Source organism: Vibrio sp. Y58_MX_L22, assembly GCF_024181865.1.
GTDB lineage: Bacteria > Pseudomonadota > Gammaproteobacteria > Enterobacterales > Vibrionaceae > Vibrio > Vibrio alginolyticus.
In genome coordinates, this window is record NZ_JAMZAN010000016.1 from 1 (window position 1) to 42,934 (window position 42,934).

The 42,934-nt window shown below is 45.3% G+C and carries 40 protein-coding genes and 1 rRNA gene; 31 read left to right on the forward strand and 10 right to left on the reverse strand.

The window, feature by feature from the left end; translation table 11 throughout:
• Window positions 1-88: integrase core domain-containing protein (locus tag NL626_RS21595; RefSeq protein ID WP_138939050.1), on the forward strand; the 88-nt coding region annotated here is incomplete at its 5' end.
• A gap of 42 nt (window positions 89-130) precedes the next feature.
• Here the strand turns inward: NL626_RS21595 and ppc are convergent.
• Together ppc and argE are read right to left on the reverse strand one after the other, a co-directional pair.
• Complete coding sequence (gene ppc / locus NL626_RS21600; protein ID WP_005381336.1) at window positions 131-2,764, reverse strand: phosphoenolpyruvate carboxylase; 2,634 nt, start codon at window positions 2,762-2,764, stop codon at window positions 131-133.
• Window positions 2,765-3,036: 272 nt separating this feature from the next.
• Window positions 3,037-4,173 carry an acetylornithine deacetylase gene (gene argE, locus NL626_RS21605; RefSeq protein WP_005381335.1) on the reverse strand — a complete coding sequence of 379 codons (1,137 nt, stop codon included), beginning with the start codon at window positions 4,171-4,173 and terminating at the stop codon, window positions 3,037-3,039.
• A gap of 144 nt (window positions 4,174-4,317) precedes the next feature.
• On the opposite strand from argE, the gene argC reads away from it, so the two are divergent.
• The 4 genes from argC to argH all read left to right on the forward strand — a co-directional run bounded on the left by argC (window position 4,318) and on the right by argH (window position 9,551).
• Window positions 4,318-5,322 carry an N-acetyl-gamma-glutamyl-phosphate reductase gene (gene argC / locus NL626_RS21610; protein ID WP_005382790.1) on the forward strand — a complete coding sequence of 335 codons (1,005 nt, stop codon included), beginning with the start codon at window positions 4,318-4,320 and terminating at the stop codon, window positions 5,320-5,322.
• Window positions 5,323-5,343: 21 nt separating this feature from the next.
• The gene (gene argB / locus NL626_RS21615) at window positions 5,344-6,135 is read left to right on the forward strand and encodes an acetylglutamate kinase (protein ID WP_253657716.1); all 792 of its coding nucleotides are present in this window, start codon (window positions 5,344-5,346) and stop codon (window positions 6,133-6,135) included.
• Between the two features lie 84 nt (window positions 6,136-6,219).
• On the forward strand, window positions 6,220-7,434 hold the full coding sequence (locus NL626_RS21620) for an argininosuccinate synthase (RefSeq protein WP_017821738.1): 1,215 nt from the start codon (window positions 6,220-6,222) through the stop codon (window positions 7,432-7,434).
• 242 nt (window positions 7,435-7,676) lie between these two features.
• Window positions 7,677-9,551, forward strand: a complete 1,875-nt coding sequence (argH, locus tag NL626_RS21625) for an argininosuccinate lyase (RefSeq protein ID WP_005381331.1) — start codon at window positions 7,677-7,679, stop codon at window positions 9,549-9,551.
• Between the two features lie 194 nt (window positions 9,552-9,745).
• Here the strand turns inward: argH and NL626_RS21630 are convergent, their stop codons facing one another.
• The 3 genes from NL626_RS21630 to NL626_RS21640 form a co-directional block, all read right to left on the reverse strand.
• Window positions 9,746-10,027: a DUF3624 domain-containing protein gene (locus NL626_RS21630; RefSeq protein ID WP_017633527.1), complete on the reverse strand. Its 282-nt coding sequence runs from the start codon at window positions 10,025-10,027 to the stop codon at window positions 9,746-9,748.
• A 372-nt stretch (window positions 10,028-10,399) separates the two neighbouring features.
• Window positions 10,400-11,872 carry a dihydrolipoyl dehydrogenase gene (locus tag NL626_RS21635; RefSeq protein WP_253657717.1) on the reverse strand — a complete coding sequence of 491 codons (1,473 nt, stop codon included), beginning with the start codon at window positions 11,870-11,872 and terminating at the stop codon, window positions 10,400-10,402.
• A 191-nt stretch (window positions 11,873-12,063) separates the two neighbouring features.
• Entirely contained in the window at window positions 12,064-12,792 is a 729-nt protein-coding gene (locus tag NL626_RS21640) for a redoxin family protein (protein ID WP_053350732.1), read from the reverse strand.
• Between the two features lie 169 nt (window positions 12,793-12,961).
• Between NL626_RS21640 and oxyR the strand changes: the two genes are divergently transcribed.
• Window positions 12,962-13,873: a DNA-binding transcriptional regulator OxyR gene (gene oxyR / locus NL626_RS21645; protein WP_005381326.1), complete on the forward strand. Its 912-nt coding sequence runs from the start codon at window positions 12,962-12,964 to the stop codon at window positions 13,871-13,873.
• Window positions 13,874-13,926: 53 nt separating this feature from the next.
• Here the strand turns inward: oxyR and NL626_RS21650 are convergent, their stop codons facing one another.
• Window positions 13,927-16,488: a penicillin-binding protein 1A gene (locus tag NL626_RS21650; protein WP_213916783.1), complete on the reverse strand. Its 2,562-nt coding sequence runs from the start codon at window positions 16,486-16,488 to the stop codon at window positions 13,927-13,929.
• A 144-nt stretch (window positions 16,489-16,632) separates the two neighbouring features.
• Between NL626_RS21650 and pilM the strand changes: the two genes are divergently transcribed.
• The 14 genes from pilM to rplI all read left to right on the forward strand — a co-directional run bounded on the left by pilM (window position 16,633) and on the right by rplI (window position 27,821).
• Window positions 16,633-17,649, forward strand: a complete 1,017-nt coding sequence (gene pilM / locus NL626_RS21655; protein WP_017821733.1) for a type IV pilus biogenesis protein PilM — start codon at window positions 16,633-16,635, stop codon at window positions 17,647-17,649.
• Window positions 17,633-18,208 (forward strand): PilN domain-containing protein, encoded by a 576-nt coding sequence (locus NL626_RS21660; RefSeq protein WP_064368815.1) that lies wholly within the window; start codon window positions 17,633-17,635, stop codon window positions 18,206-18,208. The genes pilM and NL626_RS21660 overlap by 17 nt, the downstream gene beginning before the upstream one ends.
• Entirely contained in the window at window positions 18,201-18,794 is a 594-nt protein-coding gene (locus tag NL626_RS21665; RefSeq protein ID WP_253657718.1) for a type 4a pilus biogenesis protein PilO, read from the forward strand. The genes NL626_RS21660 and NL626_RS21665 overlap by 8 nt, the downstream gene beginning before the upstream one ends.
• A complete protein-coding gene (locus tag NL626_RS21670) occupies window positions 18,784-19,299 on the forward strand; it encodes a pilus assembly protein PilP (protein ID WP_005382766.1) in 516 nt (171 codons plus the stop codon). Before NL626_RS21665 ends, NL626_RS21670 begins: the two co-directional genes overlap by 11 nt.
• Window positions 19,300-19,324: 25 nt before the next feature.
• The gene (locus tag NL626_RS21675) at window positions 19,325-21,070 is read left to right on the forward strand and encodes a type IV pilus secretin PilQ (protein WP_253657719.1); all 1,746 of its coding nucleotides are present in this window, start codon (window positions 19,325-19,327) and stop codon (window positions 21,068-21,070) included.
• 187 nt (window positions 21,071-21,257) lie between these two features.
• Window positions 21,258-21,776, forward strand: coding sequence for a shikimate kinase AroK (aroK, locus tag NL626_RS21680; protein ID WP_005381319.1), 519 nt, complete (start codon window positions 21,258-21,260; stop codon window positions 21,774-21,776).
• Window positions 21,777-21,808: 32 nt separating this feature from the next.
• Entirely contained in the window at window positions 21,809-22,909 is a 1,101-nt protein-coding gene (gene aroB / locus NL626_RS21685) for a 3-dehydroquinate synthase (protein ID WP_005381318.1), read from the forward strand.
• A 52-nt stretch (window positions 22,910-22,961) separates the two neighbouring features.
• A complete protein-coding gene (locus tag NL626_RS21690) occupies window positions 22,962-24,473 on the forward strand; it encodes an SPOR domain-containing protein (protein WP_253657720.1) in 1,512 nt (503 codons plus the stop codon).
• A gap of 69 nt (window positions 24,474-24,542) precedes the next feature.
• Complete coding sequence (locus NL626_RS21695) at window positions 24,543-25,382, forward strand: Dam family site-specific DNA-(adenine-N6)-methyltransferase (RefSeq protein ID WP_005382762.1); 840 nt, start codon at window positions 24,543-24,545, stop codon at window positions 25,380-25,382.
• A 92-nt stretch (window positions 25,383-25,474) separates the two neighbouring features.
• On the forward strand, window positions 25,475-26,146 hold the full coding sequence (gene rpe, locus NL626_RS21700; RefSeq protein ID WP_005381300.1) for a ribulose-phosphate 3-epimerase: 672 nt from the start codon (window positions 25,475-25,477) through the stop codon (window positions 26,144-26,146).
• Window positions 26,147-26,390: 244 nt separating this feature from the next.
• On the forward strand, window positions 26,391-26,780 hold the full coding sequence (rpsF, locus tag NL626_RS21705; RefSeq protein WP_005381299.1) for a 30S ribosomal protein S6: 390 nt from the start codon (window positions 26,391-26,393) through the stop codon (window positions 26,778-26,780).
• Between the two features lie 8 nt (window positions 26,781-26,788).
• The gene (gene priB / locus NL626_RS21710; RefSeq protein WP_005381298.1) at window positions 26,789-27,091 is read left to right on the forward strand and encodes a primosomal replication protein N; all 303 of its coding nucleotides are present in this window, start codon (window positions 26,789-26,791) and stop codon (window positions 27,089-27,091) included.
• A gap of 16 nt (window positions 27,092-27,107) precedes the next feature.
• Window positions 27,108-27,335, forward strand: coding sequence for a 30S ribosomal protein S18 (gene rpsR, locus NL626_RS21715; protein WP_000090472.1), 228 nt, complete (start codon window positions 27,108-27,110; stop codon window positions 27,333-27,335).
• Window positions 27,336-27,368: 33 nt separating this feature from the next.
• Window positions 27,369-27,821, forward strand: a complete 453-nt coding sequence (gene rplI / locus NL626_RS21720) for a 50S ribosomal protein L9 (RefSeq protein ID WP_005382760.1) — start codon at window positions 27,369-27,371, stop codon at window positions 27,819-27,821.
• Between the two features lie 77 nt (window positions 27,822-27,898).
• Here the strand turns inward: rplI and NL626_RS21725 are convergent, their stop codons facing one another.
• Window positions 27,899-28,663: a DUF481 domain-containing protein gene (locus NL626_RS21725; protein WP_005381276.1), complete on the reverse strand. Its 765-nt coding sequence runs from the start codon at window positions 28,661-28,663 to the stop codon at window positions 27,899-27,901.
• Window positions 28,664-28,884: 221 nt separating this feature from the next.
• Here NL626_RS21725 and NL626_RS21730 point away from each other — a divergent pair, with 221 nt between their 5' ends.
• Together NL626_RS21730 and alr are read left to right on the forward strand one after the other, a co-directional pair.
• Window positions 28,885-30,285 (forward strand): replicative DNA helicase, encoded by a 1,401-nt coding sequence (locus NL626_RS21730; RefSeq protein ID WP_005382759.1) that lies wholly within the window; start codon window positions 28,885-28,887, stop codon window positions 30,283-30,285.
• 13 nt (window positions 30,286-30,298) lie between these two features.
• Window positions 30,299-31,375 carry an alanine racemase gene (gene alr / locus NL626_RS21735; RefSeq protein ID WP_031777284.1) on the forward strand — a complete coding sequence of 359 codons (1,077 nt, stop codon included), beginning with the start codon at window positions 30,299-30,301 and terminating at the stop codon, window positions 31,373-31,375.
• A gap of 38 nt (window positions 31,376-31,413) precedes the next feature.
• Here the strand turns inward: alr and NL626_RS21740 are convergent, their stop codons facing one another.
• Window positions 31,414-31,833: a secondary thiamine-phosphate synthase enzyme YjbQ gene (locus NL626_RS21740; protein WP_005381271.1), complete on the reverse strand. Its 420-nt coding sequence runs from the start codon at window positions 31,831-31,833 to the stop codon at window positions 31,414-31,416.
• A gap of 306 nt (window positions 31,834-32,139) precedes the next feature.
• Here NL626_RS21740 and pgi point away from each other — a divergent pair, with 306 nt between their 5' ends.
• Window positions 32,140-33,792 carry a glucose-6-phosphate isomerase gene (gene pgi, locus NL626_RS21745; protein ID WP_005381270.1) on the forward strand — a complete coding sequence of 551 codons (1,653 nt, stop codon included), beginning with the start codon at window positions 32,140-32,142 and terminating at the stop codon, window positions 33,790-33,792.
• Between the two features lie 98 nt (window positions 33,793-33,890).
• Here the strand turns inward: pgi and NL626_RS21750 are convergent, their stop codons facing one another.
• On the reverse strand, window positions 33,891-34,352 hold the full coding sequence (locus NL626_RS21750) for a chemotaxis protein CheX (RefSeq protein WP_005381269.1): 462 nt from the start codon (window positions 34,350-34,352) through the stop codon (window positions 33,891-33,893).
• A 9-nt stretch (window positions 34,353-34,361) separates the two neighbouring features.
• On the reverse strand, window positions 34,362-34,826 hold the full coding sequence (zur, locus tag NL626_RS21755) for a zinc uptake transcriptional repressor Zur (RefSeq protein ID WP_005381268.1): 465 nt from the start codon (window positions 34,824-34,826) through the stop codon (window positions 34,362-34,364).
• 321 nt (window positions 34,827-35,147) lie between these two features.
• Here zur and dusA point away from each other — a divergent pair, with 321 nt between their 5' ends.
• The 8 genes from dusA to NL626_RS21795 all read left to right on the forward strand — a co-directional run.
• On the forward strand, window positions 35,148-36,128 hold the full coding sequence (gene dusA, locus NL626_RS21760; RefSeq protein WP_017821727.1) for a tRNA dihydrouridine(20/20a) synthase DusA: 981 nt from the start codon (window positions 35,148-35,150) through the stop codon (window positions 36,126-36,128).
• Window positions 36,129-36,291: 163 nt separating this feature from the next.
• Complete coding sequence (gene pspG, locus NL626_RS21765) at window positions 36,292-36,507, forward strand: envelope stress response protein PspG (RefSeq protein WP_005381266.1); 216 nt, start codon at window positions 36,292-36,294, stop codon at window positions 36,505-36,507.
• A 98-nt stretch (window positions 36,508-36,605) separates the two neighbouring features.
• Window positions 36,606-37,265 (forward strand): TIGR04219 family outer membrane beta-barrel protein, encoded by a 660-nt coding sequence (locus tag NL626_RS21770; protein ID WP_253657721.1) that lies wholly within the window; start codon window positions 36,606-36,608, stop codon window positions 37,263-37,265.
• A 157-nt stretch (window positions 37,266-37,422) separates the two neighbouring features.
• Window positions 37,423-37,653, forward strand: a complete 231-nt coding sequence (locus NL626_RS21775) for a hypothetical protein (protein WP_005381264.1) — start codon at window positions 37,423-37,425, stop codon at window positions 37,651-37,653.
• A gap of 117 nt (window positions 37,654-37,770) precedes the next feature.
• Complete coding sequence (locus NL626_RS21780; protein WP_253657722.1) at window positions 37,771-39,642, forward strand: assimilatory sulfite reductase (NADPH) flavoprotein subunit; 1,872 nt, start codon at window positions 37,771-37,773, stop codon at window positions 39,640-39,642.
• Window positions 39,642-41,378: an assimilatory sulfite reductase (NADPH) hemoprotein subunit gene (cysI, locus tag NL626_RS21785; protein ID WP_017821724.1), complete on the forward strand. Its 1,737-nt coding sequence runs from the start codon at window positions 39,642-39,644 to the stop codon at window positions 41,376-41,378. The genes NL626_RS21780 and cysI overlap by 1 nt, the downstream gene beginning before the upstream one ends.
• The gene (locus NL626_RS21790) at window positions 41,371-42,150 is read left to right on the forward strand and encodes a phosphoadenylyl-sulfate reductase (RefSeq protein ID WP_213970117.1); all 780 of its coding nucleotides are present in this window, start codon (window positions 41,371-41,373) and stop codon (window positions 42,148-42,150) included. Before cysI ends, NL626_RS21790 begins: the two co-directional genes overlap by 8 nt.
• Before the next feature lie 581 nt (window positions 42,151-42,731).
• A 16S ribosomal RNA gene (locus NL626_RS21795) occupies window positions 42,732-42,934 on the forward strand; the annotation flags it as partial.

Consider the following 42,934-nt stretch of genomic DNA (forward strand, 5'->3'; position numbering starts at 1 on the left):
AGCAGAGTCCGTAGATATCTATAATCAAATGAGGCCTCATACGGCTTTAAAATACAAAACGCCCGATGAAGTACATCGAGCGTTTTAGTTAAAAAGTGTCAACCCATATCAGGACGGGTCAATGAAACGATTAGCCTGTGTTGCGCATACCAGCAGCAATACCAGCAATCGTCACCATCAACGCTTCTTCCAAGTTTGCAGAAGCTTCTTCGGTTTGACGCGTGCGGTATAGCAGCTCTGCTTGTAGCATATTCAATGGCTCAACGTAGATATTGCGTAAGCGAATAGACTCGAGTCCCCAAGGGTCATGCTGCATCAAGTTTTCATTGTTCTCTACATTCAGTACCGCTTTGATGTCTTCTTGAAGCTGAGCACGAAGCTTTTCACCGAGTGGACGGAGCGACTCATCCACCAATCGCTCATCGTAGTAGCGAGAGATATCAATATTACACTTCGAGTACACCATTTCCAGCATGCCGAGACGAGTTGAGAAAAATGGCCATTCGCGGCACATCTCTTCGAGCAATGCTTGGTGGCCTTTATCGATCGAGTATTGAATCGCTTCACCTGCGCCTAGCCATGCAGGAAGTACCAAACGGTTTTGACTCCATGAGAAGATCCACGGGATTGCACGTAAGCTTTCTACTCCGCCCTTAGGGTTGCGTTTTGCAGGACGAGAACCAAGTGGCAACTTGCCGAGTTCGAGTTCTGGTGTTGCTTGGCGGAAGTAAGGCACGAAATCTGGCTCGCCACGAACCACATTTCGGTAAGACTCACAGCTTACTTCTGATAGCACTTCCATCAAGTCGCGCCATTCTTGTTTTGGCTCCGGTGGCGGTAACAAGTTGGCTTCCAGAATCGCACTTGCATATAGGTTAAAGCTGTTTACTGCGACATCTGGGAGTCCCAGTTTAAAGCGGATCATTTCGCCTTGCTCTGTTACACGTAAACCGCCTTTCAAGCTTTTTGGTGGTTGCGACAAAAGCGCAGCATGCGCAGGTGCGCCACCGCGACCGACTGTGCCCCCACGACCATGGAATAGAGTTAGCTCAACGCCTTCTTCTTCAGCCACTTTAACTAACGATTCCATCGCATGATACTGAGCCCAACCAGCAGACATAACACCTGCATCTTTCGCTGAGTCAGAGTAACCAATCATGACCATCTGGTGGTTTTGGATAAAACCACGGTAAAGGTCAATCCCCATAAGCTGCTTGATGACCGATTCTGCGTTGTTCAAATCGTCTAGCGTTTCGAACAGAGGACACACATCCATGCGGTAAGGGCAACCTGCTTCTTGTAGCAGTAGATGAACGGCTAGTACATCAGAAGCGGTACGTGCCATTGAAATAACGTAAGCGCCAAACGCTTCACGCGGTTGTGCTGCAACAATCTTACAGGTATCCAAAACCTCTTTGACGGGTTCAGACGGTTCCCAATCACGAGGGAGAAGCGGACGTTTAGATGCCAGCTCGTTAGTTAGAAAAGCAATCTTATCTTGCTCACTCCATTGTTCGTAATCACCAATACCTAAGTAGCGAGTTAGTTCAGACAAGACGTCTGAGTGACGCGTGCTCTCTTGGCGGATATCAAGACGTACAAGATGGATACCAAATGCTTTTACGCGGCGTAGTGTATCCAGTAGTGAGCCGTTGGCTATTACACCCATGCCACATTCGTTTAGTGACTGGTAGCAGGCATACAGCGGTTCCCAAAGTTGCTCGACTTTTTGCAGTGGGGCTTTAACGGCCAGTTTTTGACCGTGGATCTTAGCATCGAGAATATCTTTGGTTTCATTGAGCAGAGTGCGTAATTGCTTCAGGATCGCACGGTATGGTTCGTGCTGATCTTCGCCAGCAAGTTCACGGACTTGATCGTTTGAAACTGTCATAGACAGCTCGCTGATCAACTCGTTGATGTCATTGAGATAAAGATCGGCGGCTTTCCAACGAGACAATAGTAAGACTTCACGCGTAACGTTGTGAGTAACAAACGGGTTACCGTCACGGTCACCGCCCATCCAAGAGGAGAAGTGCACTGGGCGAGCATCAATGGGTAAACCTTCTCCAAGGTAAGATTTTAGACGGTCATTCATCTCACGTAGGAAGTCCGGTACTGCTTCCCATAGCGAGTTTTCAACGACCGCAAAGCCCCACTTTGCTTCATCCAACGGAGTTGGGCGTTGTTGTCGAATCACGTCTGAATGCCAGCCTTGGGCAATCAGTTGCTCTAGGCGGCGTTCGGTTTTTCTGCGCTCTTTAGAAGAAAGATCGCTTAGCTCCAACTTTGATAAGCACTCGTTTATCTTGACCAGTTTGTTGATCATCGTGCGGCGCGTAATTTCTGTTGGGTGAGCCGTCAATACCAATTCAATATTTAGATCACGAACCGCTTGGGCAGTGTCCAGTTTGCTCACATCGTTTTGTACCAGTTTAGAAAACAGCGAGTTAATCGCGTCTGGTTCGCAAATGTGCTCTTCACAATGGCGTGAAATCGTGTGGTATTGCTCAGCGATATTGGTGAGGTTTAGAAATTGGTTAAACGCGCGAGTAACGGGCGTTAGCTGCTCATCAGGTAGATGTTTGATTTCTTCGATCAAGCTGTCCCTGTCTGCTTGATTCCCTGCTTGAGCTGATTTGGATAATTTACGAATGGTTTCCACTTTCTCGAAGATTTCTTCGCCATGGGCATCGCGAATGGTGTTACCCAATAAGTGGCCTAACATGCGCACATTACTTTTGAGTGCGGCGTATTTCTCGTTCATTGTCGTCCTGCCTCGTAAAAAAACTACATCCATTGTCCTTGTTAAGACTCCAATCTAGCGAAAAGCACCAGTTATAGTCAAATAAAGCAGACTAAGTTTGCAATTATTCCGCTGTCTCCTGATTTAGAGCAAATTTACGGCAGCCATAGAGTAAGAAGTGAAAATTAATTACAAAATAACAAGTTAAATAAGTGTTAAGACTAGCGCTAAATTGTGAAGATAAAAAGATGCAGCTCAATCGAGCTGCACAGACTTTCGAGCTTAAACGCGTATTAACAGCAGTACTTGACCATCGCCTTTGAAAGCACATCAATTGTGGGGTCGATAAAGTCGAAGGATAGAAACTCATCCGGTTGATGGGCTTGGTCGATTGACCCAGGGCCGAGCACCAAGGTTGGACACAACTGCTGTAGAAATGGTGCTTCAGTACAGTAGTTCACGGTTTCTGAACTAGTTTGGCAAATCTCTTCAACACCACCAATAAATGGGTGGTCATGTTGGCATTCGTAACCCGGAATAGGCTCATGCAATGGAATAATCTCCAGTCTCCCTGGCCATTTCGCTTCGACTTCTTTTAATGCTCCGCGCAACATGTTCTCTAAACCATCAAGGCTAATGCCAGGAAGAGGACGCACGTCGTAATGCAGCTCACAGCAACCACAAATACGGTTAGCGCTGTCACCACCGTGAATGTGTCCAAGGTTTAGGGTAGGGCTTGGAATGGCAAAACCCGGATGGTGATATTCTTTAATCAATTTGTCACGCAGTTGCATCATGGCGAACATGACTTCATGCATGATCTCAATAGCGTTAACGCCAAGCGCTGGGTCCGATGAATGACCGGACTTGCCTGTTACGCGAATGGCATTTGCCACATGCCCTTTATGACCTCGAATTGGCACAAGGCTGGTGGGTTCACCAATGATGCAGTAATCCGGCTTAAATGGGGCGTTTGCTGTGAAATGTCGCGCGCCCAACATGGTGGTCTCTTCGTCACAAGTGGCTAATACGTAAAGTGGTTTGCTCTGCTTGCTCCAATCGACTTTCTTCACTGCTTCATAAATAAAGGCGAAAAAGCCTTTCATGTCTGCTGTGCCTAAACCGTAGAAGCGGTTGTCTTTTTCCGTCAGTTTATGCGGATCAAAATTCCATCGCCCTTGATCGAATGGCACGGTATCGCTATGGCCAGCAAGTAAAAGGCCACCTTCACCCTCACCCATACGTGCGATCATATTGTGCTTGCCTGGCTCGACTTCGATCACTTCAACGCTAAAACCCAGATCTTTAAACCAAGATGCGAGTTTTTCGATGACTTTTGCATTGCCCTGATCCCAGCTCGGATCCGTGGAGCTGATAGAAGAGGTGCTGATGAGTCCTTCATAGACCTCTAGAAAAGTTGGTAATTGCATGGATTCTTCAAATCTCCTGTTGACAGACAGACCACAAAAATGTAAAACACATATTAAATCATATTTAATGAATAAAAAATCAAAATAAAGCAAAAATTAAATATGAATAGTCATTTGAGCCTTTAAGTATATGGATGTTACACAATGCTAAAAACCACGATTATTGGAGCCAGCGGTTACACCGGCGCAGAGTTAGCGTTAATGGTTAATAAACACCCACAACTCACGCTATCAGGTTTATACGTTTCCGCCAACAGTGTTGATGCGGGAAAGAGCATCGCGCAGCTGCACGGTAAGCTAGCGGGCATCATTGATATGCCAGTTTTACCACTAACGGATCCACTGCAAATCGCTCAAGAATCGGACGTGGTGTTTTTGGCAACGGCTCACGAAGTCAGCCATGATTTAGCCCCAACTTTCTTGGAGGCAGGCTGTCAGGTATTCGATTTATCGGGTGCATTCCGTGTGAAAAGTGAAGGCTTTTACGACACTTTTTATGGCTTCGAACATCAACATAACAACTGGCTAGATAAAGCAGCATACGGCTTAGCAGAGTGGAACCAAGAATCAATAAAAACCACTCCTTTGATTGCAGTAGCAGGTTGCTACCCAACCGCTTCACAGCTTGCAATCAAACCTTTATTAGAACATGCGTTGCTCGATACCAACCAATGGCCAGTGATCAACGCAACCAGTGGTGTATCAGGTGCAGGGCGTAAAGCCTCCATGGTTAACAGCTTCTGTGAAGTGAGCTTGCAACCTTATGGTGTATTTAACCATCGTCACCAGCCAGAGATTGCTCAGCACTTGGGTTGCGATGTGATTTTTACTCCGCACCTCGGCAACTTTAAACGCGGCATTCTTGCCACTATCACCATGAAGCTTGCGCAAGGTGTGACAGAAGCACAAGTGGCACAGGCGTTTGAACAAGCTTATCAAGGCAAGCCTGCGGTGCGTCTTAAAGGCGACGGTATTCCACGTATTCAGGATGTCGAAAATACCCCTTTCTGTGATATCGGCTGGAAGGTACAAGGCGAACACATCATTGTGATTTCAGCTATCGACAACCTACTTAAAGGTGCATCGAGTCAAGCGATGCAATGTCTCAATATTCATTACGGTTACCCAGAACTGACAGCGTTGCTGTAGTCGTTGAAAGAGGGAAATGCGATGACGCAAACCAATCAAGCTCCTTTAGTCATTAAGCTAGGTGGTGCAGCTCTATCATGCACTCAAACCTTAAGCCAACTTTTTGGTGCCATTGCGGCTTACCAAAAATCGGCACAGCGACAAATCGCCATCGTTCATGGCGGTGGCTACCTAGTTGATGAGTTGATGGCAAAGCTTCAGCTTGAAACCGTTAAGAAAAACGGTTTACGCGTAACGCCTTACGATCAAATTCCTGTGATTGCAGGCGCGCTTGCAGGCACTGCGAATAAGTTACTTCAAGGTCAAGCGATTGCGGACGGTCTTAACGCTGTGGGCCTTAGCCTTGCGGATGGTGGTTTGTGTCTTGTTGAAGAACTTGACCCAGAACTCGGCGCGGTAGGCAAAGCATCACCGGGTGACTCAGCACTATTACAAGCGGTGCTAAACACAGATGCACTGCCGATCATCAGTTCAATTGGTTTAACCAAAGATGGCCAGATGATGAATGTGAATGCTGATCAAGCAGCAGTCGCGGTTGCGGGCGCATTAGATGCGGAGTTAGTCCTGTTATCAGACGTGAGTGGTGTATTAGATGGAAAAGGCCATTTGATCAAAACCCTGTCAGAGCAGCAAGCTAACTCGTTGATCGATGGACATGTGATCACCGATGGCATGATCGTCAAAGTTAAAGCCGCTTTGGAGGCCGCCAATGATCTTGGCCGTCCAATTGAAGTCGCGACCTGGCGTTACCCAGAAAAATTAGCACAGTTATTCGCTGGTGAAAGTATTGGTACTCAATTCTTGCCTCAATAAGCATCAGCAAAAGAATTCAATATTAGGAAGTCGTAGTTGGCACTGACCGCCGAGCGCAGCGCCAGTTAAGTTTGGAGAAAAAACATGAGCAAAGTGAACGTAAATAAAGTGGTAGTCGCATACTCAGGCGGTCTAGATACTTCAGTAATTATCCCGTGGCTAAAAGAGAACTACGACTGTGAAGTAGTGGCTTTCGTTGCCGATGTTGGTCAAGGTGCCGAAGAGCTAGAAGGCATTGAAGCGAAAGCAAAAGCCTCCGGTGCTTCTGAATGCTACATCGCTGACCTGAAAGAAGAAATGGTCGCAGACTACATTTACCCAACGCTAAAAACCGGCGCGTACTACGAAGGTAAGTACCTGCTAGGTACATCAATGGCGCGTCCAATCATTGCTAAAGCGCAGGTTGAAGTGGCACGTAAAGTGGGCGCGGATGCACTGTGTCATGGCTGTACAGGTAAAGGTAACGACCAAGTGCGTTTCGAAGGTGCATTCGCAGCACTAGCACCGGACTTACAAGTGATTGCACCTTGGCGTGAGTGGGACCTAGTGAGCCGTGAAGAGTGTTTGGATTACCTCGCTGAGCGTAACATTCCTTGCTCTGCGTCTCTTACTAAGATCTATTCACGTGATGCAAACGCATGGCACATTTCGACGGAAGGCGGCGTTTTAGAAGATACGTGGAACGCACCAAACGAAGACTGCTGGGTGTGGACTGTCGACCCAGAGCAAGCGCCAAATGAAGCGGAATACGTCACGCTGAAAGTAGAAAAAGGTGAAGTGGTCGAAGTTGATGGTGAAGCGATGACACCATACAACGCACTGGTTTACCTAAACGAGAAGGGCGCTAAGCACGGTGTTGGCCGTATCGATATCGTGGAAAACCGTCTTGTTGGAATGAAGTCTCGTGGTTGCTATGAAACACCGGGAGGCACCATCATGATGGAAGCGCTGCGCGCTGTAGAGCAGCTTGTGCTAGACAAATCATCATTCGAGTTCCGTGAGGAGCTAGGTCTAAAAGCGTCTCACCTTGTATACGATGGCCGTTGGTTTACGCCACTATGTAAATCGATCCTTGCTGCTTCAGAAGAGCTAGCGCAAGACGTTAACGGTGAAGTGGTTGTTAAGCTTTACAAAGGTCAAGCGACAGTCACGCAAAAACGTTCTGACAACAGCTTGTATTCAGAAGAGTTCGCGACTTTTGGTGAAGATGAAGTTTACGACCAAAGCCATGCAGGTGGGTTCATCCGTCTTTACTCGCTATCAAGCCGTATTCGTGCATTGAACAGCCAGAAGAAATAATCCCTTAACATCCATCTTGGATTGAATAAAGACCCGCCATTTATAGGCGGGTCTTTTGGTTTCTAAAAGCGGGTACCTAAATTTGTCTTGAATATATATGTAAAAATATTGAATTTATACTTTATTTTTTGTCGAAATTGCCGTAACGTTGACCCATAAGAAAAAGTGAGCAAATGACCATCAAATTGGTTACTACTCATTCGAGAACGTTAGAGTAAGCAATAGTCATCAGGAGAGACGCAATGGCATTATGGGGCGGAAGATTTACCCAAGCGGCAGACACCAGATTTAAAGAGTTCAATGATTCGTTGCGTTTTGACTACCGATTGGCTGAGCAAGACATCGTAGGTTCAATCGCATGGTCTAAAGCTCTGCTTTCTGTTGATGTGCTATCGGCAGAAGAACAGCAAAAACTGGAACTTGCTTTAAATGAGCTGAAGTTAGAAGTGATGGAAGACCCTCACCAAATTCTTCGCTCTGATGCAGAAGATATCCACTCTTGGGTTGAGCAGCAGCTAATCAGTAAAGTGGGAGATTTAGGTAAAAAACTCCACACTGGGCGTTCTCGGAATGACCAAGTCGCCACAGACTTGAAACTTTGGTGTCGTCAGCAAGGTCAGCAATTGTTGATTGCTTTAGATCGCCTACAAGCACAAATGGTCCATGTTGCTAAACAGCACCAAGGCACCGTATTGCCAGGCTATACTCATCTTCAGCGTGCTCAACCTGTAACCTTTGCTCACTGGTGCTTGGCTTATGTTGAAATGTTCGAGCGTGACTACTCTCGTCTGAATGATGCCTTACAGCGTCTCGATACTTGTCCACTTGGCTCGGGTGCGTTAGCGGGAACGGCTTATCCGATTGATCGCGAACAATTAGCACATAATCTCGGTTTCCACCGTGCTACGCGTAATTCACTCGATTCGGTTTCAGATCGTGATCATGTGATGGAGCTGATGTCGGTGGCTTCGATTTCTATGCTGCACCTTTCTCGTCTCGCCGAAGATATGATCTTCTACAATTCAGGCGAGTCAAACTTCATTGAGTTAGCGGATACGGTGACATCTGGTTCGTCATTAATGCCACAGAAGAAAAACCCAGATGCACTTGAGTTGATCCGTGGTAAGACAGGGCGTGTCTATGGCGCATTATCGAGCATGATGATGACAGTTAAAGCCTTGCCATTGGCGTACAACAAAGACATGCAGGAAGATAAAGAAGGGTTGTTTGACGCTTTAGATACATGGAACGACTGCATGGAAATGGCAGCTCTGTGTTTTGACGGTATTAAAGTGAATGGCGAGCGCACACTAGAAGCGGCGAAACAAGGTTACGCAAACTCGACGGAGTTAGCTGATTACTTAGTGGCGAAAGGCATCCCATTCCGTGAAGCTCACCACATCGTCGGTGTCGCGGTCGTTGGTGCTATTGCTAAAGGTTGTGCGCTAGAAGAACTGTCTATCGAAGAGTTAAAAGCCTTCTCAGAGGTCATTGAAGCGGATGTGTATGACATCCTGACTATCGATTCGTGTTTGGAAAAGCGTTGTGCTTTGGGTGGTGTTTCGCCTCACCAGGTCGCTTACGCGGTAGAACAAGCGGATAAGCGCCTGAGCCAACGTGATAGCTCGGCGGTGAAAGTGCGTCCTGCACGTTTGACGGACATTGAAACGTTGGAAGGTATGGTTGCTTACTGGGCGAACCTTGGTGAGAATCTTCCGCGCTCTCGTAATGAGCTCGTGAGAGATATTGGCTCTTTCGCGGTGGCTGAGCATCATGGTGAAGTGACGGGTTGCGCTTCTCTATATGTGTATGACTCAGGGTTGGCTGAAATACGCTCTCTTGGTATCGAAGCGGGCTGGCAAGGCCAAGGGCAGGGCAGTGCGATTGTGAACTATTTGGTTGAGAAAGCGCGCCAGATGGCGATCAAGAAAGTCTTTGTTCTAACACGAACGCCTGAGTTCTTTATGAAGCAAAGCTTTTTACCGACATCGAAGTCATTACTGCCGGAGAAAGTTCTGAAAGATTGCGATCAGTGCCCACGTCAACATGCATGTGATGAGGTAGCGCTTGAGATCAATTTAATGGAGCAAGTGATCCAAAAAACGCATGTGGCATGAACTGAAGTTGTGGAGTGATTTTATTAGCATTCAATGACATAGTCATTTTCCTGTTTACTTACATCAGTATTCGCTAAAAAAAACGAAAAAATTTGGAACCTTTGAGAGGAAGCCCGGTCTATTAAAGTACCACTGCTTTTTCTTAGAAGAATCTAAGAGAGCCCCAGAACTGACATTGGTTTTGGGGCTTTTTTCTATCTGTCACTTTTCTCTTTTTTATTCGCCTTTTTTTGTCCCCGTCGACGCTGCCAAGGCAAGATGACAAAACGCATCCATAAGTGTAAAAACAACAAAACGTTGAAAGCGAAGCCGGCAAAGATCAAAGCGATCGACTCGATGCTTTGTGGATCATCTTTGAGCGTAAACCACCATACAATCCAACACAGTACAGAAAGTACCGTCAATTGATCCAAGCATCGTTGGCAACGTCCAAGTTTTTTCCAAAACCAATGTTCTTCGCAGCGGCGACAAGTCATAGTGTTTTCCAAACCATTAGTGTTGCTTCAGATTATATATCTAACTAAATGGTGGAAAGCGTTTCTTACACGGGCTTAGATCGCCATGACACAACCAAAAATGGAAAGTTAGCTTTGTAAAAGCTTTGTGGCACGTAATTGATGTATGGTGCGCTGTCAGTCTTTAACAGGAAATATAATGATGTCGACAGAGTTGAAACTTGCGCTGAGTATCGCTGGTGGGTTCTTTATGATCGGTGTTGTCGCGATTTGTATGGTCAGCCGCTATGCAATGATGGCAGCGTAAGAGAGATTTCATTGCGCCGAAGTAGTAAAGCAAAGCCTCGTTGATGACGAGGCTTTGCTTTATATTTAGATAGAAGCCTGAAAGCGTTAGCAGCCAGGGCCGCAGTCAAGACAATGTTTCACCATTTCTGGCCCTAAGTGTAGTTTTGCATTCAAATCACGTAGAGCGGTGCGGACGCCTTCTTCAATCACTGGGTGATAGAAGGGCATATCTAACATCTCAGAAATCGTCATCCTATTTTGGTGCGCCCATGCTAAAAGGTGAGCAAGATGCTCTGCATTCGGGCCCATCATTTCTGCACCTAAAAAACGTCCAGTGCCTTGCTCTCCGTAGACATGCAGAATGCCTTTATTACGAAGCATGACGCGCGAACGTCCTTGATTTTCAAACGAGACTTCACCGGTTGCGAAACATCCACATGTGCCTAGACGTGTTTCTAGTTGTTTATATGTTTCGCCAACCATAGCAATTTGAGGGTCGGAGAACACGGCTGAAATTGGTGAGCGACGCAGACCCGCACGAATATCTGGGAAACGGCCTGCGTTGTCTCCAGCAATACGGCCTTGGTCAGCGGCTTCGTGCAGCAGTGGAATTTGGTTACTTGCATCACCTGCGATGAAGATGCTCTCTACCGAAGTTTGCAATGTATAGTGATCCGCCGTTGGTACGCCACGTTCATCGAGCGCCACATTGGTGTTCTCGATCGTCAGCTTATCGACGTTTGGACGACGACCCGTTGCGGCCAATACGTAATCGACAACGAAAGTTTCTAATTCGCCATCATGGTTGATGAATTGGATTTCGACCTTGTCTTCGCCGTCATTGTCTGACGAAGCAATGCGTTTCATGCTTTCGACTTTTACATCTGCATCAAGGTAGAACTCTTCCTTAAAGGCTTTATCTGCATACGCCATCACCTCTGGGTCTGTCAGTGGGCCCACTTGTCCTCCAAGGCCAAAGAGCTTCACGTTCACTCCTAGGCGGTGTAAAGCCTGACCCAATTCAAGGCCGATGACTCCTGGGCCAAATACTGCCACGGACTCTGGTAAGTCATCCCAGTCAAATACATCATCGTTAATCACTAGGCGATCACCCAGTTCATTCCAAGCTGCCGGATATGCTGGACGAGATCCTGTCGCAATAACAATGCGCTGTGCGGTGACCTGAGTATGATCATCTATGATGAGAGTGTGGTCATCGGCAAACTTCGCGTAGCCCGATAGTTTGTCTTCAGCGGGAATATCATCGACACTTTCAAGCACAAAGCCAACAAAACGATCGCGTTCGCGCTTTACACGATCCATCACTTCTCGTCCGTTAATTCGTACTTCACCTTGCGGGTGTATCCCAAATCCAGGTGCATTTTCGATTTGATGAACACTTTCTGCTGCCGCAATTAACAGCTTAGACGGCATGCATCCGACACGAGCACAGGTTGTTCCGTAGGGACCGCCCTCAATCATTACCACGCTGTTGGTATGAGCTTTTGCTGCTCGATAAGCACCAAGACCAGCCGTCCCGCCACCAATAATCGCTACGTCGACATTAACTTGTTTCATCGTGAACTCTCGCTTTTATTTTAAGCCAAGCTAGCTACATTGAGCTTGGAGAGTGAATTGGATAGTTGAATCTGGATAAGTAGTCACCTTATTGGCAGATGACTACTTATCTAGACTAGTAGAAGAAGTGGTTTAGGGTTGGCCTCCGAGCCAAAAGGCACCGGAGACCGAGGGTGTAGGCTATGGACAGCTTAGCCTAGATACGCTTCTAGCTCTTCGCTACCGCCGATGTGCTTGCCACCGATAAAGACTTGTGGAACAGTCGTGCGACCAGATATAGCTCGTAGACTAACTGTTGTTGCGTCTTTACCCAGAATCACTTCTTCATATTGAAGACCGTGGTCAATCAGATTTTGTTTCGCTTTCATACAGAAAGGGCAGCCTGGTTTAGTGAACACCGTGATGGATTCTTGCGTTTTGTAGTCAGGCGCTATGTAGTTCAGCATCGTATCTGCGTCTGACACCTTGAATGGGTCGCCTGGTTCGTTTGGCTCAATGAACATTTTTTCCACTACACCATCTTTTACTAGCATGCTGTAACGCCATGAACGTTTGCCAAAGCCGATGTCGTTTTTATCCACTAACATACCCATGCCATCGGTGAATTCACCATTACCATCCGGGATGAAGGTAATGTTTTCTGCTTCTTGGTCTTGTTTCCATGCATTCATCACGAACGTATCATTGACCGAGACACAAATAATCTCATCCACTCCGTGCTCTTTAAATACAGGGAACAATTCGTTGTAACGAGGTAGATGGCTTGATGAACAGGTTGGAGTAAATGCACCCGGTAAGCTAAATACGATAACGGTCTTACCTTTAAATAGCTCATCGGTCGTTACATTCACCCAAGCGTCACCTTGACGAACTGGAAAAGTAACTTGAGGGACTTGTTGACCTTCTTTAGATACAAACATAATGATTTCCTTTAACTATTTTAAATTATGCGTATAGAGCTTAGCGTTTTTCGTCGCTCTGTTTCGTTTTGTTGAGCCCATTATTGTAAAAATCCTTTGATAGCTCTAATCGTTTGGTGTTATGGTTTTGATAGGTATTAGCTATTGTTATAGAAGCGAAGCGTGAATTATGAATATTCGAGATTTTGAGTACTTAGTTGCACTTGCGGAACATAAGCACTTTCGCAAAGCGGCAGAGGCATGTTTTGTTAGTCAGCCAACACTGAGTGGGCAAATTCGTAAACTAGAGGATGAACTCGGGACCACGCTTTTAGAGCGAAGCAGCCGACGTGTTTTGTTTACCGATTCAGGGTTACAGTTGGTGGAGCAGGCTAAACGCATCTTAAGTGAAGTGAAAACCTTCAGAGATATGGCAAGCGGTCAAAGCGGAGCCATGACTGGACCGATGCATATTGGTTTCATCCCGACGGTTGGGCCTTATCTATTACCCAAAATTCTGCCGCAGATAAAAGAAGCATTTCCTGAGCTGGAGCTATTTCTGCACGAAGCTCAGACACATCAATTAGTGCGTCAATTGGAAGAAGGTAAACTAGATTGCTTAGTTTTAGCTTCGGTTGATGAAACTGCGCCATTTAAAGAGATCGAAGTGTATCAAGAGCCATTAAGTGTCGCAGTGCCATGTGACCACGAGTGGGCCTCTCTCGACCATGTTGATATGTTGGAGCTGAATGGTAAAACCGTTTTAGCGTTGGGAGACGGCCACTGTCTGCGAGATCAAGCGTTAGGTTTTTGTTTTGCCGCTGGTGCAAAAGACGATGAGCGTTTTAAAGCCACCAGCTTGGAGACGTTACGCAACATGGTTGCTGCCGGTGCGGGGATTACGTTATTGCCTCAGCTTTCTATCCCTAATGAGAAGCAAAAAGATGGCGTATGCTACGTACCAGCTGTTAACCCAACCCCCTCGCGTAATATCGTTCTCGTATACCGTCCGGGCTCACCATTACGAGCTAGGTTTGAAGCTTTAGCAGCGAAGATTAAAGAGGTGTTGGCTTCTTATCCATCATTGAATGCTGCAGCATAAAAAGCAGAAATAAAAAAGGGAGAGCTTGATGCTCTCCCTTGTGCTTTTGTGATTTAGAACAGTTCTTCTGCGCTAGAGCCTGAAGAATAAATACTATCTTCTAAACGGTCGCCAGCGTATTCGGTAGGCTCCGTGCCTTTTTCAAAGTATTCGAACATTGATGTGCTATCTACTTTGTGCGTTAGCATACCGCTGTTGCGATCAATACGAACTCGAATAATATCCTCTGGAATATTTTTACCTTGCTCCGGCGTCCCTTCTAGCGCAACACGCATGAAGTCAATCCAAGCAGGCTCTGCGGTTTTCGCACCCGACTCGGCACCAGAAATTTGGCCTTGCCCTAGGTTGCTGTTAACTGTGGTGCGGCCAAGTGCACGTGAGTGATCATCAAAGCCAACCCAAGCTATCGCAACGACACCAGGTCCATAGCCATTGTACCAAGCATCCTTGGAATCATTCGTTGTACCCGTTTTACCCCCGATATCACGACGACCAAGTTTTTGCGCGCGCCAGCCTGTACCATTCCAACCTGTGCCTTCACGCCAGTTACCGCCACCCCAAATGTTGCTGTACATCATCTCACGCATTAAGAATGCATTCTGTTCAGAGATAACTTGCGGTGCATATTGAGGTTCATCATTTTCAAGGGCATTGTCTGTTGCTAGGCCATCAATTGCGACGTCTTGTTCGCCAAATTCATCAGCGTAGCGATTTTCTGGCTGCTCGCTCATTTGCGGACAATCCTTATGACAAACACTCTTTGGATTGGCTTTAAACAGTACTTCACCGAATGCATCTTCCACGCGTTCTACATAGAATGGTTCAACGTAATAACCACCGTTCGCAAACACAGAGTAACCTTGTGCCACTTTCATTGGTGTTAAGCTGCCAGCTCCGAGTGCGATGGTCTCTGAGCGTGGTACTTGGTTAATATCAAAACCGAAACGAGTAAGGTACTGACGTGTCTCCTCGAGGCCAACTTCACGGAGTGTACGCACTGCCATGACGTTTTTTGATTGAGCTAAGCCGAGGCGAAGACGCGTTGGACCACCATAAGTCGGTGGTGAGTTTTTTGGTCGCCAAGCTGAACCAGAACCTGCATCCCACTTGTTAATCGGCGCATCGTTAATCAAAGTGGCTAGAGTCAGCCCTTTGTCAATTGCTGCCGAGTAGATGAAAGGCTTGATACTTGAACCAACCTGACGCACTGACATGGTTGCACGGTTAAACTTGCTGTGAACAAAGTTGAAACCACCAACCAGCGACAATATCGCGCCATTTTCTGGGTTCATCGCAACAAACGCGGTGTTTGCTGTCGGCACTTGGCTCAGTTTCCAGCTCAGTGTTGTGTTGTCATCTTCATCGGTTTCACTTACTTCGCGAACCCAAACTTGTTGACCTGTCGCTAGCACATCATGCGCTGACTTTGGTGTTGAGCCTTGGCGGTTATCAGTAATGTACTTACGCGCCCAGTGCATTCCAGTCCAAGGGATGGTTTGCTCTTCATGGTTCTTAACCCATACTTGTGCCGTCTTATCATCGACTTTCGTCACAACCGCAGGGTAAAGGTCACCATAAGTTGGCTGTTTCTTCAGGTGCTTTTCTATTTGCTCATTGTCCCAGGCCGCTTCCCCTTCTTTCCAAAGCACACTTTCTGCACCACGGTAGCCATGACGTTCATCGTATGACAAGAGGTTATTAACCGCAGACGTATTTGCAGCATCTTGCAGTTTAGAATCCACAGTCATGTAGATATTCAAGCCAGAGGTATAAGCTTCTTCTTCACCGTATTCTTTTACTGCCCATGCACGAGCCAACTCTGCTACGTAAGGTGCGGAAAGCTCAATCTCAGCGCTATGATAACGCGCCACAATAGGCTCATTGCGTGCTTCGTCATACTGCTCTTGTGTAATGTATTTCTCATCAAGCATTCGCATTAATACAACGTTACGGCGTTTTGTTGCGCGCTCAAGAGAGTAAATTGGGTTCATGGTTGATGGCGCTTTTGGCATACCAGCGAGTGTTGCAATCTCACTTAACGTCAATTCATCAAGGCTCTTACCAAAATACACTTGAGCGGCAGCACCAAAGCCATATGAGCGGTAACCAAGGAAGATTTTATTGACATAAAGCTCCATGATTTCTTGCTTACTTAAAAGCTGCTCAATATGGATAGCAATAAAAATCTCTTTAATCTTACGCATGATCTTCTTCTCATTAGATAAGAAGAAGTTACGAGCTAGCTGTTGCGTAATCGTACTTGCCCCCTGTTTAGCCGAGCCTGAAACCGCAACAACAACAGCTGCACGAGTGATGCCGATAGGGTCGATACCAGGATGCTCATAGAAACGACTATCTTCGGTTGCGATGAGCGCGTGAATTAAGTCTTGAGGAATTTCGTCATAAGTAACAGGAATACGACGCTTTTCACCGAACTGTGCGATCAGCTTCCCGTCTTGACTAAACACCTTCATAGGTGTTTGTAATTCAACGTCTTTTAGAGTTGCAACATCTGGCAATTCAGGCTTCACGTACTGATAGAAGCCAAATATTGTGGTGACTCCAAGAATTATGCAAATCAATGTTAAAAATAATAAACGCTTTATGAACTTCACCGGAGAATCCCTGATTGGTTGAGGCTGTGTAACGGCAAACCCTTGTACTCTTAGGTCAAAAATTTAGCACATAAGAGATATTAACTCTTATTTGGATGCTAATAACAACCTTTGCACGAAGAAATTTCGGAGCGAGAGTAAGAGATGGATAAGCTAATCGTTACCGGCATCGATATAGGCCATAACAGCCTCAAAGCCGTAGTACTTAAACCCACAGGCAACAATTACGCTCTGTTGGGTTACAAAGAAATATTACTAAAGGAAGGTATTGTCGCTGAAAATAACACCATAAATCATCAAGAAATTGTAAAGACCCTCAAGCAGATAAAAAAAGAACTGCCTTTTGGCGCTAAAAAAGTTGCGATCTCAGTTCCTGATAACTCGGTAATTAGCAAGAAACTGCAAATAGAACAAAATCTTGAAGAGAGTGAAGTTGAGTTTGCAGTGATACAAGCCTTTTCTCATCAATCGCCATTCCCTGTCGAAGAGCTGAGTTTAGACTTCGTTCGTCTTCGCGCTGAGGGCGGGCAGAGTGGCAGTGATAGCTATCAAGTGTTTGCGACAAGAAAAGATGTGGTAGAAGGCCGAGTCGATGCATTACAAAAGTCCGGACTAAAACCTGTTTTAGTGGACGTGCATTCGCAAAGCCTTGGTCATATCTGGAAGCTCACCGCCGATCGCTTTCCTGACAAAAACAAATACTGCTTACTCGATATTGGCACCTTATCGAGCTCCTTCACCATGTTTACCGAACAAGGTGAACTGTTTCACAAAGAGTTTGCTTACGGCACACGCGGAGCAAACAGCGCTTCTCCAGTCGATTTTCTGTCCGATGATGCTCAGGAGAAAACAGAGCTGTTTAACCGTCAAATCATAGAGCGAGTAAAGCGCCAGATGCAGCTCTATACCTCAATCAATGGCTCACAAAACATCAAGGGTATCTGGTTATCAGGGGAGGGGGCCTCCACTCCCATGCTCGCAGAAGAGTTGTCTCAACAATTGTCGTTAGAGTGTGAATTGCTAAATCCGCTAGGGCTATTTGAGATGAAGGTGTCTAAGCGTAAGCGTCGTGCTGTGGATTGGCAGCATTTCTCAACAGCAGCCGGACTGGCCGTTCGTGGCATTCATTGGCTAGGAGGCGCCCGTGCTTTATCGCATTAATTTACTTCCTTGGCGAGAGAGTCAAAGAGAAGAGCACCGACGTCGTTTCATCAGTTTGGTCGCATTAGGCATGTTGGTCGCTGTTGGCATCCAGTGGGGTATTGGAAAGTTTTTTGAGTACCAACAAGATCAACAACAGGATCGGCTCGATTACCTCACACACTACATTGCCGAACTCGACCAGCGTATTGAAGCAATGAAAATTGCAGAGCAAGAGCACAGCAAAATCCTCGAACGTCTAAAGGTCGTTGAAGGTTTACAAAACGGACGAAACAAAACGACCGAGTTCATGAACTTAATGCCTGCCGTTATCCCTGAAGGTGTATATGTCGACAAGATCAAAATGAATGATCTGGAAATTGAGATCTCTGGGATCTCTGATAGCACTCCAAAACTTGCCACGATGCTGGACAACATGGAGCGCTCGGCCAAGTTGAACGACGTAGAAATGCATTCCATCGTTCACGGCAAAGCCCGTTTTGGGAAAGAGTTTCAAACATTCAAAGTGTCTTTCATGTTCAAAGTAACGGAGAAGAAATTGGAGGCTCAACGTGGTTGATTGGCAGGATCTCGAAATAGATGAAATGGCCGAGTGGCCATTGTTGCCCCAGATTGTAGTAATCGCGCTTCTGATCATGGTGATTCAAGGCTTAGGTTATTGGTTTTACCTTAAACCGAAAGACGAACAGTTGAATCACTTGATTCAGCAGGAGCAGACACTCAAGGTGGCATTGAAGATCAAAGCGAACAAAGTGGCAGCGTTGCCTCAGCTTCAATCTCAATTGGATGAACTTACCACTCGTTACGAGTTATTACTACAGCAACTGCCTGCGCAAAAAGACCTGGCTACAATGCTCGCTTCAGTGAATGAGCTTGGCATCGACAATAAGCTGACTTTCACCCGAATCGACTGGGGCGAAAAACAATCAGAGCACTTCCTTTATCGTCTCCCTTTAAACATTGAGTTAACGGGCGACTTTCATGACATCGGCCATTTTTCTCAGGCGATAGCGACGCTACCTCGAATCATCACGTTTAAAGATGTGACTTGGCAACGTGTCAGCCAAGAGAGCGAAACCCTGCACTTTCGGGTGCGTGCTAATACCTATCAGTTTAAGCCGGAGGAGACGAAAAATGACAAGTAAGTCTTTGTTGCTGGTACTGATGGGTTCTCTATTGATGGGCTGCCAGGCGAATGATGAATCATTGACGGATTTTATTCGAGGAGTGGAAACACAGGCGCGTCGAGAGGTCGAGAAGCTTAAGCCCGCAGACAAGTATGTTGCAGTCACGTACGCACCGGAAGTACAGCGTGCACCCTTTGAATTACCCAAAGAAGCCACCATCGCGACTCAGCCAGTTGCAAGAAAAGATTGTTGGCAACCGCCCTCAAGAAGGCGAACTGGCAAATTAGAAAAATTCCCATTAAGCCAATTACGTTTGAAAGGTGTCATGGGCATGGATAACACGGTTTCTGGCCTCGTTCAGGCTCCCAATGGCACCGTCTATAAAGTTAAGCCGGGTCAATACCTCGGACGCAATAATGGCAAAGTGACCCATGTCAGCCACTCCTATTTGTTGATTAATGAAACGTTGCCCGACGGCTTAGGATGTTGGCAAAAACGTAAAGTTAAGTTGGCTTTGAGATAGCCCCATTTATTTTTGATATTGAGTAATGAAAATGAGACAAGGATTAACACGTACACCAAGGATACTTACTGGGCTCTTCTCCTTATGGTTGTTTGTATTTTTAGCCCCTTTAGCGGCAGCTGAAGAAGTTTCGTCCAATGCCCTAAAAAGTATCGACTTTCGAACTAATAAAGATAAAGACGCCGTGATTGTCGTCGAATTGGTGTCACCGGCCGCGATTGTAGATATCAAGCGTGTACAGGAAGGGTTAAGTATCGATTTGCTTAACACTTCAGTAAAAGACGAGCAATTGTATCTCCTAGACGTGAAAGATTTTTCGACTGTGGTTGAGAGCGTAGAAGTGTTTCGCGACACCTCGACGACGCGCTTGGTTGCGCACATCAATGAAGAATACATGCATGATTACCGTTTAACGGGGCGTTTTTTGGAAATCAAAGTAGCGAAGATCAAACCCAATGAGAAAGCCCCAGATAAAAGCATTTTAGAAAGAGAAGGTAAGCTTATTTCGATTAACTTCCAAGATATTCCTGTGCGAAACGTCTTGCAGCTTATTGCTGATTACAACCAATTCAATTTGGTTGTCTCCGACTCTGTAGAAGGCAACCTCACGCTTCGTCTTGATGGTGTCCCTTGGCAGCAAGTGCTGGATATTATTTTGCAAGTTAAGGGGTTAGATAAGCGTGTTGATGGCAACGTGATTTTAGTTGCTCCGACTGATGAGTTGGACTTGCGTGAGAAGCAGCAGTTAGAAAAACAAAAACTTACGGAAGAAATGGGAGAGCTTTCATCTGAAATCATCAAAGTTAATTTTGCTAAAGCATCAGACATTGCGGAGATGATCAATGGAGAAGGAAATATCAGCATGCTGTCAGAGCGCGGCAGTATGACCATTGATGAGCGAACTAACTCGTTATTGATTAGAGAGTTACCTGAAAACATCGAGGTGATTCGAGAAATTATTGAGTCTTTGGATATTCCAGTTAAACAGGTTCAAATTGAGGCGCGTATTGTGACCATCAATGAAGGTAACATGGACGAGTTAGGGATTCGTTGGGGTTTTACGTCTATTAATGGCAGTAATACAGTGGGCGGTTCTATTGAGAACAACCTCGCCACGATCGGTCTCTATAATGGAGAAGGGGGTGATGACGGTGGTGACGGTGATGGAGTAGGGATCGATGACTTCCTAAATGTAAACTTAGCTGCAACCAGCCCGAATGCGACCAGCATTGCTTTTCAGGTCGCAAAGTTAGGTTCAGACACCTTGTTGGATCTTGAGCTTTCTGCTCTGCAACAAGAGTCTAAAGCTGAGATTATCTCGAGCCCACGTTTGATCACTACCAATAAGAAGCCTGCCTATATTGAACAAGGTACAGAGATTCCTTATCTTGAGTCATCATCAAGTGGTGCAACGACGGTGACGTTCAAAAAGGCGGTATTAAGTTTGAAAGTGACCCCGCAAATCACACCGGATAACCGCTTAGTGTTGGATTTAAGTGTCACGCAAGATAGACCTGGACAAGTCGTGAAGACAGGCACTGGTGAAGCTGTTGCGATTGATACTCAACGTATCGGGACGCAAGTGTTAGTGAATAACGGTGAAACGGTCGTTCTTGGTGGTATTTTTCAGCACAGCATTACTAACTCGGTGGACAAAGTGCCTTTGTTGGGCGACCTGCCGCTATTAGGTGCTCTTTTTCGTCGAAGTTATGAGAAGGTTGGCAAAAGTGAGCTGTTAATTTTCGTCACGCCTAAGGTGGTGATTCAGTAGTTCTGTCTCGGGAAAAACTGATTAAATCAAAAATAAAGTTGCAATAGTGGCACCATGCTTGGATAATTTCGGGTCTTATCACGAATTATCTGTGAGGAACTGGTGCCACAAGCCTTGTAGAACAGCAGTTTAGCTGTGTTTTCTTGTGGCGATCTTATTGAATCAATGTTGTAAATTACTGCTAAACATGGCTGAGAAACGTAATATTTTCCTTGTTGGCCCAATGGGCGCCGGCAAAAGTACAATTGGTAGACATCTAGCACAGCAACTGCATATGGAGTTTGTTGACTCCGATACAGTGATCGAAGAACGCACTGGTGCAGACATCTCTTGGGTTTTTGATGTAGAAGGTGAAGAAGGCTTCCGCAAGCGTGAAGAAGCGGTACTTGAAGACCTAACACAAGAGCAAGGCATCGTGCTTGCGACTGGCGGTGGCTCTGTTAAGAGCAAAGAAAACCGCAATCGTCTTTCGGCACGTGGTGTTGTTGTTTACTTAGAAACGACGATTGAAAAGCAACTTGCGCGTACAAACCGCGACAAGAAGCGTCCTTTACTTCAAACGGATAACCCTCGCGAAGTACTGGAGCAATTAGCTGAAGAACGTAATCCTTTATATGAAGAAGTAGCGGATTACACTGTTCGCACTGACGATCAAAGTGCAAAAGTGGTAGCCAACCAGATCGTAAAAATGCTAGAAGAGAGATAAGTCTTTATCTTTTTTTTAATTGGAGCAAACCGATGGAACGGATTACGGTCAACCTAGCTGAGCGTAGCTACCCAATCTCTATTGGCGCCGGGTTATTTGAGGACCCGGCGTACCTCTCTCAAGTTCTCTCAAACAAAAATGCAAAACAAAAAGTTGTTGTGATCAGTAATGTCACAGTGGCGCCTTTGTATGCAGACAAAATTTTAAAGCAACTCGAGCAGCTCGGTTGTAGTGCATCCTTGTTAGAATTGCCTGACGGTGAACAGTACAAAAACTTGGATGTATTTAATCAAGTAATGAACTTCTTACTGGAAGGGAGTTATGCTCGTGATGTTGTGATCATCGCGTTAGGTGGTGGTGTTATTGGCGACCTTGTGGGTTTTGCGTCTGCCTGTTACCAGCGTGGGGTCGACTTTATTCAAATACCGACCACATTACTATCCCAAGTGGACTCTTCGGTTGGTGGAAAAACCGCGGTTAACCATCCGTTGGGTAAGAACATGATAGGTGCGTTTTACCAACCTAAAGCAGTGATCATTGATACCAACTGCCTGTCGACGTTGCCTGAACGTGAGTTCGCTGCGGGTATCGCCGAAGTCATTAAGTACGGCATTATTTACGATGCAGATTTTTTTGTATGGTTAGAAGACAATCTTGAGCGCTTGTATGCGTTGGATGAAGAAGCACTAACTTATGCGATCGCACGTTGCTGTGAAATAAAAGCGGAAGTGGTGGCTCAGGATGAGAAAGAGTCGGGCATCCGTGCTTTGCTTAACTTAGGTCACACCTTTGGTCATGCGATTGAAGCGGAACTTGGCTATGGCAATTGGCTGCATGGTGAAGCGGTATCTTCCGGCACTGTTATGGCGGCCAAAACGTCGCATCTACGTGGTCTGATCTCGGAAGAGCAATTTGAGCGTATTGTTGCGATTTTGCGTCGTGCAAAACTGCCTGTGCATACTCCAGACAGTATGAATTTCGATGACTTCATCAAGCACATGATGCGAGATAAGAAAGTCCTCTCTGGTCAATTACGATTGGTTTTGCCTACAGGCATTGGCACTGCCGAGGTAATTGCTGATACGACGCAAGACGTACTCAAACAGGCGATAGACTTCGGTCGCGATATTTAACCTTGTAATGGCGCCTTTGGGCGTCATTCTTGTAGTGTATTAAGGTTATTAGATGAGTGTTGCTCACGTACTGGAATTAGATTCTCAAATCGAGTTGCTTGATAGATTAGGTCTACTGACTAACTTTGGTTCCAATCTCATTGCGATTAATGGTCATGATGGGTACGGGAAATCTTGGCTAGCGCAGCGATACCTTGAAGTGGGTGCCAGTAACAAGAACCAATGTTTGTTACTTTGTCATTCTAATCAAGACGATGTGCAGCATCGCGTCCTTATTTTGAGTCAACTGGTTTCAGACGCATTGTTTAATCAGCAAGAGCCTTTACTTGATAGCCTTGAAAGGCTTTTAGGTGATGAGCCGTGTGACATTGCAATTGTTGTAGATGATGCGCATTTATTGAGTGAGACACTTATCTCTGAGCTTTGGATGCTGGTCTTAGAGGCGCACCATAAGCCAAATTGGACCATCAATATCCTACTGTTTACACAGTCTGGACGTTTAGAAGGTTTGCTAGCACGTCTCAGTTATGGACAAGAGATAAAGCCTGTTGAGCTTGATATTGATATGTTGTCCGAAGTGGAAGCTCGTCGTTTCTTTGAGTCACTTGTTGCGCGCTACGTCGATGATGAGTCTGAGAAACGGGTTAGAGATGCATTTAAAAAAGTCGACCCAGTACCGGGTGACATCATGGCGTTAGGAGAGATGAAAGTGGAAAAAAGGATCATTATCCGCTCGATTGTCGGTTCACCCCTGAATATTGCGTTGGTGGTATTAGTATTACTGTTGCTTGCTGCGGGTGGCTATTGGTGGATGCTTAGTCAACCAAGTCCTGATGATAAAGCGCAGCAAATTGCTGGCGGTTTAGAGCAAACGGCTATTCCAACTTTTGAAGAGTCAGTAATCAGTGCAGCGCAATCTTCACTGCAACCTGTAACCGATGGCTCTAGCAGTCTTGATAACTCTGGTGTGGTTGATGATTCTGATTCATTACCGCCAGCAGTGACAGAAGAAGTAGCGAGCGTAGGCAGTGATGACAATCAACAAAGAGTGGTGATTGAGTCGAATGTGGTCGATGCATTGCTTGAAGGTAAAACTGATTCAGCAGACACAAAAGCGATTGATGACGTCGTAGGTACTGAGAAAACAGAAACCGCCGATGAAACTAGCTCTCCTTTGATTAAAGTCGTAAAACCGAATCAAGATATGGCGCAAGCACCTGCTCAGTCAGAAGAGGGTGAGGCAAACCAACCTGTTGTGAAGTTTTCATTTGCTCGTGAAGAACTAAAAGCGCTATCGCCAAGAGCTTATACTTTACAACTCGCAGCTATGACCTCAATGGAAGATGTACAATCCTTTCTCAATGAGCATAAACTGAATAATCAAGTGCGAATTTATCCTACCGTTCGTAATGACACCGAGTGGTATATCATCACATATCAAGATTATCCGACAATTCAAATGGCTCGTGATGCCGTCGCAAGCTTGCCAGATTCGGTTAAGTCGGTGAGTCCTTGGGCAAAATCACTCCGTCAGGTTCACCGTGAAATTGAACGAGTGAAATAAACCTGAGCTTCCCTGAAAAATATGTTACATTCCGCAGCCTTAATTTTTGGTCGATAGATAGAGCAGTAGATGAAAAAGCAACGAGCCTTTCTTAAATGGGCAGGAGGAAAATACGGACTGGTTGAAGACATCCAACGTCATTTGCCGCCGGCTCGAAAGCTAGTTGAACCTTTTGTTGGTGCGGGGTCAGTGTTTCTGAATACCGATTATGACCATTATCTACTTGCAGATATCAATCCAGATTTGATCAATCTGTACAACCTGCTGAAAGAACGCCCTGAAGAGTATATCTCTGAAGCGAAGCGTTGGTTTGTCGCTGAGAACAACCGCAAAGAAGCCTACCTACACATTCGCGCTGAATTTAATAAAACCGATGACGTGATGTACCGCTCTTTAGCGTTTTTGTACATGAACCGCTTTGGTTTTAATGGCCTATGCCGTTACAACAAAAAAGGTGGCTTCAATGTACCGTTTGGCTCTTACAAAAAGCCGTATTTCCCTGAGGCGGAATTGGAGTTTTTTGCAGAAAAAGCCAAAAAAGCTACGTTCGTTTGTGAAGGTTATCCTGAAACATTTCGTCGTGCGCGCAAAGGGAGCGTCGTGTATTGCGATCCACCTTATGCGCCGCTTTCAAATACGGCAAATTTCACCTCATACGCAGGTAATGGTTTCACGTTGGACGACCAAGCTGCATTAGCCGACATTGCTGAAAGAACAGCGACTGAACGTGGCATTCCTGTGTTGATTTCTAACCACGACACTACCTTGACACGTCGGTTGTATCACGGTGCGGATCTTAATGTGGTAAAAGTAAAGCGTACCATTAGCCGTAATGGTAACGGTCGTAATAAAGTTGATGAGCTACTTGCGCTTTTTCATGCCCCAGACATGGATAAATCAAGCTCTTAATTCTCACACTATTATATCTAAATAGTGGATCTCCCCACTGGCTTCGGTAGAATTGCGCGCAGATTGTTTGCTCATTACTACTGAGGTCAGGTATGAAAGATTTTCTTATTGCTCCATCCATTTTATCGGCAGATTTTGCTCGTCTCGGTGAAGATGTAGAAAAAGTACTCGCAGCGGGTGCGGATGTGGTGCATTTCGACGTTATGGATAACCACTATGTACCAAACCTGACTTTTGGTGCGCCTGTGTGTAAAGCACTACGCGATTATGGCATCACAGCGCCAATCGATGTTCACCTAATGGTGAAACCCGTTGACCGTATTATTCCTGATTTCGCAAAAGCGGGTGCGTCGATGATTACGTTCCATGTAGAAGCTTCTGATCATGTAGACCGTACACTGCAGTTAATTAAAGAGCACGGCTGTCAGGCTGGTGTGGTACTAAACCCAGCAACGCCACTTGCAAGTCTTGAATTTATTATGGATAAAGTCGACATGATTCTACTGATGTCGGTAAACCCTGGTTTTGGTGGCCAATCATTCATTCCTCATACACTAGATAAACTGCGTGCCGTTCGTAAGATGATTGACGAGTCTGGTCGTGATATCCGCTTAGAAATCGATGGCGGTGTGAAGGTTGACAACATTCGTGAAATTGCAGAAGCGGGCGCAGACATGTTTGTCGCAGGCTCGGCGATTTTCGGTGAGCCAGATTACAAACAAGTGATCGATCAAATGCGCGCTGAACTGGCTGAAGTTAAATAAGCACCGATAAGCCAGCGCAATAACACACTGATTTTAAAGGCTGCCATGTTGTTGGCAGCCTTTGTGTTTTCTAGTATTAGAAGAAATTAAATATCCGCTGCGATGAGCAAATAATCACTTGCCTATTTTACGCCCTTTCTGTACTATTCGTGCTCCTTAAACTCAGTCAATTATCTTTAGTTCCTTGCTTCCTCTGGACGACTGAGCCATTTGTGGAAGCTGAATAATCCGTAAGGAGCAACCAATGCGTCATTACGAAATCGTATTCATGGTGCACCCAGATCAAAGCGAGCAAGTTGCTGGCATGATCGAGCGTTACACTGGTTCAATCACTGAAGCTGGCGGTAAAATCCACCGTCTAGAAGACTGGGGCCGTCGTCAACTGGCTTACCCAATCAACAAGCTTCACAAAGCTCACTACGTTCTTATGAACGTTGAAGCTGACCAAGCTGTAATTGATGAGCTAGAAACTGCTTTCCGTTTCAACGATGCAGTTCTACGTAACATGATCATGCGTACTAAAGCAGCGATCACTGAGCAATCTATCATGCTTAAGCAAAAAGAAGAGCGTGCTCCACGTCGTGAAGAGCGTTCTGAAGCTAAGCCTGAAGCTAAGTCAGAAGCTGCTGAGTAAGTTTTCTTATGGCCAATCGAATGGAGCTGAGCGGCACCATTGCCAAACCGCCCATTCGTAGTAAAAGCCCTGGTGGCATTGAACACTGTCGGTTTTGGCTGGAGCATCGCTCTACTATTATCGAAGCTGACTTACCTCGACAAGTTTATTGTCGTATGCCGGTAGTCGTCAGCGGGCTTGGGTCACAAGCACTAACTCAGAATTTAGTTCAAGGCAGTAACATTAAGGTAAGTGGTTTTGTCACTTATCAAACCGGCCGAAATGGCGTGGGAAAATTAGTGTTACACGCCGACAACATTACTCAAATTTAAGATCAGGAGATAGCCCATGGCTCGTTTCTTCCGTCGTCGTAAATTCTGCCGTTTCACTGCAGAAGGCGTACAAGAGATTGATTACAAAGACGTAGCAACTCTTAAAAACTACATCACTGAAGCTGGTAAAATCGTACCTAGCCGTATCACTGGTACAAGCGCTAAGTACCAGCGTCAACTAGCACGTGCTATCAAGCGTTCACGCTACCTAGCTCTACTACCGTACACTGACAAGCATCAGTAATCGGTTCATTTTATTAAGAAAGAGGATTAAGCAATGCAAGTTATTCTACTTGATAAAATTGGTAACCTAGGTGGTCTTGGCGATACTGCAAACGTTAAATCTGGCTACGCTCGTAACTTCCTTATCCCACAAGGTAAAGCAGTTATGGCAACTAAAGCTAACGTTGAAATGTTTGAAGCTCGTCGTGCTGAACTAGAAGCTAAAGTTGCTGAACAACTAGCTGCTGCAGAAGCTCGCGCAGAGAAAGTTAACGCTCTAGAAGCGGTAGTTATCGCTTCTAAAGCTGGTGACGAAGGCAAACTATTCGGTTCTATCGGTACTCGTGACATCGCTGACGCTATCACAGCTGCAGGCGTTGAAGTTGCTAAGAGCGAAGTTCGCCTTCCTGAAGGTGCTCTACGTAACACTGGTGAGTTCGAGATCAGCGTTCAACTTCACTCTGAAGTTTTCGCGACAGTTAACCTACAAGTTGTTGCTGCTGAGTAATTCAGTATCAAGACGAAATACTAAAAAGCACCTCCTCGGAGGTGCTTTTTTTATTTCTAAAACTGAGAGAAAAAGGGTTAAAAAGCGAAAAGTAAATTAACGGAAAATACGCTGTCCGCTTTGCTTAAGCCTTCAGGCACTTTATCGTGATACTGACGAGAGTGCGCCAGTTTCAGTGCGATATCTTCAGTAATATCATTGGTTACACTGAGTTCACTATCAGTACGTGTGTTACTTCTACCTGTTACCAACGTAATATCAGCTGCGAAACTTAAATTATCCAACGCATGCCAAGTTGTGTTGATATTTCCTCGAAAAATGCCTTCTCTAACGATATCGGGAAAGACAATATCGTCATCATCTATTTCGTCTAAGTTTGGCTCTTGATAGCGAAAACCAGGGCCTACTTCTACCTCTAAAATGAAGTTCTCAGTGTAGGAGAACTGGTAACCCAAACCACCTGACAACGTATAGTCTTTAAAATAAGCACTGTAGCGAGAATCCACTCCTTTAAAGCTGCCATACAAATACGTCTTAGGGCCTAACTTGTAGTCACTCTGCAGGGAATAGGTGGATGAGCGTTTGTCTTCTTCACCGTCTTTGTACAAGTTGTAGTACTTCCATTCACCATTAGAACGGTGTCGACCTGACGTATATTCAGCACTCAAACGAGCATTCAGGGAACGAGAGTCCGTGTTACCTGTGTGAGCTTGATAGCCGAACTCCACCTCGGTTTTTAGTGGGTCGGGTACATCAATATTTTGCTCTGGCTGTACTGATTCGTCAGCATACGATGCACTAGCGCACAGTAGGCTAAAGCTAAGTAACCAGTATCGGGACACATCAACCTCGAACGTAATCAAAAAGGAGGGGCATGATACTGATACAGATATTTGGTTGGGTCAATGGTAGGTTAATTTTTATTAGAGCTAGGCGGAAGAACCAGGCTATTACCCGGGTGGTTCACATGATGATTTCTTAACAAGTAATTGTCGCTTCGGGGAAGCATCTCAGCTAGGTTAAGGTTATAATCGTGGGTTAATAGTAGTTATCGAGCAAAGTCATGGCGGAAAACAGAAATCGCAAACCTTCAGACAGTCAGGTCGACGCAATCAAAGTGCCACCTCACTCACTAGAAGCCGAGCAATCAGTAATTGGTGGTCTTTTACTGGATAATGAACGTTGGGACACCGTTGCCGAACGTGTTGTGAGCAGTGATTTCTATAGTCGTCCACACCGCCTGATTTTTGAAGGTGTAAAAACCATTCTTGAAGCGGGTAAACCTCTCGATCTTATTACTTTATCGGAATATCTAGAGCGTCACGAGTTGTTAGAAGATGTAGGCGGTTTTGCTTACCTCGCTGACTTGGCGAAGAATACGCCAAGTGCAGCTAACATCAATGCGTATGCTGATATTGTCGCTGAGCGTGCGATTGTTCGTGGCCTTATTGGTGTCGCGAATGAAATTGCGGACGCGGGCTATGACCCTCAAGGTCGCAGTTCTGAAGATTTAATAGACATGGCGGAGAGTAAAGTTTTTGCTATCGCCGAGTCTCGAACTAGTGAAAACGAAGGACCACAAAACGTCGACAACATCCTCGAAAAGACGTTAGAACGTATCGAGTTGTTGTATAAAACGCCACAAGATGGTGTTACCGGGGTCGATACCGGTTTCACCGATCTCAATAAGAAAACCGCAGGTTTGCAAGGCTCTGATTTGGTGATTGTCGCAGCGCGTCCATCGATGGGTAAAACGACCTTTGCAATGAACTTGTGTGAAAATGCGGCCATGCAACAAGAAAAGCCCGTACTTATTTTCTCGTTAGAGATGCCAGCTGAACAGTTGATGATGCGTATGTTGGCCTCTTTGTCTCGTGTAGACCAAACCAAGATCCGTACGGGTCAGCTAGATGACGAAGATTGGGCGCGTATTTCTTCTACTATGGGTATCCTGATGCAGAAGAAAAATATGTACATTGATGATAGCTCTGGTCTAACTCCGACCGAAGTGCGTTCGCGCGCTCGCCGTATCGCTCGTGAACATGGCGGTCTATCGATGATCATGGTCGACTACCTTCAGTTGATGCGCGTGCCTTCGTTAACCGATAACCGTACTCTTGAGATTGCTGAGATCTCTCGCTCTCTTAAGGCGCTGGCAAAAGAGCTAAATGTGCCTGTTGTGGCACTGTCGCAGCTAAACCGTTCCCTAGAGCAACGTGCGGATAAACGACCAGTAAACTCGGACTTGCGTGAATCCGGTTCCATCGAGCAGGATGCTGACTTGATCATGTTCATCTACCGTGATGAGGTTTATCACCCAGATAGTCCGTACAAAGGTACGGCCGAAATCATTATTGGTAAACAGCGTAATGGTCCTATCGGCTCTGTTCGCCTCACTTTCCAAGGTCAACATTCGCGTTTCGACAACTACGCGGGTCCTGCATTCGATATTGATGATGAGTAATCCCATGAGCTATATGAAAGCGGCCAAGGCGTGCATTGATTTGTCTGCGTTGCAGCACAACTTACAGCGCGTAAAAGCTCAAGCGCCACAAAGTAAAGTGATGGCTGTCGTCAAGGCCAATGGTTATGGTCACGGATTACGTCATGTCGCAAAACATGCTAACCATGCGGATGCGTTTGGTGTGGCTCGTATTGAAGAAGCATTGCAACTGCGCGCTTGTGGAGTAGTAAAGCCGATTCTATTGCTAGAAGGTTTTTACTCTCCTGGTGACTTACCTGTTCTTGTGACGAACAACATCCAAACTGTGGTGCACTGTGAAGAGCAGCTTATCGCCTTGGAGCAAGCAGACCTTGAAACTCCGGTTGTCGTGTGGCTGAAGATTGACAGTGGCATGCACCGCCTTGGGGTTCGTCCTGAACAATATGACGAGTTTGTAACGCGGCTGAAGGAGTGTCCAAATGTAGCGAAACCGTTGCGTTACATGAGCCACTTTGGCTGTGCAGATGAGCTGGATAGCGATATTACCCCACAACAGATTGAGCTGTTTAAATCGTTGACTTCTGGTTGCCAAGGGGAACGTTCACTGGCGGCATCTGCGGGGTTATTGGCATGGCCTCAAAGCCATTTAGATTGGGTTCGTCCGGGTATTATCATGTATGGTGTGTCGCCATTCGATGACAAAACGGCGCAAGATCTTGGGTATCAGCCTGTCATGACACTTAAATCCCACCTTATTGCGGTACGTGAAGTGAAGAAGGGTGAAAGTGTTGGCTACGGTGGTATTTGGACCAGTGAGCGAGATACAAAAGTTGGTGTCATTGCTGTAGGGTATGGCGACGGTTACCCAAGAAGTGCTCCAAACGGTACGCCGGTGTGGGTTAATGGCCGTAAAGTACCTATTGCAGGTCGAGTTTCCATGGATATGCTGACGGTCGATTTGGGACCAGACGCAACGGATAAAGTCAGCGACGAAGCGATTCTTTGGGGGAAAGAGCTCCCAGTAGAAGAAGTGGCGGGTCACATTGGTACGATTGCGTATGAACTCGTGACTAAGCTAACGCCTCGCGTCGAGATGGAATACTCCAAGTAAACAACGAAAGGCTAACCCAAGGTTAGCCTTTGTTTTATCTACTCACCGTTAATCGTAGCAATAACGCGGCGGCCGCCACCAAAGTCTCGATGCTCACCCAAGTAAATACCTTGCCATGTTCCTAAAGCTAATCGACCATTTTGGATTGGTACCGTCACACTACTGCCAAGCAGTGATGCTTTAATATGTGCCGGCATGTCGTCGTCACCTTCATAGGTGTGCTGATAATAAGGAGCACGCTCTGGCACAAACTTATTGAAGTGCGCTTCCATGTCCATACGCACGGTTGGATCAGCATTCTCATTTAAGGTCAAACTGGCGGAGGTGTGCTGAATAAATAAGTGTAATAAACCTACTGAAAGTTCGTTTATTTGTGGTAATTGTTGTTCAATTTCATCAGTTATCAGGTGAAAACCGCGGCTTCTCGCTTTTAATTGCAGTGTTTTTTGTGCCCACATACGTGTTCCTTTGGAAATTTATAAATTGGCGTCTATCCTATTCCAATTAGAGCCTGTCATTAGTAAATGATATGATTCTTGTCATCGTAAATGAATTGTTCAATTTCAGGGCAGGGAACGTGACCTAACTCAATGTGAGTGTAAAAGCTCTCGGTCATAATTGGCGCCTGAAAAAAAATTACAAAGACTTGTTTTGTGGCAATTTGCCCAAACATCTAATTTATATTCTATTTGCTAAATCGGGGATTCCACAGTTTTCGCTAGACTGTAAGGAATGGAACCTACTGTAACATCGGGATAAAGACCATGTTGAAAAATATCAATCCAACGCAAACACAAGCTTGGAAAGCGCTAACGGCGCATTTCGAATCTGCACAAGATATGGATCTTAAAGAGCTGTTTGCTCAAGACGCAGCGCGTTTCGACAAATACTCTGCACGTTTCGGCTCAGACATCTTAGTCGATTACTCAAAGAACCTCATCAATGAGGAAACTCTGAAGCACCTGTTTGCTCTTGCGAAAGAGACCGAGCTGAAATCTGCAATTGAAGCGATGTTCAGTGGTGAAGCGATCAACCAAACAGAAGGTCGCGCTGTTCTTCACACTGCACTACGTAACCGCGCTAATACTCCAGTTATGGTAGACGGCGAAGACGTAATGCCAGCAGTGAACGCGGTTCTAGAAAAAATGAAATCATTCACTGAGCGCGTTATCGGCGGTGAATGGAAAGGTTACACAGGCAAAGCAATTACTGATATTGTGAACATCGGTATCGGCGGTTCTGACCTTGGCCCTTACATGGTGACGGAAGCTCTAGCGCCATACAAAAATCATCTAAACCTTCACTTCGTATCTAACGTTGATGGTACACACATCGTTGAAACGTTGAAGAAAGTTAACCCAGAAACGACGTTATTCTTGATCGCGTCTAAGACGTTTACAACGCAAGAAACCATGACTAACGCGCACACTGCTCGTGATTGGTTCCTAGAATCTGCGGGTGATCAGGCTCATGTGGCTAAACACTTTGCTGCGCTTTCAACAAACGCGACAGCCGTGTCTGAATTTGGTATCGATACAGCGAACATGTTTGAATTCTGGGACTGGGTTGGTGGCCGTTACTCACTATGGTCTGCGATCGGTCTATCAATTGCACTAGCAGTAGGTTTCGACAACTTTGTTGAGTTGCTTGATGGTGCTCACGAGATGGACAAGCACTTCGTATCAACAGATCTAGAAAGCAATATTCCAGTGATTCTTGCTTTGATTGGTATTTGGTACAACAACTTCCACGGTGCGGAGTCAGAAGCTATCCTACCTTACGATCAATACATGCACCGTTTTGCAGCATATTTCCAGCAAGGCAACATGGAATCAAACGGTAAATACGTTGACCGTGACGGCAATGCTGTAACTTACCAAACTGGCCCAATCATTTGGGGTGAACCAGGTACCAACGGTCAGCACGCGTTCTACCAGCTAATTCACCAAGGTACTAAGCTTATCCCATGTGACTTCATTGCACCTGCAATTAGCCACAACCCAGCTAGCGATCATCACCAAAAACTGATGTCTAACTTCTTCGCGCAAACTGAAGCTCTAGCGTTTGGTAAAAATGAAGAAACCGTGAAAGAAGAGTTGGTGAAAGTAGGTAAGAATGCTGAAGAAGTGGCAGCGATTGCGCCATTCAAAGTGTTTGAAGGTAACCGTCCAACAAACTCTATTCTAGTGAAGCAAATCACGCCTCGTACGCTAGGTAACTTGATCGCAATGTACGAACACAAAATTTTCGTACAAGGTGTTATCTGGAATATCTTCAGCTTTGACCAGTGGGGCGTGGAGCTAGGTAAACAACTGGCTAACCAAATCCTACCTGAGCTTGCAGACGAGTCTCAAATCAGCTCGCATGACAGCTCAACAAACGGTCTAATCAACGCATTTAAAGCGTTCAAAGCTTAATGTTTGAATAGATAAAGAAAAGGTCAGCAAATGCTGACCTTTTTATTGCCTGAGGCAAAAACAAAATAGGTTGGCCAGTGCCAACCTATTTTTCTCTTTTATTCGAAGCAAATTTCGATAAAGGCATTTCCCCATTGGGAAGAGAAAGGCATGATAATAATTGAGCCTTCACACTTGTGGCGAATCGTATGACCTCGGCCCGAAACCACAACCGGTGTTGCCATATCAAAGTCAAAACCACTTTCCGCCAGAATGCGTTTCGCACCACCAGTAACCATGTTGGTGATCTCACCCACCATATCGGTCACTTCTTCATTGAGCCCATTTGGACGTTCACCAAGCATGTTCTGCATGATTTCTAGGGCGAGTGCTTCATCAAAGGTGATCGACATTGAACCACGAGTTTGTGGGCCTACCATACCAATCAGACCAGAAACGTCACCTCGTGCGATCTCATCTTTTTTGATTCGCGGTTTTTGTGGCTTCAGCTCAAGAGAAGCCATAGTTTTTAGCACGTTCATTAAAGAAGCTAAAAACGGGTTTACAAATTCAGCGCGCATAACGTTCTTCTATACTTTTTCTTTCGTCTCGGAGGAACAGGCCTGGCATTCACCATGAGTTTCAATAACTTGGTTGGTCAGTTTGAATCCATGCTTCTCGGCGTTTTCGGCTAACAAGGATATCAGCGTCTCATCTTCGAGTTCAACGACATCACCACATTTATCGCAAATTAGTAATTGGAAAAAGTGCTGCTGAGTATTGAAAGAACAACAAGTAATAAAGCTATTTGTCGATTCCACTCGGTGGATGAAGCCTTGCTCTAGGAGAAAATCTAATGCTCGATAAACAGTGGGCGGCTTAGCCTGAGGCTCACTCTCTTTTAGTTGCTCCAATAGCTCATACGCACTTGAGGCGCGGCGATTAGAACAAATGAGTTCAAATACGCGTCGGCGTTGCGGAGTCAGTCGTACTCCACGCTCTGCGCAGATACTTTCAATTTGTTCAATGATTGTTGGGTTCAAACCTTTCACCATAACTATCGGACGTGCTCTATGATAAATCATTTCTATACGAAGTTCGTTTAGAAATGCTTCATTTTACCCACTATCAGAACGAAAATCATGAATTAAAGCAAGTCGGTGGTGGTGTGAAGGCGGAATAATCATCACAGAATGAATCAACGAATGACAGATTAGTATTACTTCTGCGTATTCCTAAGCACTTGGCTAGCCAGCCAATCAAATCATTCTCGCTGAAACTAGCACCCAGAGGTGCTTGGGTATACAATACCCGACTTATTTTTTGAGCGTACTGCTGCGCTCGACCTTGGCAACATAAAAACGGGTGTTTATATCATGACTCATTCTTGCAGGCTCTCCGTAGCACCAATGTTAGATTGGACTGATCGTCATTGTCGCTACTTCCATCGCTTAATGACCAAAGAGACCCTGCTGTACACTGAAATGGTGACGACAGGTGCGATCATTCATGGAAAAGGAGATTTCCTGGCTTATAACGAAGAAGAGCATCCGTTAGCCCTTCAACTTGGTGGTTCAAACCCAGCAGATTTGGCTACGTGTGCCAAGCTAGCGCAAGAGCGTGGCTACGATGAGATTAACCTAAATGTGGGATGTCCATCTGACCGCGTACAAAACGGTCGATTTGGTGCTTGCTTAATGGCTGAACCGCAGTTAGTTGCGGATTGTGTCGCAGCAATGAAAGACGTGGTCGATATCCCTGTAACAGTCAAGACTCGCATTGGTATTGATGATCAAGACTCTTACGAATTCCTAACGGATTTCGTTTCTATTGTTTCAGAAAAGGGTGGCTGTGAGCAGTTCACTATCCACGCACGTAAAGCATGGTTAAGTGGTCTAAGCCCAAAAGAAAACCGTGAGATCCCACCATTGGATTACCCACGCGCTTACCAATTGAAGCAAGACTTCTCACACCTAACGATTGCGATTAACGGTGGCGTGAAGTCATTAGAAGAAGCAAAAGCACATCTTCAGCATCTTGACGGTGTGATGATTGGTCGTGAAGCATACCAAAGCCCATATCTACTGGCATCGGTAGACCAAGAGTTGTTTGGCTCTAACGCTCCAGTGAAGAAACGCAGCGAAATTGTTGAAGAGATGTACCCATACATTGAAGCGCAATTAGCGAAAGGTGCGTACCTTGGTCACATTACCCGTCACATGTTAGGTTTGTTCCAAAGCATGCCCGGTGCTCGTCAATGGCGTCGTCATATCAGTGAAAATGCGCACAAACCAGGTTCTGGTCTAGAAGTATTGCAAGACGCGCTAGCTAAGATTCCAAAAGAATTGAATGTGTAAAATTCGCCAGTGAATGGCTAAAATTACCAACTAAAGAATGATAAAGCCAGGGTGCAGAAATGCCTCTGGCTTTATTTTTTATTAAAAATCATTGACTTATCTCCGAATCTGTAAGTTGGTATGGAAACTGCTCTGTTTATTGAAAACAAATGGAGAAGTGATTATGTTGGAGCTAATCTTTATTTTAGTCTTTGCGGCGACCTTGTTGGTTACGGGTATCACAATGATGACCGTATTCGCAGCAACTGGTATTGCGTTAGTTGTGATGTTTTTACTGGGAATGGTTGGAGCGGTACTCAAACTATTACCATGGTTAATCGTGATTGCATTGGGTATTTGGTTCTTCAAGAATTACGTCGCTCAGCCCCGCTATAAATAATGAGTAACATCATTTAGTTGATGGAGAGGCGTGAGAATATGGTATATTTCCTCTCACGTCCTCTACGTGAATATCAGCTATCTCGGAGTAAATACTACATGACAAATAAAGCGAACATCGCTTTAACGGCATTATCGTTGGCAGTATCTTTTCCTGTTTTTGCAGAGTACTCTGTATCGACAAAAGTCGGCGCAGAGGTATGGGCTGCCGACACTAAAGTTAATGAAGTGAGACGAGATAGCAGTACCGCAGGCACTTTTTACGCGGCGATTGAACATGATGTTAAATATGTCCCTAATGCGCGCCTTCGTTACTCAAGTGTTGATGCGGATTACATGGGGTTCGATAAGCTCGATTTAACCTTGTATTACCACGTTCTAGAGCATGATTTATTGCACTTTGATGCGGGTCTCACGTTCAGTAATTTAAGTGACACTAAATACATTGATGCTGGCTCAAGCAGGCGTGTAGAAGAATTTGATGATCTGATTTGGGCTTGGTATGGTTACGCAGAAATTCAAGTTCCGGATACAAACTTTGATGTGATTGGTGAGATAAACTTTGGTGACAACAAAGGTATCAAAAGCACCGATTTCATGGCAGGTGTTCAATACAATGTACCGCTCGAAAAAGCTCGACTGGCTTTTCGTGGAGGTTACCGTGTGATTGATTTAGAGTCCGATAAATTCATGTCGGATCTAGGGAAAGAGTTTATTTTTGCTAACGGCTTCTTTGTGAGTGCGGAATACGCGTTCTAAATTCAGCCATGTTAGATATTCGATTTACTTAAAACGTCGCTTTATAAGCGGCGTTTTTTTATATCACTTCATTATATCTAATCGAAATTTCTCCCTATTTGGCTGACTTAGACCATGCTTACCTAGGAGCAATGTGAAAGTTAAAGCAGGGATAGCGATGACAATAAATGAACTAAGACATCTATTCCGTGAAAATCAGCTTATCGAAGCGATTATTGAGCCTGCAATCCAAGAGGGTGGTTGGGTTGTAGAGTTCAGACATGCGCGCGGTGGTTTTGTTTTTCTAACGGACAGTCACGGCGAAGAATGTCTTTATGAAGATTTGGATACTGCGTCAAAATCGGCAATGGCAGTAGGCTTTCAACAAGTCCGCATTGAAGATCGATGAGCAAAAAGTAAGCCGTTCTTACTTCCAAAAAGTTATAAAACATTCACTTCTATTCTTTCTTGTTATTAAGGAGAGTGGGTACTCTATCGTCACGCAATGAATAGGGATGTCGTGATAATGTCTTTTCAAAAGAATGAGTATTCTCACAAGAATGTGTCTGAAGATAATAATGGGCAAGGAGGAAATCCTCCAATCACAAGCCCTCTGAATGACCAACAAATTAGCTCACTCCAACAAACTGTCTCTGAGTTGTCTTCACAGCAACTTGCTTGGGTCAGTGGGTATTTTTGGGGATTAGCTCAAAATCAACCAAACACAGCGGTAACGCCAATTGCACAAGCAACGGCAGCCGTATCAGCGAAGCCAGCAGGTAAGTTGAGTATTATTTTTGCTTCCCAAACGGGCAATGCTAAAGGTGTTGCTGAAGCTCTGGAACAGGAAGCAAAAGCAGAAGGAATTGCAGTCGAACTTTTTGATGCAAGCGATTACAAAGGTAAAAACTTAGCCAAAGAAACGCATGTCATTATTGTGGCATCGACTAACGGCGAAGGCGAAGCGCCAGACAATGCCATTGAGCTACATGAGTTTTTGCAATCGAAGAAGGCTCCTAAGCTGCCAAACCTGCAATATGGTGTTATTGCATTGGGAGATTCTAGCTACGAGTTCTTCTGTCAGACCGGTAAAGACTTCGACACTTACCTATCAAAGCTAGGCGCGACTCCATTTATCGAGCGTCTTGATTGCGATGTGGATTATGAAGCCCGCGCAACTGAATGGCGTAAGAATGCGTTAGACAAGGTAAAAGATACACTTTCTTCTGGCTCTGAAGCGGATGTGGTTCAACTTCCTGTGGGTCAAGCTGCGACTGCGCACTCTCCTTACAATAAACAAAATCCGTACACTGCGACGTTACTGACCAGTCAAAAAATCACGGGCCGTGACTCTGGAAAAGACGTTCGTCATATAGAAATCGACTTAGAAGGCTCGGGCTTAACGTATCAGCCAGGTGATGCACTAGGTGTGTGGTTTGAAAATAGCTCGGAACTTGCAAATGCCATTCTTGGTAAGGTCGGTTTGTCTGGGGTTGAGACTGTTGACGTTGATGGTGAAAGCTTGTCAATCCACAGTGCTCTTGTGAGTAAATATGAAATCACAACATCTAACCCGCAGCTCATCACAAAGTTTGCCGAGTTATCCGGTAGCAAGAAACTACAAAAGTTAGTTGAAGATAAAGATAAGCTTCGCGAGTACTCTGCAAATACTCAAATCGTTGATGTACTGGCAGAAAAGAAAACCAAGTTAACCGCAGATGAATTGATTGGTTTGCTTCGTCGTCTTACTCCACGCCTTTACTCTATTGCATCAAGCCAAGAAGAGGTCGATGAAGAAGTACACCTAACGGTTGCTTTGGTTGAGTACGAACAAAACGACGAAAAACGATATGGTGGAGCGTCTAGTTTCTTAGCACAGCGTCTCGAAGAGGGAGATGAAGTTAAAGTATTTGTTGAGCATAACAACAACTTTAAACTGCCGGAAGATGATAGCACTCCAATTATCATGGTTGGTCCTGGCACAGGGATCGCACCATTCCGAAGCTTTATTCAGGAACGTGAAAACCGTGATGCTGAAGGCAAAAACTGGTTGTTCTTTGGTGATCGCACGTTCACTCAAGACTTCTTATACCAAGTGGAATGGCAAAAGTATCTCAAGTCAGGAGTACTAAGCCGATTGGATGTTGCCTTTAGTCGTGACCAAGTAGAAAAGGTTTACGTACAACATCGCATCTTAGAAAACGCAGCTCAAGTGTGGCAGTGGATCCAAGAAGGCGCTTATATCTATGTCTGCGGTGATGCAACGCGTATGGCAAAAGATGTGCACGACGCATTGGTTATCGTTGCTGAACAAGAAGGCAAGATGCCGCGTGACGATGCAGAACAATTTATTAATGACCTACGTAAAGCGAAACGTTATCAGAGGGATGTGTACTAATGACTTTTTCTACGGACAATAATAAGCAGGTTGTATTAGGTGAAGAGTTAGGGCCGCTATCTGATAACGAGCGCCTGAAGCGAGAAAGCAACTTATTACGTGGCACCATTGAGCAAGATTTACAGGACCGTATTACTGGTGGCTTTACTGCCGACAACTTCCAGTTAATTCGTTTCCACGGTATGTATCAACAAGACGATCGTGATATCCGTAATGAACGCACAAAGCAAAAACTGGAACCATTACATAATGTGATGCTTCGTGCTCGTATGCCTGGAGGCATCATCACGCCAACGCAATGGTTAGCGATCGACAAGTTCGCAACGGAGCACTCTTTATATGGAAGTATTCGTCTGACGACTCGCCAAACGTTCCAGTTTCATGGGGTATTAAAACCGAATATTAAGTTGATGCATCAAACGCTCAACAGTATTGGCATTGATTCGATTGCAACCGCGGGTGATGTAAACCGTAACGTGTTGTGTACCACTAATCCAGTGGAGTCAGAGTTACACCAAGAAGCTTACGAATGGGCGAAGAGAATCAGTGAACACCTGCTTCCGAAAACACGCGCTTATGCAGAGATTTGGCTAGACGGTGAAAAAGTAGAAAGCACGGAAGAAGACGAACCGATTCTAGGCAAGAACTACTTACCACGTAAGTTTAAAACCACAGTGGTTATCCCACCGCAAAATGACGTAGATGTACACGCTAACGATCTCAACTTCGTAGCGATTGCAGATAACGGCAAGCTGGTTGGTTTTAACGTCCTGGTCGGCGGCGGCTTAGCGATGACGCATGGCGATACATCAACTTATCCGCGCCGCGCTGACGACTTTGGCTTTATTCCGCTGGACAAGACACTTGATGTTGCCGCAGCTGTAGTAACAACTCAGCGCGACTGGGGTAACCGTTCAAACCGTAAGAACGCAAAAACCAAATACACATTGGATCGTGTAGGTAGCGATGTCTTTAAAGCGGAAGTCGAGAAACGTGCTGGTGTTAAGTTTGAGCAAAGCCGTCCATATGAATTCACAGAACGTGGTGACCGTATTGGCTGGGTAGAAGGAATTGATGGTAAATATCATTTAGCGCTTTTCATCGAAAATGGTCGCTTATTAGACTTTCCAGGTAAACCACTTAAGACGGGTGTTGCTGAAATTGCCAAAATCCACAAAGGCGATTTCCGCATGACAGCAAACCAAAACCTAATTGTTGCGGGTGTACCTAAAAACGAAAAAGCGAAGATTGAAAAGATCGCTCGTGAACATGGCTTAATGGACGACGGCGTAAGTGAACAGCGTAAGAACTCAATGGCTTGTGTTGCTTTTCCAACTTGTCCGCTAGCGATGGCAGAAGCTGAACGTTTCCTTCCTCAGTTTGTTACTGATGTGGAGGGGATTCTGGAGAAGCACAACCTACCAGAAAATGACAACATCATTTTGCGTGTAACTGGGTGTCCAAATGGCTGTGGTCGCGCAATGTTGGCTGAAATTGGTCTAGTTGGCAAAGCGCCGGGTCGTTACAACTTGCACCTAGGTGGTAACCGTGCCGGTACTCGAGTACCAAAAATGTATAAAGAGAACATCACGGATAAGCAAATCTTAGAAGAGATTGATCTGCTGGTGGCTCGATGGTCGAAAGAGCGTGAAGAAGGCGAAGCCTTTGGCGATTTCACTATTCGTGCTGGCATTATCCAAGAAGTGCTCGTATCAAAGAGGGACTTTCATGCTTGATTCTGTAGCATCCAAGCTGGAGCTCACAGAGTTACTGACATTAACAAAGACGGAGCAAATCCTCCGTCTTGCTCAAATTAATGTCGAGCTCGAAAAGCTTTCAGCACAAGAGAGAGTAGCGTGGGCTTTAGATAATCTAGAAGGCGAGTTCGCGGTTTCTTCTAGTTTTGGTATTCAAGCCGCGGTTATGCTTCATTTAGTTACTCGCGCCAAAGCGGACATCCCCGTCATTCTAACCGATACTGGTTACCTGTTTGCTGAGACGTACCGATTTATCGATGAGCTGACAGGTGCTCTCAACCTAAATTTAAAAGTTTATCGAGCCAAAGAAAGTGCGAATTGGCAAGAAGCCCGATATGGAAAATTATGGGATCAGGGTGTAGAGGGAATTGAAAAATACAACAAGCTCAATAAAGTTGAGCCGATGCGTCGAGCGTTAAAAGAGCTTAATGTTGGAACGTGGTTCTCTGGACTGCGTCGAGAGCAAAGTAAATCTCGTGCAGGTTTACCGATTCTATCAATTCAGAACGGTGTGTTTAAATTTCTACCAGTAATTGATTGGACTAATAAAGACGTTCATTACTACTTAGAACAACACGGCCTTAAATACCACCCGTTGTGGGATGAAGGTTACCTTTCAGTTGGTGATACACATACCACTCGTAAATGGGAGCCGGGAATGTCAGAGGAAGAAACTCGATTCTTTGGCTTAAAGCGAGAATGTGGCCTACACGAAGATGATGGCTCCGAACAAGATGGGTCTGGCATATAGCCATAATACTCTTTAAATAGAGTTTAGGTTAAGTTTAATAAAGATAGCTGCAATAAAGCAGCTTTCTTTATTTATGGTACTTGAAAAATACGTCTCAAAGAACAACTCTGTGGATAAGTTGTGTGAGAGTTTGGGGTAAAGTTGAATAAATAAAGGTTTGATCGAAAACTCATCGTTTAACCATTATTTTTGCAATTTTTGAAAAATAACACTTGCCAATGTGAGCGCGATCTCTATAATGCCTCCTCGTCGACAGGGCAAGGGCTCACAAGGGTTTAAGCGAAGTTGATAAGGCTGAAAAGAAAAACGAAATAATTTGAAGAAAGTGTTTGACACAATAAATTATCTCGCTAGAATGGCCGCCTCTTCCCAAGTGATGTCAATCACAAAGAAGAGTTGCTCTTTAACAATATAGACCTATCAATCTGTGTGGGCACTCGTTGATGATAATCCAATTCGATACCTCGGTATCAAATTAGGTTTCAATGAAACGAAGTGACCATTGAATTGAAAGATTCAGCACAGTCAATTCAAACATTACTTTATGTAATGTTCAGTATTCATTGAGCCGACAAAATCTTAAATTGAAGAGTTTGATCATGGCTCAGATTGAACGCTGGCGGCAGGCCTAACACATGCAAGTCGAGCGGAAACGAGTTATCTGAACCTTCGGGGAACGATAACGGCGTCGAGCGGCGGACGGGTGAGTAATGCCTAGGAAATTGCCCTGATGTGGGGGATAACCATTGGAAACGATGGCTAATACCGCATGATGCCTACGGGC

Bases quoted from the DNA above. Each gene is read 5' to 3' on its own strand.
- argC (WP_005382790.1), top strand. From the start codon at position 4,318: ATGCTAAAAACCACGATTATTGGAGCCAGCGGTTACACCGGCGCAGAG.
- oxyR (WP_005381326.1), top strand. From the start codon at position 12,962: ATGAATATTCGAGATTTTGAGTACTTAGTTGCACTTGCGGAACATAAG.
- argE (WP_005381335.1), bottom strand. From the start codon at position 4,173: ATGCAATTACCAACTTTTCTAGAGGTCTATGAAGGACTCATCAGCACC.
- NL626_RS21675 (WP_253657719.1), top strand. From the start codon at position 19,325: ATGAAAATGAGACAAGGATTAACACGTACACCAAGGATACTTACTGGG.
- pspG (WP_005381266.1), top strand. From the start codon at position 36,292: ATGTTGGAGCTAATCTTTATTTTAGTCTTTGCGGCGACCTTGTTGGTT.
- zur (WP_005381268.1), bottom strand. From the start codon at position 34,826: ATGGTGAAAGGTTTGAACCCAACAATCATTGAACAAATTGAAAGTATC.
- pgi (WP_005381270.1), top strand. From the start codon at position 32,140: ATGTTGAAAAATATCAATCCAACGCAAACACAAGCTTGGAAAGCGCTA.
- NL626_RS21775 (WP_005381264.1), top strand. From the start codon at position 37,423: ATGACAATAAATGAACTAAGACATCTATTCCGTGAAAATCAGCTTATC.
- dusA (WP_017821727.1), top strand. From the start codon at position 35,148: ATGACTCATTCTTGCAGGCTCTCCGTAGCACCAATGTTAGATTGGACT.
- alr (WP_031777284.1), top strand. From the start codon at position 30,299: ATGAAAGCGGCCAAGGCGTGCATTGATTTGTCTGCGTTGCAGCACAAC.
- priB (WP_005381298.1), top strand. From the start codon at position 26,789: ATGGCCAATCGAATGGAGCTGAGCGGCACCATTGCCAAACCGCCCATT.
- NL626_RS21770 (WP_253657721.1), top strand. From the start codon at position 36,606: ATGACAAATAAAGCGAACATCGCTTTAACGGCATTATCGTTGGCAGTA.
- NL626_RS21790 (WP_213970117.1), top strand. From the start codon at position 41,371: ATGCTTGATTCTGTAGCATCCAAGCTGGAGCTCACAGAGTTACTGACA.
- pilM (WP_017821733.1), top strand. From the start codon at position 16,633: ATGGATAAGCTAATCGTTACCGGCATCGATATAGGCCATAACAGCCTC.
- aroK (WP_005381319.1), top strand. From the start codon at position 21,258: ATGGCTGAGAAACGTAATATTTTCCTTGTTGGCCCAATGGGCGCCGGC.
- NL626_RS21690 (WP_253657720.1), top strand. From the start codon at position 22,962: ATGAGTGTTGCTCACGTACTGGAATTAGATTCTCAAATCGAGTTGCTT.
- aroB (WP_005381318.1), top strand. From the start codon at position 21,809: ATGGAACGGATTACGGTCAACCTAGCTGAGCGTAGCTACCCAATCTCT.
- NL626_RS21670 (WP_005382766.1), top strand. From the start codon at position 18,784: ATGACAAGTAAGTCTTTGTTGCTGGTACTGATGGGTTCTCTATTGATG.
- NL626_RS21750 (WP_005381269.1), bottom strand. From the start codon at position 34,352: ATGCGCGCTGAATTTGTAAACCCGTTTTTAGCTTCTTTAATGAACGTG.
- NL626_RS21740 (WP_005381271.1), bottom strand. From the start codon at position 31,833: ATGTGGGCACAAAAAACACTGCAATTAAAAGCGAGAAGCCGCGGTTTT.
- rplI (WP_005382760.1), top strand. From the start codon at position 27,369: ATGCAAGTTATTCTACTTGATAAAATTGGTAACCTAGGTGGTCTTGGC.
- rpe (WP_005381300.1), top strand. From the start codon at position 25,475: ATGAAAGATTTTCTTATTGCTCCATCCATTTTATCGGCAGATTTTGCT.
- NL626_RS21635 (WP_253657717.1), bottom strand. From the start codon at position 11,872: ATGAAACAAGTTAATGTCGACGTAGCGATTATTGGTGGCGGGACGGCT.
- NL626_RS21620 (WP_017821738.1), top strand. From the start codon at position 6,220: ATGAGCAAAGTGAACGTAAATAAAGTGGTAGTCGCATACTCAGGCGGT.
- NL626_RS21780 (WP_253657722.1), top strand. From the start codon at position 37,771: ATGTCTTTTCAAAAGAATGAGTATTCTCACAAGAATGTGTCTGAAGAT.
- argB (WP_253657716.1), top strand. From the start codon at position 5,344: ATGACGCAAACCAATCAAGCTCCTTTAGTCATTAAGCTAGGTGGTGCA.
- ppc (WP_005381336.1), bottom strand. From the start codon at position 2,764: ATGAACGAGAAATACGCCGCACTCAAAAGTAATGTGCGCATGTTAGGC.
- NL626_RS21640 (WP_053350732.1), bottom strand. From the start codon at position 12,792: ATGTTTGTATCTAAAGAAGGTCAACAAGTCCCTCAAGTTACTTTTCCA.
- NL626_RS21695 (WP_005382762.1), top strand. From the start codon at position 24,543: ATGAAAAAGCAACGAGCCTTTCTTAAATGGGCAGGAGGAAAATACGGA.
- cysI (WP_017821724.1), top strand. From the start codon at position 39,642: ATGACTTTTTCTACGGACAATAATAAGCAGGTTGTATTAGGTGAAGAG.
- NL626_RS21730 (WP_005382759.1), top strand. From the start codon at position 28,885: ATGGCGGAAAACAGAAATCGCAAACCTTCAGACAGTCAGGTCGACGCA.
- argH (WP_005381331.1), top strand. From the start codon at position 7,677: ATGGCATTATGGGGCGGAAGATTTACCCAAGCGGCAGACACCAGATTT.
- rpsF (WP_005381299.1), top strand. From the start codon at position 26,391: ATGCGTCATTACGAAATCGTATTCATGGTGCACCCAGATCAAAGCGAG.
- rpsR (WP_000090472.1), top strand. From the start codon at position 27,108: ATGGCTCGTTTCTTCCGTCGTCGTAAATTCTGCCGTTTCACTGCAGAA.
- NL626_RS21630 (WP_017633527.1), bottom strand. From the start codon at position 10,027: ATGACTTGTCGCCGCTGCGAAGAACATTGGTTTTGGAAAAAACTTGGA.